The organism is Streptomyces sp. NPDC006335 (genome assembly GCF_040612795.1).
In the GTDB taxonomy this organism is placed as follows: Bacteria; Actinomycetota; Actinomycetes; order Streptomycetales; family Streptomycetaceae; genus Streptomyces.
In genome coordinates this window covers 1-57,671 of the sequence record NZ_JBEXQX010000021.1, presented here as the reverse complement: position 1 = coordinate 57,671, position 57,671 = coordinate 1, and the positions used below count along the sequence as shown (strand labels likewise).

Sequence of the window (57,671 nt, the reverse complement as noted above, 5' to 3'; positions counted from 1 at the left end):
GCCGACCGGCAGACCGAGCAGATCGATGCCACGCGTGGTGATGTTCTCGCCGAGGTCGCCGGGCGCCACCTTGAACCCTTCTTCGCCGACCTCGGCGAAGAGCTCTTCGTGAATGAGGTGGACCTGGCGCAGATTCGGCTGGGTGGGATCCTGCGCGACGCGCGAGCGGTGCTTGACCGTCACACCAGCGTGCACGTCCCCCTCCACACCGAGCCCGGCAAGCAACCGGACGCTGTCCCGGTTCGGCTTCGTGAACGAGTACTCCCCGTTGCTGCTGACCGCCGTCACTCTGCCGCTCATACCTCGGAACCCCCTCGTCGGTAACTGTGATCAGCCACGAGCCTAGGGCGTTTCTGATGGCTCTTGGTGGGCTGGGTGGATGGATCTCGTAGTCGTGCGGGCAGGACGTTCGTATGGTGCGGCGATCACGGGCTCACGGACGCGCATTGGCGGAAGATCGAGTCTCTTTTTGCCTGGGAACGGCGGGCCTGGCGGGCAGTGGGCCGAGCACTGGAAGGTCGTCAACGGGTGCTGTTCCGGGCCCGGACCGGGCTCCCCTGGCCTGATCTGCCGGAACGGTACGGGCCCTGGCAGACCGTCTACGAGCGTCATCGCCGGTGGTCGGCCGACGGCACCTGGCAGTCCATCCTGTAAGAACTGCAGATCGAAGCGGATGCCGGCGACCCGGACGAAACCCACGCCCACGAAGTCTCCCGCCAGGAGCGGGCGGTCAACATCGACTCGACCTCCTGCCGGGCCCATCAGCATGCGGCCGGGGCGCCCCGCGAGGCTCCGGCAGACCACCCACAAAAGAGGGCGGAACGCGCGAGGAGGCAGATGGACGTGAGGCATCGGGGCGTTCGCGGGGCGGGCTGACCAGCAAGGTCCATCTGCTCTCCGAACGACCGGGCCCGCCCTGCACTGGCTGACTTCACCCGGCCAGCGTGGTGACAGCCCGATGTTCGCGCCGGTGCTGGACGGCTTATGCATCCGGCGCCATGGACCAGGCCGCCCGCGCAGTCGGCCGGACCGGGTCCGCGGGGCGACAAGACCTACTCGAGCCGCCGCAACCGGGCCTACCTGCGCAGGCGCGGCATCAAAGCCACCATCGCTCAGCCCGACGACCAGCGGGCCCACCGCACGAACCGCGGACGCTGCGGTGGCAGGCCCCCGGCCTTCAGCAAGACCCAGGACCGCCGCCGCAACGCCGTTGAGCGGTGCGTGAACAAGTGGAAGCAGTTCCGTACGGTGGCCACCCGCTACGACAAGCGCGACTACATCTTCAACGAAACCCTGACCGTCACGGCGATCGTCATCTGGCTCCGAGACACCGTCCAGAGCCATCAGAAGCGCCCTAGTCGGTCAGCGGTGCGCAGTGCACGTTGTTCGCTCCGCCGCTCTGGCCCGAGATCCGTCCCCAGTAGCTCACGCAGTGTCCGGGGTGGCCGATGTACACCGGGCCGGCGTAAGTCGTGTAGTTACCGTCGTCGAACTCGGGGTCGACGTCCTGGGCGTCCGTGATCGCTGCCAGCATGGACACGGCGGTGCCGGGACGGGCGCGCACGGTGACCACGCAGTCCTGTCCGGTCGACGGGTTGTACGTCAGGTAGACCGTGCCCGCCGTACCGACCGGCGCCGAGTCGACCACCGCGTATCCTGCTCCGCAGACACCGTTGTACTTTGCCAGGGGCGTCGCCGCCCCTGCCTGCGGTGCGACGGCCCCCATGGCACCGACCACGGCGGCTGTGACCGCTCCGGCTGCTGCGACACGCTGAATGATGTTCATGTGAATCCCCCGTTTCGTCGACTGCTCCAACAGCTTGTCGACCTCGAAGGGTTTGACCGTCGTCACCGCACCAGCGTTGTAGGCCATCGCCACCGGTTACGGAACCCGGACACGGAGCGAACGGGTCCGTGGCCGTCTCACGAGAGACGTTGGTAGAGAGCCGTACCTCTTCATTCGCCATCCTGCGGGAAATATCCGCTGCAGAACTGGCGGACGCAGAGGTCGCGGCGCCGCTGCGCCGCGTGCGGCAGGCAGCGCCCCCGTGCGCCGGCCGCAGGGGCCAGGTAGATCGTGGCTGTCATCTCGTAACGGGTGGCGAGGCCGTGCCACTGCTTGAGGCGGTTGATGCGCCGCTCGACGGTGTTGCGGTACTTGTAGGTCTCGCGGTCGAAGCCCAACCGCCTGCCCCCCTGGCTGACGCCTCAACGGCGGTGTGCCTGCCGGTCGGCCAGGACCGGAAGCGCGGCCCTGCTGTCGGAGCGGCCGGTGTACCACTCGGACCATGGCCGGCTTGCGCACAGAGGCGAGAAGGTTCGGCCCAGGCAATCAGAGGGGGCATGTTGAACTCACAGGGCCTTCACCCGGGGGGAGGGAACGCCCGAGTGCACGAGACCCCTCCCCGCTCGCCCTCCACACCCGAGAAAGACGTGATGATGCCTGATGACGCTGGCGAGGATGCAAGGCTGTTTGAGGACGCGATGCAGGCGCGGCAGATCAAAGAAGCGTGGCAGCGGATCGAAACGTGGCTTCGCCGCCATGCTCCTGCTACGCAGGCCGCGCTCAGGCCGGGTGCGTCAGAGGATGAGATGGCCGCGCTGGAAGAGTCCATCGGCGTTCGGGCCCCTGCGGAGTTGCGGGCGCTGTGGCGTCTGCGCGCGGGAAGCTGGGACGTTCCGGCGGCAGGGCTGTTCCCTGATCAAGGTTGGGCGTTGCTGGACTTGGACACGGTGGCACGGTCGTACAAGTGGCACATGAACAACCAACGCAGGCAGGCACGCCGCGACACGGAGACGCTGGTATGGAAGCCTTCCTGGTTGCCGTTCTGCTCGTGGAGTGCCACCGACCTGAGTCATGGGAGGTTCGTCGATGCTGAGACGGGAGAGACCGGCGGATGGGACGACACCGCCGTACGCACGGTCGAAGATACGTCGCTGACGATGGTGGTTGAGGAGAGCGCCGACAAGTTGGAGTACCCACAGCTGGCCACCGGCTACAAGCCGGGGCTGATCCGCGGCGCCCTGGTATGGGGCCCGCCGGACAGCGAGGATGAGGCGGCCCTCTGGGAGCCATGGACCGGCTGAGACCACAACAGCCCAAGGGGCCGGACGTGTACAGGTGGGGTCCGCGTTCGCGCAGTGCTCGAAGCCGGGGTTGAAGACGAGGAAGCCGTCACCGTCCAGCAGGCGCCACTTCGCGGGGTTCAGGTCGCTGAAGGCTCCCTAGTGCTGGGCCAAGTTGCTCCCGGCGCGCTCGAACCGCTCCCTACCGCTGGGTTCCCTTGCTGGCAGTCCGGGTGCGAGTGCGGATCCTGAAGGCGGCTGCGGGGGTGCCCATGTTGTCCGTGCAGAGCTGAGCAGATCTTGTTGCGGCTGTCGGCGCTCGTCCACGGGGTGCCGATCGTGGGGTCGGTGATGGTGGTGTGCGGGCCGAGGTACTGAAGGAGCGAGTCCCACTTCTTCGATCCGGCAACGGCAGCAAGCAGCCGGGCGCCGGCACGGCGAGGATGTTGTCGCAGCGCAGGGCGAGTTCCTGCCCGCTGTCGATACCGCTGCTGCCGAAGTCGGCCTGGCAGCCAGGGAGTTGCTTGCGTTCACGCTCGCGTTGTTCGACCAACCACGATCGAACTGTTCCTTGCCAGTGCCGGTGCACGGTTACCTCGGTACCCCAACGGCTGTGGTAGCCAGCCCGCGGGGGTTGAGGTCCAAGTGCGCGCCGTTGGTGGTGTTGGCGCCGCGCCGTCACCCACCCATTGGATGGGGACGACGTCGCAGACCCACACCAGGAGTCGACGTTCCACTTCAACGTGACTGGGGCGCGCGCGGGCGCGGGACGCTCAGCGTGTAGTCACCCAGTCCGGCGTCCAAGTCTCGACCGCGTCGTGTCCAACGGCTGTGGCGGCGAGGTGGGCCCTCAGCGTGGCCAGTGCCGGGTGGGGGTTGTCGCGGTGCCACAGGAGCGAGTGCGGGTAGACGGGCGTCGGGTCGGTCACCGGGATGCGGCGCAGGCCATGGTCGGCGGGCCAGATGAGCCGGGTGTGCTCACCCATGAAGGTGGCCAGGGCCGGGGTGTCGGCGATGGTGTCGAGGAGCGCGTCGGAGCCGAAGTTGGGGCCGGTCACCTCGATGGTGAGGCCGAACTCGGCGACGAGGTCGTCGTAGTAGGCGCCCCACTCGGTACCAGGGGCGATGCCGGGCATCCAGATCCGGTGCCCGGCAAGCTGGGCCACGGTCACCGACCGGGCGTCCGCGAGTGCGTGGGCGGGGCCGGTGAGGAGTTGTAGCGGCTCGTCGAGCACCCGGACGGACTCGATGTCCTCGGGAAGGGGTCGGCCGGGCGCGGCGACGGCGCGGAAGGACGCGTCGATCGCACCGGAGCGAATGGCGGTGACGGCGGTCTCGATGTCGAACAGCATCAGCACGTCGAGGTCGATCTCGGGGTGTGCGCGGTGGAAACCGCGCATCAGGCTCGACTGAGCGCTGCGCGAGGCGATCACGTCGACGCGTAGCGGACGGCGGCCGGGGCGCACGGACGCGCCTGCGCGCTCGGCGACGCGCAGCAGCTCGCGTGCGTGGGGCAGGAACGCCTGACCATCGATGGTGAGCTCAGCGCCGCGTGCGGCACGGGTGAACAACCGTACGCCGAGGGTACGTTCCAGCGCGGCGATGCGTTTGGAGACGGCCTGCTGGGTGATCGACAGGTCGGCGGCGGCTTTCTGGAACTGGCCCGCTTCCGCGACGGCGACGAAGGTGCGTACTGCTTCGAGATCCACGCCGACCCACCTTAGTGAACAACTGGAAGTTGTGGATTGCTGGCAGGTCAGTTGTTTGACCTGCTGCTGTCCTGCCCGCTTACCTCTCATCGGTCAACGTCATTTTGTTCATGGGACCTCGAGGGGAGTGCGCTGAACATGGTGGGCAGGAGACGGTTGGGCCGGCAGTTCGGCTGGCTCTGGGCGTCGTATGCGGTGAGCGCATACGGGTCCGGGCTGGGGTTCGGGGCCTTGCCGCTGATCGCCGTGCTGGTGCTGCATGCCGGACCCGCTGAGGTGTCCGCCCTGTCGGCGGTGGGGCCCGCGGTGGGTGCGCTGATCGCGGTGCCGCTCGCGCCGTGGGTCGAGTTCCGTCGCAAGCGCCCGGTCATGATCATGATGGACCTGGCCCGGTGTGCGGCCATGGCGACGATCCCCGTCGCCTACGCCTTCGGATGGCTCGGTTTCGTCCAGCTGCTCGTGGTCTCGGCCGTGGTCGCCGCAGCCAAGATCGCCTTCAACGCGGCCAGCGGCGCCTACCTCAAGGCCCTCGTCCGACCGGATGACCTGCTCGTCGCCAACGCCCGGTTCGAGTCCACGAACTGGAGCTCCATCGCGGTGGGGCCACCACTGGGCGGGGCGGCCATCGGCCTGTTCGGGCCGGTCACCACCGTGGTGGCCGACGCGCTCAGCTACCTGCTCTCCGCGCTGGGCATCACCGCGATCCGCGGTCAGGAGGAAGCGCCGCGAACAACCGACAAGAGCCCGCTCCGGGCAGGCGCACTGCTCGACGGCTGGCGACACATCATGGGCCACCCCGGTCTGCGGCCGCTCTACCTCAACCAGATGCTCGTCGCCGGTCTGATCATGGCAACCGAGCCGCTGCTGGCCGTGCTCCTGCTTCGCCAACTCGGGTTCCCTCCCTGGCAGTACGCCCTCGCCTTCGCCGCCCCCTGCCTCGGCGGACTCATCGGCTCCCGGCTGGCCCGCCGCGTCGTGGCTCGCTTCGGCAGGCACTGGGTCTTCCGGACCGTCGGCACCCTGCGCGCCGTCTGGCTGATCGGTCTGGCCTTCGTCCGCCCCGGTGTCGTAGGCCTCGTCACGGTCATGGCCGTCGAGCTGGCGATCATCATCAACATGAGCCTGTACAGCCCGGTGCTCGCCACCTACCGGCTCGAACACACTCCCAAGCATCTCGTCGCCCGCACCCTCTCGGCTTGGTCGATCGGCCAGCAGGCGTCCATCGCCGTCCTCACCGCGCTCGCCGGGCTGCTCGCCGACGTCACCAGCCCACGCACCGCTCTCATGGTCGCAGGACTGCTCATCCTGACCACACCGCTCCTGCTTCCCCGACAGAACCAGACGGCGCAGCACGAGCCGGAACTGTCCCGCAGCCAGTCATGAGACACCGCAACTCACCATTGAAGCCCGCAGCCCGCAGCCCGCAGCCCTCAGCCGGTCCGCCGGTGCGCGTCCACGTCGGCCAGGCGCCCCATCAGCAAGGACAACATCGCGTGAGCACTCCCCCCTCCCCCGCGCTCGACTCCGCGCACACCGCTCTTCTCGTCATTGACTACCAACCCGCGATCCCGGCCTCTGTGTCCGAAGGCGAGGACCGGGCGACCAGGTCGCGGGCTGCGAGGACGCCGAGCCCGACGGCATCCGGCACTCGGCGGAGAGCTGGACGACAATGTCGTTTGGCCCGCTGGGGCCCGTGACCTCCCTGCCGCCGTGCCCATGCAGCCGCCGCTGCTGACCAACAGATGACCGGCGCGGCTGTCGGGACAGGCTTCGCAATGCGCCTCGGATGGGCGACGCCGACGTGATGCATGACGATCTGCTCCGTGCTGCCGAACAGGCGCATCAGCCGGAGCGGGTCGGCGCTTTGGGCCGCCTCGTTGAGGATGGCGGTCCTGACACAGGCCTCAGTGTCAGACCACGGGGAAGGGCTCCGCTCAGCATGCCCGCCGGTGGCGGTAGGCCGTCCAGTACGCGGCAAGTCGGCGAGTGAGCTCTCCAGGTAGAGGGTGCGCCGCAGCAGGCCGCGCCGTACTCCGAGGGTGCCGCGGGATAGATCGAGGCCCATGGTGTGCGGGGTCTGGATCTCCCTTCCGGGCGAGCCCAGGAGCCGGACACAGCGGGAGCAACGTCGTCGACCAGATGCAGACTGCCGTGAATGGCGTGCCATGGGCGGCCCGCGCGACCGACGCCGAGGGCCACGCGGGCCTCGTGGGCGCTCGTGGGCGCTCGTCCAGTTGACAACGAGGCGATGAACCCGATCATGCGGCGTGAGATGACGGCGCTGCTCGGGCCTGCCGCGTGTCCAGCACGCCCGAGCTTGGTCGAGTTCGGCAAGCAGACGGCATCGCCGTGGGCCCCGTCCGCGACATCCGCATGCTGGACAAGTGAGCCTGCTCATGATCGAGTCGCGAGACGCCCGCCTGGCTGAAGAAGCTCTACGACGCCCCCGTCACGGCGCCCCAGTTGTTCGCCTTCACCTGGCACGGCAACGACCGAGGTGCGGAACGCCGCCCCCATACTCGGAGCTTCGACCGGCACGAGATGGGTAGTGCGTCACCGACGGCCACCAGGGCGCGGTCGGTGTCGGTCGCCGCGGGGGTCCGGCGCTCTGCTAGGGGCAGCATGGCCGGCACCAGGCCGGCGGCGTTCGCCAGGACGCGGTCGACGTCTCCGAGCTCTCGGTGGATCCCGGCGCCCGATGCCCGGAGTACACCTGTTTTCAGCCATGCCCCTCTAACGTCCCTGTGCTGAAAGGTACTTCCGTACAGGAGCATGCACCTGACATCTTGCACCCACCACTCGTTTCGTACGGCCCGGCCGGTGCCCTCAGCACGGCCGGGCCGTCTCCGGAGGACGCATTGATACCCCACAGATCCAGCCGCCCCAGACGCACGCTGGTGCTGGCGGCCACGCTCGGTGCCGCCCTCGCGTTCGGCGCCCCGGGCGCCCTCGCGGGCACGCTCCCCGTCGTCCCCTCCCCCGCGCCCGCCGCCAAGGCCCCCGCTCCGGCCGCCATGTCGGCATCCCAGAGTGCGACCTGGGTGGCCGGGACGCGCGCCTACCTCGTGATCACCGCCCCCGGTGACAGTTCGGCGGTCCGCTCGGCGATCACGGCCAACGGCGGCACCGTCTTCTCGAGCTTCGACGCCATCGGCGTGATCGTCGCCCACTCGGCGTCCAGCACATTCGCCGCCACCATGCGCGGCGTCGCCGGCGTGCAGCAGGTCGGCGCCACGCGCACCTCGGATGTTCCGGCCGACGCCTACAACCCGGCGCTCCCGCCCAACCCGTCCCAGTCCTCGACCGCGGCCGGCGAACCGGTCCGGGCCGACATGAGCCAGATCAAGGCCGACCAGGCCTGGGCTACGAACCCGGGCTCCGCCTCCGTCACGGTCGGCATCCTGGACACCGGTGTGGACGACCAACACCAGGACCTGGCGCCCAACTTCGACGCGGCCGACTCGGTCTCCTGCGCCTACGGCAAGCCCGACACCCGCGCCGGCGCGTGGCGGGACGTCGACACGCACGGCACCCACGTGGCGGGCACCGTCGCCGCGGCCAAGAACGGCAAGGGCGTCGTCGGCGTGGCACCCGGGGTGAAGATCGCCGCGGTCCGGGTCGCCGAGCCGGGCAACGCCTTCTTCTTCGCCGAGAACACCATCTGCGGCTTCGTCTGGGCCGGTGACCACGGCTTCAAGGTCACCAACAACAGCTATTACACGGACCCGTGGCAGTTCAACTGCCCGGACAACATCGACCAGGCCGCCATCATCGAGGGCGTCAAGCGCGCCCAGGAGTACGCCGAGGGCAAGGGCTCCCTCCAGATCGCCGCCGCGGGCAACGAGAACTACGACCTCGCCCACAAGACGACCGACTCCGCGAGCCCGAACGACTCGACGCCCATCACCCGCACCATCACCAACGCCTGCCTCGACATCCCGACCGAGCTGCCGGGCGTGGTCACGGTCGCGGCCAACGGCACGGGCGTCACCAAGGCCTCGTTCTCCAACTACGGTCAGGGCGTCATCGACGTCGCCGCGCCGGGCAGCAACGTGTACTCCACCGTCCCCGGCGGCGGCTACGGCAGCAAGAGCGGCACCTCGATGGCCACCCCGCACGTGGCCGGCGTGGCGGCACTCATCGCCAGCGCCAACCCGGGCATCACCCCGGCGCAGATCCGCACCAAGCTGGCCACCCAGGCCAACGACATCGCCTGCCCCTCGGACAGCCGCTGCACAGGCACGACGGCCAACAACGCCTTCTTCGGCGAGGGACAGGTCGACGCGCTCAAGGCCGTGGGGGCCACGCCGCCGCCCGGCAAGTACTTCGAGAACCTCGCGGACTTCGCCATCGCCGACAACGCGACCGTGGAGAGCCCTATCGTCGTCACCGGTGTGACCGGCAACGCCCCGGCCACCCTCAAGGTGGGTGTGGACCTCAAGCACACCTACATCGGTGACCTGAAGGTCGACCTGGTGGCGCCGGACGGCACCGTCTACACCCTGCACAACCGCGCCGGCGGCAGCGCCGACAACATCGCCCAGACCTACACCGTCAACGCCTCCTCGGAGATCGCGAACGGCACCTGGAAGCTGCGCGTCAACGACAACGCAGCCTCCGACACAGGCAAGATCGACGCCTGGAACCTGACCTTCTAGCGCAGGACCCGGCAACGCCCGCGCACAGCACGCACAGCGCCGACGACAGCTCCCCACCCGCAACCGCGGACAAGGCCAAGGCTGCGGCCTCTTCGGCCAGGGCTGTGAACTGCTGGGCGGCAAAAGGCACATGGACCCCGGCGGCGGTGCACTCCGCGGTCGGGGCCACCATGCCGGAGTCGTCCAGGAAGGCCTCGGACGACCTGTGGCCGGTGTCCGGCTCACTGTGCGCCTCCCTGAGAGCTGCAGGGCTGTGTCCGCCGGCTCGAGCGGCGGGCCCCGTCGCTCCCGCACTTGTGAGCAGCCTGAACACCAAGCGGTCGGGTTCCGTTGCCGAAGGCGGACGAAACGCGTGCCCCTGCTCGCACGAAGGCGGATGCGGGTGGAGATCGAGTTGACGAAGGCCATGGCCGCCGTGCGCAGCTAGCTGCTGGTGGCGCCGCGCAGGGCGCCGGCGAGGACCTGACGTTCAAGGCCAGCTCGGTGCAGCTGGAGTTCGCCGTCGAGCTGCGTGCGGATGCGAGGCCAAGGCGGGCTTCAAGGCATGGTGGTGATCTTCCGCGAGACAGTGAAGCGCCCCGAACTGCCCACGGACCGCGCGGACTTCGAGCGGCTCGCCCGCGCCCTCGCCGCCGCGCACCTCGAGCGCGCCGCTGACCTCCGGGAGCGTGACCAAGCGCTGCCGGCCGCGGTCGCCGCCCTCGATGCTCTCGCGGCCCCCGGGCGTACGGCAGACCGTGGTCTCGGGGAACATCCGTGCCGTGGCCGAGCTCAAGCTGCAGGTGTTCGGCCTGGACACCCCGGTCCTGCGGGAGTTGGGCGCTTGCGGGGAAGACCATGATGGGCGGGCCGGCTTCGTCCGCCTGTCCCTGGAGCGCGCACACGGCCACGGACGCGCCGATCGAGAACACCCCGGCGGACATCGAGGGCGCCCACGCCAACGGAGTGCGTGTGATCGCCGTAGCCACCGGCCGCAGCGACGAGCCCGCGCTCCGCGACGCCGGCGCAGATGTGGTCCTTCCAGCTCTCGGGATACCGAACTACTGGTCAAGCTTGTGCGCCACGACAAAGCCCGAGGCTAGAGTTCATGAACATGCACATGACCGAGAGTTGGATCGGCCGCCTGCCCGTCGCCGGGCTCGCCGCCGTTCTCCTGGCGGCCTTCCTGGTGTGGTCGCAGGCCGGACCGGCGCAGGCGGCGTACACCGACTGTCCGGCGAAGACGTTCTGCCTGTACACACAGGCCGGCGGCGAGGGCGAGATGGTCTCGCTCGCGCCGCAGAACGGGCCCGTGCTCGACTACGGCACGGTCGGGAGCCTGAAGGACCGGACCTTCCTGTCGTTCCGCAACAACACCGCCTCCTGGACGTGCCTCTACGACGACCCGTCGTACGGCGGGACCGACATCCAGGCCGTGCTGCCCGGGCACACCGGCGGCGACCTGGCCAAGGGCGCCGACGGGCTGCCGAAGGTGACGGTGGCCTCGCACAAGTTCGCCCCGTCGAAGTCGCTCTGCCGGACCGGGTTCGACCGCTGCGAGGCCGGCCGGGTGTGCATCTTCCAGGGCCCCAGCGGGCGCGGTGTCGGAGGCGTGGCGAGTCAGACCGATGTCCTTCCGGACGGCGTTCTGGGCAACAGGGACTATGGCGTGACCTGGGAGGACAAGCTGGTGTCCGTCGCGAACCGCTCGCACAAGGTCGCCTGCTTCTACCGGGATCCCGGATACTCCGGAACCTGGCAGGAAGGCGGCGTCGCGTACCGGGCGTTCGTCGTCCCGCCCGGCGAGGAGACGACCCTGCCCGCCGCTTACCAGTCGTCCGTCAGCTCCCACAAGCTCGCCGACGCGGAAGGGAAGTGCTGACCGTGAACCCCGCCACGCACTCCGCCGGCCGCTCAGGCATGCGCCGCGTCGCGGCTGTTTCCGTCGCCCTGGCGACACTGGCCCTGACCCAGAGCGCGGCGGTCGCCGACCCCGCCACCAACGACATTCATTCGGTCCTGGACAGCCTGAGCGCCCATCACCCCCCGATGGCGGACGGCATCGAGCGCACCACGTACTCCAGCGACTCCTCCGAGATCGTCGTCCGTGTGGCGGTCATCGACCCGGACCTGGGGGCGATATCCCTCGACAGCACAGTGGGCGCCGGGGTGAGCGTGAAGGAACCCACCACCGCGATGCTGGCCACCGTGGGCACCACCGCGAAGGACGCGCCCTACGTCGGTGTGAACGGCGGCTACTCCGTCTCCACCAAGGACGAGGACGACGCGACCGGAAAGAGCATCCCGGAGGAGCGGTCGGTCCCGATGGTGACCTCGGTCCAGGAGGACGTCGTGCAGGGCGCCGCCTGTCTGAAGGGGCAGAACTCCGTCGTCCTCCAGCACGGCCGGCCGCACTTCACCAAGATCACGACGACGCTGGGAATCACGTCCGACCAGAACACCGCGGACACCGCGGACGATGCCACGCGCGTGGTCGACGCCGTCAACCGGTACCCGGGCTGGATCCCGTTCTGCCCGCAGGAGGTCGGCGACAGGCCCCTCCCGTTCACGACCGACGCGAACGGCGAGGTCAAACGGCTCGACCAGTACGGCAATGTCATCAAGGGCGGTCCCTACTACCAGGACTACAGCGAGATCGTCGCCTTCACCCCGGCCTACGGCCAGAAGACGCCGGAGCCCCGGCACACACCCTTCGTGGCGGCGGACGACGCCGACGGTGTCGAGGTCGCCGTCGACGCGTCGGGCCGCGTCACAGCGGTGAAGTCGCCCCGCGGCGGAATGGCCATCCCGGCGGGGGGCATGGTGCTCCAGGGCATCGGTGACGACGCCCAGAGCGGGGGCGGGGCACAGTGGCTCAGGGACCACGCCATGGTGGGCGCGAAGCTCACGTACACGCAACGCGCCACGGACCTGGGCGTCGTCGAGGACCCGACCGACGACGTCGACCTGCCGCTCGACCCCGCCTACCCGTCGATCGACGTCGTCAACGGCACCCACGATCTGATGCGCAACGGCAAGGTCGTGGCCGAACCGGCCGACAACGTCGCGAACGACCCGCGCACCGCCATCGGCGCGGACGGCTGGGGACGCACCCTCCTGGTCACCGTCACCGCCAAGGACCAGGGCCTGCGCCGCGGTGTCCCGATCTACGACCTCGCGAAGATCATGGAGGACCTCGGCGCCGTCGACGCGCTCAACCTGGACGGCGGCGGCTCCACCACGTTCGTCGTCGACGGGCAGGTGAAGAACGTCCTCTCGGACCCGGGCGGCGTCGAACGGCCCGTCTACGACGCCGTGTACGCGGGACGCGGCGGACACGGCCTGCCGGCCGGCGGCAACTGACGCCTCCCGCCTGACGGTCGCTCCGGGACACCGCTCGGAGCGACCGCGCCGTCCTGGCGGGCTGTCACAAACCCCGCTCATTCCTGTCAGCGGTCGGCTCGGTTGGGCGCCGGTGCGTCAGCTCACCGGGGTGGGTAACTCGGTCTGCCTCGCGGTTCGGAGCAGTGTCGGCACGCCGGCTTGGAAGGAGTCGGCCTCCAACGGCCACGTGCGGTGTCCTGCCTGGACTGGCTGACCGAGGAGCCAACCCTCACCACCAGCATGCCCTGGACAGCCGACACGCTGGAGAACACGTTGCATGTGGATGTCCGAAGTGCGTGGCTTCCTGGTCATCACCGGGCCCGGGAGCGGCCACGTGTGCGTCCGCGGCGCCGAGGTCGCCATCGTGGCCGCCGTACGTCCGGAAGCCACCGCACGACCGACCGCCCGCCCCCGCCCCCGCCCCCGCCCCCGGGGAGATTCTCGGCCACATACGGGAGTTGACGAAGGCGAGTCTCCTCGCGGACGCGTGACCTTCCGTCCGGGTTGTACGCAACAAGAACGATTGACCCTGTGGTCGCTGGTGCGTTTGCCTCGAAGGGAGCCCTCGGCGCGGGGCCGGGGAGCCATGCGTCAACGGGACATACAAGGGGGAACATGTCCAAGGCTTCAGCCATGTCCGGCAGAGCTGTGCCCCTGTCCGGCAGAGCCACAGCCGTGTCCGGCGTCTCCTTAGGCACGGCGCTGCTGCTCGCGTTCACCGGAACGACCGCCGGTGCCGCGCAGCACGCGCCCAGGACGGAGCGGGTCAGCACCGCCGCCGACGGCACACAGGGCGACGGCGCCTCCAGTGCGGCCGTCACCACGCCGAACGGCCGCTACATCGCGTTCCGTTCGTCGGCCACCAACCTCGTGCCCGAGGGGGTCACCCACCCGGGCACCTACTCCTACATCCGTGACCTGACAACCGGGAAGGTCACCAAGATCGAGCAGGCGCTGAGCACGCCCCGGCTCAGCGCCGACGGCCGCTGGGCCACGTACACCGACTGGCCCAGCCGCACCATGAACGTCTTCCTCTCCGACTTGAGCACGGGCACCAGGATCCAGGTCGGGGCTCCCGGCGGCCGGGACGCCTCGGCGCAGCCGGACATCAGCGCGGACGGCCGCTACATCGCCTACCGGTGGCTCGGGCACCCGCAGTTCCCGACCCGCATCGACCTCTACGACCGACTGACCGGCGCCCGCGAGACCGTCAGCGCGGGCCCGCAGGACTCCACCCGGGACATGGACAAGCCGTCGATCAGCGGTGACGGCCGCCGGGTCGCCTACCAGGACAACGGCACCGGCGACGTGTGGGTCGCCGACCGCGCCACCGGCGCGCAGACCGAGGCCGACGACGGCACGCCCTCGACCGTGGTCCAGCTGAGCGCCAACGGCCGTGTCCTGGTGATGGATTCGGCCGACGGCTCCTACGTACGAGACCTGGGCACGGGCCGCGTCCAGCACTTTCCCGGTATCCGCGTCCTCGCCGTCAGCCCGGACGGGCGGCGGCTGTTGACGCGGGACGCGGACGCGAACCTGACCCTGCGCGACCTGGACGGCGGACGCGAGATTCCCGTCGGACACGGCAGCGCCACCGCGGGCTCGCTCTCCGCCCACGGCCGCTCGGTCGTGTACTCCACGGTGGACGCGGACGTCGTCCCCGGTGACACCAACGGCATGTACGACGTCTTCCAGTGGAGGTCAAGCTGATGTTCCGCGCCTCAAGAGCCGTGCTCGGCACGGCAGTCGCGATCGCGCTGGCCTGGACGCCGGCGGCCGCCGCACAGGACCGGGGTCCCCAGGGGCGCGACGAGCCCCGGACAGCGCGGGTGAGCACGGCCGCCGACGGCAGTCAGGCCGACGGGCCGTCGAGCGGAGCCTCGATCAGCGCCGACGGCCGCCAGGTCGCGTTCACGTCCACCGCGCCGAGCCTCGGCTGCGAACGCTTGTCGCCGTGCCTGTTCCTGAAGGACCTGACCGACGGCAGCCTCACCAGGATCGACCTGGGCAGCGGCCACACATACGACGCGCCGATGTCGAGCGCCGACGGGAGCCGGGTCGCCTACTCCGCCGGCACCCGCTCCCCGGCTCCTTACGTGTACGACAGGGCCACCGGCCGTTCGGAGCGGCTGTGGCCCGAAGCCCCGCCCGGCTTCGACGAGTCGGGCGGCGCCGAGTCGATCAGCCCCGACGGCACGCACGTGGCGTACACCCTCGGCAACCGCAACGGCGGCCAGACCGCGCGGCTGCTGTACGTCCGCGACACGCAGACCGGCACCGACGAGCTCATCTCACCCGCCGAGGAGGGCGACAAGAACGGGGCCTCGGTGAGCGGTGACGGCAATCGGGTCGCCTACTCGGTCCGGGGGCGTGCCGAGGGCGGCGACACGAACGACGTCTTCGTCCAGGACCGGGCGACGGGCGAGCGCATCCACGTCGGCGCGGACCTCGGTGTCGCCCATCTGATCCGGATCACGGCGGACGGCCGCCGGGTCCTCCTCAACGCCCAGTACGGTGTGTACGTCCACGACCTGAGCACGGGTCTGTCGCGACGGGTGACCGACGGAACCGCCTCCTCGGCCACGGCGGACGGCCGGTACGCCGTCGTCACGGGCGCGGACGGCATGCGGGTCCGTGACCTGCGGACGGGACTGCGAGGGGCCGTCCTCCCGTTGACCGCCCAGGTGATGGGCGACTCGCTGGCCGCCAAGGGGCGGGTGGTGGCGTTCAGTTCGACGGACTCCCACCTGGTGCCGGGCGACACCAACCGGCAGTTGGACGTGTTCGCCTTCTCGGGCGGCCTCAGGAAGAACCCGGCCCCGATGCCGTCCGTCACCGAACGGTTCGGCGGTCCGGCCGGGTCGTCCCACGACCCGGCGATGGGGGAGAACAAGCTCGTCACCTTCACCTCGGAGGAAGACGTGTTCATCAACGCACCCCTGCGCGTCGTCCCGGTCAACTCCGACAATGAGAGGCCGTCGTCGAAGAGCACCCCCTGCTACAGCGGACGCATGGTGGGATACGTGGTCCCGTCCGCCACCGACGGCGCCCCTGAGATCCACGTCCGCTACCGCGCCGTCGGCAAGGTCACCACCCTGGACTCCTACCAGGGCGTCCGCTTCACCTGGATGGGGCGGCCCCGGATCAGCCCCACCTGCCAGTGGATCACCTACGCGGCGACCCTGCCCGCCACCGACGCCGACCCGGACCCGCAGCCCCGCGTCTACCGCTTCAACATCGACGGCGGCACCACGGACGTGGTCAGCGCGCCCTCGGGCGGTCCGGCGGGCAACCCTGCCATCGACTACGACGGCCGGTACATCGCCTTCGAGCAGGGCAGCGACCTCTACATCCGTGACCTGGACACCGGCGTCCTCTCGAAGGTCGCGGACGGCGCCTCGGCCCCCTCCCTGAGCGCGAACGGCCGCACGATCGCCTTCCAGCAGGGCCGGTACGTCCAGGTCCGGGATCTCGACACCGGCACCACCACGGCTCGGGTCAGGGGCGCCCAGCCCTCGATCTCCGGGCACGGCACAGAGTTCGCGTACACCTCGGGCGGTTCCGTGTATCTGCTCGAACTCGCCACGGAGAAGCGGCAGTTGGTCAGCGTGGACCGCTGGGGCGGCCGCAACGACCTTCCGGCGGAGCACCCCTCCGTCAACGCCGACGGCACGGTCGTCGCGTTCGAGTCGGCCTCACCCGATCTGGTGGAAGGGGACACGAACGGGGTGACGGACATCTTCCTACGGACAGTGCGCTAACCGGCGACAACCACCACGAACAACAGGCGACACCACAACGGGGGACCGCCAGGGCTACGGCCGCGTAGGTGACGTTGCAGCCTTTACGGCACCAATCCAGGGCCAGTTGGCGGGCTCGGGCATGCGGAACGACGTCGTCTGGATGTCGGTGGCCACCCCCGAACCGGACCGGTCGGCTTGAGCGTCCCGATGCGCTGAGGATGGCCTGCGTTCCACAGTGGTTGTGGCCGGATTTCGTCACCGGTGGGTCACAGGTCGGAGTACGGGAGAACTGCCGGCTGCACGGTTCTGTCTGGTTCGACGGGGACGGCGAGGAGCCGTGTTCCGGACAACCGGGAGTCGGGGGACAGCATGCGGTATGTGAAGGCAGTGCGCGGTTCGGCGGTGGCGGTCGCCGTGGCTTCGGCGGCGCTGGCGGTGGCGGGATGTCAGCCCGGTGGGGGCGGCGCGGGCACCGATGACGGCGGCCCCACCCCGTCCGGCACCGTCAGCTCGGCGGCCTCCTCCTCCACGCCCGGCGCCCCGAAGCCCGGCAGCTCCGCCTCCGGTTCCTACACGCCCTCCGGTCCCTCGACGCCTTCCGCCTCCGTACCTCCGGCGTCCGCACCCGCTCCGGGCGGTTCCGCGGCGACCTGTTCCGCGGGCAGTCTGAAGGCGACCGCCCGTCAGTCCGCGGTGCGGCCTGACGGTACGGGGACCGGGGCGGCCGTCGTCGAGTTCACCAACGTGTCCGCACGGACCTGCGTGCTCACGGGGCACCCCACAGTGGCCGGCGCGGGGAACGGCTCTCCCGAGATGAACGTGCCGCTGACCGTCAAGCCGACGGGAGCCGCGGCGTCGGTGAAGGTGGCCCCCGGCGGCAAGGCGTGGGTGAAGCTGACGTTCGTGCAGGTGCAGGGAGAAGCCGACGGGTACTGCGTGTCCGGTTCGGCGCCCGTGGTGTATCCCACGATGGTCGTCCGGCTTCCGGAGTCCGGGGCGCACCAGGTGGCCCTGGACGACGGGCAGTTCGCCGAGTGCGACGACACCGTGACCGTCACCGCCGTATCGGCAGTTCGGCCTTCTTGACCTATCCAGGGCAACACCGGTGCTCGCGGCGAGACGATGTCGAACAGAGCGACGCCGGTTCCTGGCGCCCCGCACGCAGAACGTCATCGCCCCTGGGCGGTCTCGCAGGCACAGCGGGTGGCCTTCGAAGAGCGGCCAGGCAACTTCTGCGGGCAACTCGATTCTGACGGATATTCACCATGGCAGGTACATGACGGGCAGTGGTTGCAGGGCATAGCATCGCAACGCCCCGGAGGGGCGGTCGACGGTGCTTCCGGCCCCCACCGGACAGCCCGTGCCGCTCCTTCGCGTACCCGGCCCCGCCGGGGCCGGATTCCCCCCACGGATGAAGGAGCAGCAATGCCCCTCGGCACTTGGCTCAAGGCAGGTAGTTCCGCCGCAGCGCTCGTTCTCGCCATGGCGGGCGCCGCGACCGCCGCCCCCGCTCCCGCGGGTGAATCGTCCGCCTCGCAGGCGGCAGCGGTGACCCTTCGCTACGACGACAGCCGCGCCGCAGGCTGGGAGGCCGCGATCGCGGCCGGAGTCGCCTCGTGGAACGCGAACGTGAGCAACGTCCGTCTGGTGGAAGCAGCGCCCGGTACCGCGGCCGAGATCGTGATCGTCGCCACCACGGGCTGGCCGCAGGCCACGCTCGGCCCCGTTCGTCCAGGCCGTCAGGTCCGCGTCGAACTCGGCAGCCAGGCCGTGGGCCAGGGCTACAACAAGACCCGGATCGCCGCTCACGAGCTGGGGCACAGCCTCGGCCTGCCGGACACCAAGCCCGGCCCCTGCTCACAGCTGATGTCGGGGTCGAGCGCCGGCACGGCCTGCACCAACGCCACACCGAACGCCACCGAGCGCTCCCGCGTACAGTCCGCCTACGCAAGCGGAATCGCCGCGCTCGCGCCCACCGACGGCCGGATCCTCATCGACGCACCCTGACCGCACGGCACCAAGCCGACGCGCGTCCCGGGGATCTCGTCGAGATCCGCGGGACGCAGTGCAGGCGGCGCGGCCCAGTCGCCTGTCGCGGAAGTGACGCTTGATCTCTCCAACGACCGTCGGCGTCGCGTGCGTGGAGAGCTCCACGCCGCGCGCCGGAGTCGATCTGAGCGAGATCGTCCAGCGATCGCCGCGCTTGCCGGTGCCGGCGCGTGAGGTGCTCGACGAAAGGCAGAGGCATGCGGGCCCTAACCCCTTTGGTCGCGCAGCTCCGCGTGCTCCGGTCTGTCTTCCGGCAGCGTGCGCAGCACGACGAGCACCGCGGCAAACGGGGTGCGGGGGGAACGGCAGACGCGTCCGGGATCACCACCACTGGGTCAGTTCTCTCCCGTCTCGGTGCTCCAGCCGTCCTGGTCGCAAGCCTGTACCACTTGCTCGTGACGACCGTTCCGTCCGTGAACTGATGGGCGTTCCTGTCGACGGCCAGGTGCGTGTGGAGGATTCCGACCGCGTCGCCCTCATCGCACGGCCCTTCACAACGGAGGCGACGACTCGTCCTGCCGTTGCACAGGCCTTCCGGCACACTGGATCGCATGGAAGAGGCGGACCGGCAGCTCGGTCAACGGCTGGAGAAGGCCATCATGAGCCTGCTGGAGCGCCGTGCCGCCACCGCGTCGATCTGTCCGTCCGACGCGGCGCGCGAGGTCTACGAGGGTGACGACGACGGCTGGCGGGCCCTGATGGAACCGGCCCGCCGAGCGGCATGGCGGCTGGCGAACGACGGCGAGGTCGAGGTGACGCAGGGAGGCCGGCCCGTCGTGGAGACGGAGACGCGCGGACCCGTCCGTATTCGGCGCGCACGCCGGTAGCGGCGGCATGGCGCCTGCCCGGGGTGATCGCCTTCCGGCATCGTCGGCATCACCGCCCTGGCCTCCACGACCTCCACGTCATCGTGGTGAACCGTGGCCCATCTTTCCTGCCGCCGGCCGCTGACTGGAGCACGGCTGTTCCGCGGCGACCTGCCCGGTGAAGGGGCCGGACACTCTCCGGCCCGCTTCGAGCGGGAACACCAGCCGTCGGCAGGGTGCCACCTTATGAGGCTCCCGGGCCCTCCCGAGCCGGGCAATCCCCTCCCCCACGAAGCCGCCTCGGGCCGGGCGGCGACCATGGGGGCACTGTCACGGGGTGAAGACCTCGTCGAGGCGGTCGATGGCGCCGTCGGCACCCAGGTGGTAGGTGAAGACGAGCCCCGAGTGCGGGTGCGCCTCCAGCCAGTCGAGGAATTCCTGCACGCCGATGGGCTGGTTCTCGGTGCTCTCCACGATGGGGTTGGTCACGGTGACGTACGCGGCCTGGTCCATCGGGATGAATGTCTCCTTGCCGACCGTCTCGAAGGGCGCGCCGTCGGAGTCGGGCGATCCGCAACCCCAGTTGCCGTGCTTGACGATCAGGCTGAGTGATCCTCCTTCGGGGGTGTAGCGGTAGACCGCGATCTCGTCGGGGGAGATCGGCATCTTGTGGTCACAGCCGTCGTCGGCGCCACCCGCAGTGGGCGCGGTGACAACGGGAGACTTGGACGCTGCCGGAACCGCTTCGGGAGACTCGGCGGCGCTGCTCGAGCCCGAAGACGCCGTGGCGCCTGGCTTTTCGCTCGCCACGCCGGTGCCTGTCCCCGCGCCGCCGGTGGCCGCCGCCTTCGTCGGGCTCTTGTCGGCGCCCGAACTCGTCGCGTCGCCCTTGCCGTTGCACCCGGTGAGGACCATCACCCCGGCCACGCATGCTCCCAGTACGGCCGCCCGGACAACGCCCGGTCTGCGCCGGCTCTTCCTCGACGTCACGTTCATGATGCGTCCCCCCTGTTGTCCCAGTTCTCGGTGTGCCTCGACGGCTCGTCGCAGAGGACGACTTTCGGCCGCCGTCAGTTGCACGTCTGCGTGAGTTGTTCAAGCATCACCGCTCGTGCAACGGTCATCGGGCGTATCCCGCATGTCGTCTTCGCGTCTGGCCTTGGCCTGTTTTCGCCTGCTGACCCTAGCGTGACGGCGCGGTCGCGTGTCGCTCACCCGCAGGAGTGCGGTGCCTGGCCGACCACTCGCCACCCCCGCCGCCCTGACTTTCGCCGGGCTCCTCCGCGACGCTGCCGCGGTGCGTCACGGAGGAGCCCGGGGACCACATCCCGCGCTGTGCGCACCTACTGCGGTGTGAGCGCAGACAACAGCCCCGCCTGCCCGGCCCCGGCGGCCCCGGTCCCCCGCGCACAGATGCGGTCGTGGGCGCCCCCAGAACGCGTCAACTGCTCCGAAGACCGACCGCCAGCGTCAGTTCAAGGACCCGGTCCGGCGAGGCCAGATCCGGAAAGAGCTCCCGTATCTGTGCCATCCGGTACCGGACGGTCTGGGGGTGGATGAACAACGCCGCCGCCACCTCATCCCGTCTGCCCTGGTGCAGCAGCCACGCCCGCAACGTCTCCTCCAGCCGCCGCGCGGTCGCGTCGGGCAAGGTCCGCAGCGGTGCGAGGGCCCGTGCACGCAGGTCCGCGAACGCGTCCACGTCGGCGCTCAGCACCAGCTCGGCCAGGTGATCCTCGGTGTCACGGATGTCGGAGGAGAGGGAGCGCGCGCGTACGGCTCGTGCGTACGAGGCGGACACACGAGTCCATGGCCGGGCCGGGCCCACCACGGCGGTGCGATCGGTCAACTGCCGCAAGAGATGGGCCCGGTCGGCGTCGGGGACGAGCAGAACACCCAGGGCGTCCGGCAGGTCGTCGAGGACGAGGGTGCTCGGGTCGAGCACACGGTAGGCGGGCCGGGCCTGGGCGGCGGGCAGCAGGACCGCGGTCAGCGAAACCGGAGGCTGCCACCCGGCCCGTTGAGCGGAGACGAGCAGTACGTCCGGGCTCGCGCCGGCGAGGAGGTCGCGGGCGAGCTGTTCCAGGTGGCGCTCCTGGGCCCGGCCCTGGGCTGCCAGTTCGTCGGCGTGGCCTGCGGCACTCGCGGCGGACAGCTCGTCGATGTAGGCGAAGGTCAGTTCGGCGAACTTGGCGACCTCGGCGGCGGGCAGACCTGCGGGTACGGCGCCCGCTGCCAGGCATCGCCAGGCCACGCGGGCGCCGACGCGGTAGGCGCTGAGCAGCGCGTCCATCGAACGGCCGTCCCGGACCTCCCCGCGGCCCAGCTCATAGGCCGCGTCACCGGCGTCACCGCCCGTGGCGTTCCCGCTCGCCAGGTCCAGGTAATGCCCCAGGGCCGTGCGGACGGCTCGGCGGATGGTGCCGCCCATGCTGCCCGAGAGGGCGTTGGCGTAGGGAGGGACCTCGTCGATGATCGCCTGGACGACCTCGTCGGCGGTGGTCCTCAGCGCGGCCCGCAGTGCGGTGACCGTCTTGTCATCCAGAGCCAGTTCGCTGGCCCTTTGGATTGCATGGCTCATATTTTTGTTCCCTGCGAACAATTCAGCCGACCAGATTCACATCCTGCGGTCAGGACTTTACGCCCTGAGGCACAGCAAGCTGGAGTCATGACGAGTACAGCCCTCCGCAGCAGGGCGTGGAAACTGCTCGAGATGGTCACGACGCCGCTGCTGCCGTCGGACTACCTCGACCTGGTCAGCCCGCTGCGTGCGGGCGCTGACCTGCGGGGGCGCATCGAGGCCGTACACCCCGAGACGGGCGACGCCGCGACCGTCGTGATCAGACCGGGGCGGGGCTGGCGCGGCCACACGGCCGGTCAGTACGTGCGGATCGGGGTCGACGTCGACGGGGTGCGCCTGTGGCGTGCCTACTCCATCACCTCGCCGACGGACCGCCGGGACGGCCGCGTCACGATCACCGTGAAGGCGATCCCGGACGGCAAGGTCAGCAACCACCTGGTCCGCAGGGCGAAGCCGGGCACCCTGATCCAGCTCGACCAGCCGACCGGTGACTTCGTGCTGCCGCGGGCCAAGCCCGCCAAGGTGCTCTACCTGACGGCCGGCAGCGGCATCACGCCCGTGATGGGCATGCTGCGCGACACCGTGTTCGACGACGTCGTCATGGTCCACTGCGCGCCGCGGCCGCAAGACGTGATCTTCCGCAACGAACTGCACGACCTGGTCGCGGACGCCAAGCTGCGACTCACCGAGGTGCACACCGACACCGACGGCATGCTCGACATCGCCCGCCTCGACGAACTCGTGCCCGACTGGGCCGAGCGCGAGACCTGGGCCTGCGGGCCCGCGGGCCTGCTCGACGCCGCCGAAAAGCACTGGAGCGAACACGGCGTACCGGAGCGTCTGCACACCGAACGCTTCCGCCCCAGCATCGTCGTCACCGGCGACGGCGGCGAGGTCACCTTCAACACCACCGGCAAGACCGTCGACGCGGACGGCGCCACGCCGTTGCTGGACGTCGGCGAGGAGGCGGGCGTGCTCATGCCGTCGGGGTGCCGCATGGGCATCTGCTTCGGCTGTGTCACCCCGCTCAAGGCGGGCGCCGTCCGCGACCTGCGCACCGGCGAGATCACCGAGGCCGAACCGGGCGTCCTCATCCAGACCTGCGTGTCCGCCGCGGCGGGCCCCTGCGACATCGAACGGTAGGAACCCCTTGACCGCTATCGACCCCACCGCCCACCTGACCGCGGAGCAGATCGAGGAGCTCGGCCGCGAGCTGGACGCGATCCGCGACGAGGTGATCGCCGGCCGCGGCGAGAAGGACGCCGCGTACATCCGCAAGGTCATCTCGGCGCAGCGCAAGCTCGAGCTGGTCAGCAGGGGCGTGCTGTTGTTCTCGATGTTTCCGCCCGCGTGGTTGATCGGCACCGCCGGTCTGTCCGTGGCGAAGATCATGGACAACATGGAGATCGGCCACAACATCCTGCACGGCCAGTGGGACTGGATGCGGGACCCTAAGATCCACTCCACCACCTGGGAGTGGGACCACGTCTCGCCGGCCGACCAGTGGAAGCACTCGCACAACGAGCTGCACCACACGTACACCAACGTGATCGGCAAGGACAACGACCTCGGCTACGGCATCATGCGGGTCGACGAGGACCAGAAGTGGCACCCCTTCCACCTCGGTCAGCCGCTGTGGAACTTCATCAACGCCTGCTTCTTCGAGTACGGCATCGCAGCGTACGACCTGGAGCTCGGCAAGAACCTGCACAAGCGCCGCCGCAAGAACCCGGTGTTCCGCGCGCAGGCCAAGGCCGTGGGCCGCAAGATCCGCAAGCAGGTGCTCAAGGACTACGTGATCCACCCGCTGCTGTCGGGCCCGTCGTTCCTCCCCACGCTCGCCGCCACGTTCACCGCGAACCTGGTCCGCAACATCTGGTCCCACTCGGTGATCATGTGCGGGCACTTCCCCGAGGGCGTGCAGGTCTTCGAGCGCCGGTCGATCAAGGGCGAGACGCGCGGCCAGTGGTACCTGCGCCAGATGATGGGCTCGGCGAACATCAGCGGCAGCAAGGCCATGCACTTCATGACCGGCAACCTGTCGCACCAGATCGAGCACCACCTGTTCCCCGACCTGCCGAGCAACCGGTACGCCGAGGTCGCGGTGAAGGTGCGCGCGCTGTTCGAGAAGTACGAGCTGCAGTACGTCACCGGGTCGTTGCCCAAGCAGGTGTTCTCCGCGTGGCACAAGGTCTTCCGGCTCTCGTTGCCGAACAGGAAGCCCAAGGTCGAAACGCCGGCGCCGGTCCCCGAGCGGGAGCTCGTCGCGGCCTGATCCCGGTACTGGTTCTCTCGAACCGGTCACCGGTGATACACGCTCCGGGGCGTGCGCGTGTGGCCCTGACCGAGATTCCGGTCAGGGCCACACGCGTGCTCATGGGAGTGAAGGGCGGTCCGCCTACGCGGCGAAAGGCTCTGCGGGGCTTCAGCGGGACGGTCGTCCTGTCTCCGCCGCCATTCCCGCCCCGAACGGTGTCCGCAGGCCGGAACGCAGAGGTGCCCGGGCACGACCGCATCGTCGCCTGTCCCGGTACCACCGCGCTGTCGCCGCCGCGCGGCCCGGAGAACCACGCGACGGCGACAGCTTTGCGCATGACGGTCCCGGCAGGCCGGGGCCGGGTGTCAGGAGGTGTGCGGGCAGTTGCCTCGGGACTCGGCGATCGTGAGGCTGACGGCCGGGAGCGGGCACAGGAACTGCTCATAGCGGGTGTCGTTGTCGATGAACCGCTTCAGCCAGGAAATGCTGTACTTCGCGATCGTCGTGTTGGACGAGTTCGGCGTGAAGTGGGTGGCACCCCGCAGTTCGATGTAGGCGCGGTCGGTGGAGGACGGCAGGGTCGCGTAGAACGGCTCGGAGTGCGTGGCCACGGGCGCGATGGTGTCGCCGTCGGCGCCGACGACCAGGGTGGGAGTCGTGATCTCCGGCCAGGTCTTGTCCAGGTTCCAGCCGGTCAGCGGGATGGCGGCCTGGAGCGAGGGGCGGGACTTGGCCGCTTCGAGGGTGCCGCCGCCGCCCATGGAGTGGCCCATCACTCCGAGGCGTCCGGCGTCGACGCGGCCGCGGACCGTGCTGCGCTGCACCAGGTAGTCCAGTGCGGCCAGCAACTGCCTCCCGCGACTGTCCGGCTGGTCGGAGGTCGTGAGCGTGTCGATCGTGAAGACGACGAAGCCCTGGGAGGCGAGCCGCGGGCCGAGCCAGGCGATCGAGGACTGATAGGCGGTGAATCCAGGTGACACCGCGACCGCCCCGAACGTCCCGTCGGCGGTGCTCGTCGGGTAGTAGATGGTGCCGCCGCCGAAGCCGCTCACCGCGAGTCGCGACACGCTGGTCTGCGACACCGCGTAGGGGCCCCTGCCGGCCTCGATGCTCGCTGTGGTGGGCGCCGGACCCCGCTCGTACGGGTTTTCGGCCGCCTGGGCTCCGCCGGTCAGCGAGGTCAGCAGGCCGACGAGTGCGGCGGCCGTGGCGAGGCCGGAGCCGAGGCGCCCGAAACGGCGGCGCCGGTGGCGGTGCGGGGTGCGCGTGGGACGGGGGATCTCTGGGGCGTGGCTCATCACGGCTCCTTCGAGGGTGAGGGTTCCGGCGCCTTCGGGGCTGACGGAGACCGCCGAGGGAGGGGGCGGCGTCGAGCCCGTGGACGTGACACGAGTCATCCGGCGGGGAACAACGTAGGAGCTGACCAGAAGTCAGTCATCAGTGGAATCACCAGTCATCTCCCAGGGCGCCCCACGCACCACCTCGCGCGTGGGAGATCCCCGGTCACAGCGGTGCACGCCCGTCGACCTCCGCGCAGTCGCCCGACGTTCGACCGGGCACGGCCCGTTCCGGTCCTCAACTCGGCTCCGGCAGCTCCCAGCCGTGGTCGTGGTCCTCGTCGGCGCTCGCCAGCAGATGCGCGAGACCGGTGCGCGACCGGACGCCCAACTGCGCGAAGACGTTGCGCAGGTGGTACTCGACCGTGCGGATGCTGATGGACAGCTCCGCCGCGATCTCCTTGTTCGTCGCGCCGCGCGCCACGTCCCGCGCTATGCGCACCTGCTGCGGTGTGAGCGAGGACAACAGCCCCGCCTCTCCGGCCCCGGCCACCTCGCCGGCCGCCCGCAGCTCCGCGCCGGCTCGCTTGGCCCACAGCACCGCTCCACAGTGCTCGAAGCCCACCAGCGCGGCACGCAACTGGGCCCGCGCCTCGGTGGGCCGCCGCCGACGCCGTAGCCACATGCCGAAGGCGAGATGGGTCCGCGCGTGCTCGTACGGCCCTGACGCCTGCTCATGGTGGGCGAGCGCGGCGTGGTACAGCTCCTCGCCGCGGTCGGCGGGGGCGAGGAGGGCACGGCACCGTGCCAACTGGGCCGGGGCCTGCGGGTCGGCGCCGAGATCCGCCCAGACGGCGAACAGGTCGACCATCTCCGGCGCGTCGAGGGCCCGGCCGGACAGGACGCAGGCCTCGACAAAGCACGGCACGGCCAGGAACCACAACCCGAAATGACCCTGCCGGGCGCCGGGTCGGACCAGCGGAGCCAAGCGGGCGGCCGCCCGCTCGACCTTGCCCGCCCCCAGTTCCGCACGCGCCTGCGCCCACTCGGCGAGAAACGCGGCCTGGGCGAGCCCATGCGGCTGCGCGACGGCCAGGACCTCCGCGACCTGGTCGCGGACCGTGGGCAGGTCGCCCGCGATGGACACCACGAGCGCGCGTACGGCGGACAGTTCGGCGGCGACGTTGCGCTGCCCGAGTCTCCGCGCGAGCACCAGCCCTTCCTCCGCGTGGGCGCGGGCCTGAGGGTGGCGGCCTTCCCGCAGTTCGGCGCAGGCCAGGTGCGCGACGATGCCCGGAACCGCGGTCTCCGCTCCCGCCGAGCGCGCGGACACCAGGGCGAGGCTCAGGAGCCGGCGCGCGAGAGGGAGGCGGCCCAGCAGGAGGGCCACGCTACCGGCGTCGCGGAGCTCGTCCGTCTCCGCCCGGGGCGTGACCTGGTACAACCGAGGTTCCAGGACCGCGACGGCCCGTTCGAAGTCGCCCTGCGCCACCGCGCTCATCCCGATCCGGTAGTTCCTCCACGCGGCCTCGGGGCACCCCCTGGCGCACGGTGTCGACGCGCGGCCCGCACCGCACACGTGACAGGGACCGACCGTGAAGATACGTCGGTAGCTGTCATGGTCACCGGCCGACCAGGCCGCCGACGCCGCTGCCAGCAGGGCACGGCGGGCCGCGACGGGGTCGGTGTCACGCAGCCCGGCGGCGGCGCGGAGCAACGCCGAGCAGGCATCCGCCACGGGGCCGTCGCGCAACAGTTCCTGACCGTGCGCCAGGGCACGGCGGGACGGGGTGTCGGACGGGACGTCAGAAGCGGTGTCGGAAGCGCACGACACCGTGGCCCCGGTGACCGCGGGCGCCGGGGCGCGGCCCTCCGGTGCGCCGAGCCCGGCAAGGCCCACGGAGGGGGCCACGAAGGCGCCGCGAGTCTCGTCGTCCACACCGATCACCACCCCGGATGCAGCTGTTCCTGGCGTTGCTGGGCACATCGTTGTTGAAAGAATGTCCAACAACGGCTCGCCCGTCGACCGTCGGCGCAACGTTTCGTGGCGGGGCGGCTGAACGGCGTTTCCAGCAAGCTCGGTGACTGTGCATCGCGCTGGACGACCTCGGCGAGGGCGTCCCAGGTGGAGGCGGCCGGGGGCGGACCGGTGCGGCCGGGCTCAGGCTTCGGTGGCCGCCGCGGCCAGCAGCCCGGCGAGTTCGACCGGCTTGGTGAACATCGGCCAGTGGCCCGAGTCGATGTCGACCAACTCCAGGTGCCTGGTGCGGGTGACCTCGGGCGCGTCACCGCCGTCGATCCACTCCCGGGCCTGGGTGGGGGTGAACTCGGGGCACACGAGCAGCATCGGGACGTCGAACCTCCGCTCGTCCTTCAGCCGCACCGTCCCCTTGGCCACCTGCTCGGGCACGGGGATCGCCGCCGAGGCCATGCGTCCGCGCGTCTCCTCGTCGAGGTCGGCTGTGTCCGGTCCTTCGAACGGGCCCCAGCCGGGAAACGGCATCACGCCGTCCTTCGCCTCGAAGAAGTCGGCGTACGGCTGCCCGTCGGTGGACGGGAAGCCTCCGATGAGGGCCACCTTGGCGACCCGCTCCGGACGCGCGTCGGCGGCAAGCCAGGCCAGGGTGCAGGCGGCGGAGTGCCCGACCACCATGGGTTTGCCGGGTGCCGCGTCCACGGCGGCGAGCACCGCCGCCGCCTGGTCCTCCAGGGTGGCTGACCGGGCGCCGTCACCTTGACCGGGCAGGGTGAGCGCCACGGGGCGGTGGCCGAGTTCCTCGAGCGCGGGCACGACGTCGTCCCAGGCGGATCCGTCGAGCCACAGGCCGGCGATGAGCAGGATGTCCATGGATCAGTTCTCTTTCCCGAGAAGGCCGTGAGGTCGGTGCCCTCACGCTACGACTGGTTCCGGACAATCCACTTCCGGTATGTCTCGCGACCACCTAACCTGCTCGGGTGCCGACCGAGCTCAGCCCCACCGCGCGAGCCCTGCGCACCCTGGAGATCCTCCAGTCCCGCCCCACCGGAGTGACGGCCGACGAGCTTGCCGCCTGCTTGGGCGTCACGGAGCGGGCCGCCCGCCGCTACGTCGGGATCCTCCGCGAGGCGGGCATCCCCGTGCACTCGAGCCGGGGCCCCTACGGCGGGTACCGACTGGGGCGCGGGGCGAGGCTGCCGCCGGTCGTCTTCACGGAGCCGGAGGCGCTGGGTTTGGTCATGGCGGTCCTCGACGGTCAGCCGGCGGCCGCCGATCCCGATTCCGACGACCTCGTCGGTACCGCCCTGGGCAAGGTCATCCGGGCGCTGCCCGAGAGCGTCGGCCGGCAGGCGGCCGCCCTGCGCGAGCACGCGTCGGCGGCGCCCGAGCGGCACGCCTCGCGTCCGGATCCCGCCCTCACGAGCACGCTCGTCGCGGCGAGCGCGGTGCGACGGCGTGTGCAGGTCACGTACCGCGGTGAGTCCGGCAACGAGTGGGTGGCCGAGGTGGATCCCTGGGCCGTCGTGGTCCGCTACGGCCGCTGGTACCTGCTGTGCCACTCCCACCACGCTGACGCGATCCGCACCTACCGGATCGACCGGGTCCGCGCGGTCCGGGAGACCGCCCACGGCTTCGAGGTGCCCGACGGCCTCGACCCGGTGGCGGCACTGGAGGAGAACCTGGGCCAGGGGTGGGCGTTTCCGACCCGGGTCGTGTTCGACGCCCCGATGGACGAGGTGCTGCCGTCGATCCGCCCGCCCATGGGACGGCTCGAACCGTCGGGGAACGGGTGCGTGCTCGTCGGCAGCACGAGGAATCCGACGATGTACGCACAGGAGTGGCTGGCGCAACTGCCGCTCGCGTTCCGTGTCGAGGGCGGGCCGGAACTGCGCGCGGCGGTGGAAGCGCTCGCCGCACGTTTCACCGCTGCCGTGGCCGTGGCGGAGGAGTCCTGACCGCTGATTCCCGGCCGGCACCCGACCCACAGGGGCCCGCCTTTTGGGCCTACCGCCCCCACAGGCGATCTTCCTTGCCGTGATCGCGCGACGAGCGCATGCAGACCTGGCCGGGACCTGGCCGGGAGACGCTGGTGATCCGACAGAGAGACGACTGCGGGGCCGTCAGTGCTCGCCGACTGCGTGACCGGCGGCGGCCCGGCACCGCGGAGTGCGGTGCCGGGCCGCCGCGCGGTGGCGTCAGCCCTGGCGGGCCTTGAAGCGGGGGTCCTTCTTGTTGATCACAAAGGTCACGCCACGCCTGCGCACCACCTGGGCGCCGGGTTTGGCCTTCAGAGAGCGCAGGGACTTGCGTACCTTCACAGCGGCCTCCTTGCCGGGTTTTGATGGGAGTGGACGGCTCGGTCGTCAGGGACGGACGGGAGCGGTACGGCCGTAGCGTCGCTCGAAGCGCTCCACTCGCCCCGCGGTGTCCACGACCCGCGAAGTGCCGGTGTAGAACGGGTGACTCGCGGACGAGATGTCCACGTCGACGACCGGGTACGCAGTGCCGTCCTCCCACTCCACCGTGCGCTGGGCGTCGATGGTGGAGTGGGTGAGCAGTTGGAAGCCCGCCGCACGGTCGCGGAAGACAACGGGGCGGGAGACGGGGTGAATGCCGGACCTCATGAGTGGTGCCTCCTTGCCAAGCCTCGGTCGACGACCGAGGCGGGTGTCATCGTTCCTCGCGGAACAGAACGTGCTTGTCGGCCACCCGGTCGTACTTTCGCACGACCAGCCGGTCGGGGTTGGCCAGACGGTTCTTGCGCGTCACGTAGGTGACTCCGGTGCCGGCCGTCGACCTGAGGGTGACAACGGGCCGCGTGGTGCTGCGTGCCATGAGGTACTCCTTCCACCACCACCGAGCACTTTGACTCGGTCATGTCATGCAGTGGTGTCAACAAAGTCGTCCATCGGGTCATTCCCGGTATTCGGTAGGTGGTGCGGCGACGGCTTCACCTCGCCGGTCTGTCGGCGCCGGCGCTGGCGTAGGAGGGACGCTCTCGTCCTCGTGGACGCTTGCACCGGCAGCACCGCGGATCCAGTAACAACCCTCGGCGCCGGTATCCCGCGAGAGCAGGCCAGACGGACCGCTGTTGTTGATCGGGGCGTCTTAGGCGGAGGGGTACGCATTTCTCTCCTGGCGGAGGCAACGGGCAGGGCACCGTCCCGTGGGTAGCCGGCCTTGTCGGCCGCTGACGCCCTGCCCGTCGGAGGGCGGCGTCAGCGGCCGGCCTGCAGCCGCGACCTCCGCGCCGCCAGGAACACCAGCGCACCGCCTGCCACCAGCAGGACGGCGGTGCCCGCCCGCAGCAGGACTCCATCCGCGCCCGTGGCTGCGAGCCCGCCGCCAGTCGTCGTCCCGCTTCCGGTACCCGCCCCGGAGCCGGACGGGCTCGCGGTGGCCGTGGCCGACGGGGACGCGGTGGCGCTGGGCGACGGGCTGGACGTCGCCGAGCCGGTGAGCTTCACCGCGATCGCAGCGGTGTCGTTCGCCGCGTCGTCGTCACGGTTGGGGTAGTCGCGGTTCTCCACCGCCCGCACGCTGCCCCGCGCGCCGGGGACGACCCGGTCGATCCGCACCGTGAACTCCTGGGTCACGGAGTCGCCCGACTGGAAGTCCGTGTTGCCGATGGCGCAGGTGTAGCTCTTCGCGCCGGCCTTGCCCGGTGTGCAGTTCCACAGCGGCCCGGGGTCGCCCTGCTCGCCGGGGCCGGGGGCGCCGGTGATGGTGGTTCCGGCGGGCGGGGTCACCACGAACGTGCCGGAGTTGTCGGCGTCCATCCACTGGAAGTCCATCCGGCCCGGTCCGTTGTTCCGCACGCCCACGGTGATGCTCACCGTCTCGCCGACCTTGCCCTCGACCGTGTCACCGAGCGCCTGGTAGTCGGCGTGCTGGGTGGTGGCGAAGGTGCCGTACCCGGAGCCGGTGAATCCGGAGCCGGCGGCCACGGGCTTCAGGCCGAGCGGCGCGCCGGTGCCGGTCTCGGGGAAGTCGGACGGGTCGAAGGAGTCGGGTGCCGTGCTGCCGACCGGCCACGCGATGTAGGTGTTGTAGCCGTACATCGTTTCCGTGGAGGCGGTGTAGCGCAGCGGCGCGTTTGTCTCGTAGGCCGCACCGGGCGCGGCCGGGGTGTCGAACCGGCACCAGGCGCCGACGGAGGGTTGGTCCGAGTAGTGGCAGTTGGAGTGGTCACGGGCCAGAGAGACGCCTTCTGAGTCCTGCACGAGCAGCATGACGCCCTTGTCGGCGGGAGCTGTGCCGGTGTTGGCGAAGGCCGGGGTGCGCTCGAAGACGGCGCCGGGCGCGATGCCCTTCAGCGCCGGGTAGGGCCGGCTGACGAGCTTCGGGCCGCCCACCAGGACGTCCGTCTTCCCCGTCACGGTGGCCGCGTCGGAGGCGGTGGCGGTGTACGTGATGGCACCGGTGTCGCCTGCCTTGGCGGCCGCGGTGGGCTTCAGGAAGAACGGGTCGATCGACTCCCCGCCCGACAGCGGGCCCACGTCACACCTCACCTTCAGGGTGCCGGTGCTCACGCAGTCCCCCGTGACCACCATCGTCGCCTTCCCGGCGAGCGACGAGGCGTCGACCGCGACCGAGACGTCGTGGGCGTCCCCGCCCGAGGCCGTGATGCCGAGGTTCAGGTTCGGGCCCTCGCCCTCGGTGGGGAGGTAGTAGTTCTCCTGGGCTTCCAGGACGAGCGTCGTTGCGGCAGCCTGCGCGGCCGGGGTCGCGACAGCCATCACCGCGGTCGCGAAAGCGGCGGCCGCCGCTGTCTGCCAAGTTCTGCGTATCGTCAGCACACTGGGTGGACACGCCAGAACACCAGAAGGTTGCGCCTGAGCACCCGTCATCTGACGGATCGGTTCCGCTCTTGGAACCACTCCGGAGCGTTCCGAACCAGCGCCAGCCGACGGCCTGAAGCTCGCCGGGAGTCTGCACGGCCCGGCATACGTGCTTATGGAGGTTGAAGGGTGGTCGCCTACGCGGCGAAAGGCTCTGCGGGGCTTCAGCCGGACGATCGTCCCCGGGCGGGCAGGGCGTGTGTCCTCGATGGCGTCGTGCAGCAGGGCGGCGCAGACCACGGCCGACGGCATGCCGAAGGCGGCGAAGGCGACACGGTGGGTCACATACGAGTCGCCGCCACGTCGGCCTTGTCCGGCGTGCCAGTGGGCGGCCTCGTCGTGGGCGAGCTCGATGGGATCGAGGTCGGCATCCGGACGTGTGAACGCACGACGCTCGACAAACCTGCGACGGAAACGCTGTTGTCGTGGCGCCTGTCCCGCCGGGTGGGTAACCGGCGGCGGGTCCTCACGACACTCCCCCATCGCCTACCGGGTGCGCGGCCACCCAACGGGCGCGGTCGGCCGGCCACCTCGTGGACGGCGGGATCCTCCAGCAAAGCCCGCAGCACCAGTTGGGTCCGCAGGGTCATCCGCAGACTACCCATTGCTGGAGGCCGCCCAGACGATCAATTGGCTCTGGGACTGCCCACCGACCCCAGTGCCGCACGGACCGCCGGGCACTCAGCGCCCCCACCACCGTCCACCGTGACCTTGCCGTCCTGACGCCGTGCGAACGAGAGGCGTTGGCGCTCTTGGGCAGGGTCCTGCCCACCGGCGAACTCCCGCAGGAACCGACGCTGAGCGAAGCGACGGTGAAGACCCATGTGGCCCGGGTGACGGTCACGGGGGATGCCACGTGTCTCGGAGTGCTGTCGACCCGCCGCCGAAGCCGGTGAGTTGTGGCTTCGGTGACGGGCCGACGGTGGCGCCTTCGCGTCGGTTACGGGAACTGCGTGATCTTCGAGGGCACCGTGTCGGTGCCGGACGTAGGCGCACCGGTGTCATTGACGACGTGGGCGTACTGGCCCTTGCCGCCCAGCGAGATCACCAGCAGGTCATGCATCTTGATGCCGGACCTGACCGGGACCTGGAAGCCGTGGTGCTGCACGATGGAGGGGTCCGAGGTGTAGTTGCAGTAGCTGCCCAGCCCCCAGGCCTCGTGTTGGGTCACCGTGTCGGCGACCTTGTAGGCCGCGTAGCCGACGATGCCGTCGTGGGAGATGGCGGCGGCGTTCGGGGCGTCGTACGCCTTCTCGTTCTGGAAGAAGATCGTGCGGCCGCGTTCACCGCTCCACAGCACGTCGTACTTGTTGAAGTGTTCGACGAAGAGCCCGGTGGCCAGGACGTCGTCGCCGTTGACCTTCAGCCCGTAGTCGGCGCGGTTGGTGTCCCAGCCGACGCCGTCGCCGTGGTCGGCGCGCCAGAGCCAGGTGTGATCGATGACGACGTCGTCGCTGTTGACGACGACGGAGTTGGTGGCGAGTCCGGGGCCCGCCCCGCCGATCCGGACGAAGACGTCCTGCACGGTGGTGGGGTCGGCCGAGTGGTCGGCGGAGGCGCCGGGCTCGCCGATGCGCAGCAGTGTGTCGGAGTTGGCGCGGCCGGCGTCGATGAGGAAACCGGCGAGCCGTACGCCGTTGACGTCGGCCACGTGCATGGCGTCGACGCCGTTGTCCGGCACGAGTGTGGCCAGGCCCAGTCCGAGCACCACGGTTCCGGGCCTCGTCACGTCGATGGTCCGGTCGAGGTGGTAGACCCCTGGGGTGAACAGCAGGTTGAGGCCCTGGGCGAGCGCCTGGTTGATGGTGGCGGCGGTGGCGCCCGGCTTGACGACGTAGAACTGGTCCAGCGGGATCGAGGTGCCGGCGTTCGCGGGCCAGGACATGCCGCGCGCGTTGGTGCGCTTGGCGGGCACGAACACCTTGTAGGTGCTGCCGTCGAGGTAGAGGAACGGCTTCTCGCGGGAGACGGGCGTCGTGTCGAGGGTGGTGTACGGGCCCGAGTCGAAGTTGGTCGCGGGCGCGCCCTGCACACCGGTGAACGTCATGTTCCACACGCCGTTGGTCCAGCCGCCGACAGAGCTGTCGCGGGTGTACCACTGCTGCTGGGAGTACGGGCCCACGGTGCCGTCGATCTTCGAGTCGGCGATGTAGCCGCCGGAGGCCCAACCGTAGCCGTTGGGCGCCAGGTTGAGGCCGCCCTGGATGTGCATGCGGCGGAAGGGCGCGGCCTGTGCCACGGCCCAGCGGTCGGTGCCGTTGGAAGGCCTGATGGCGAGGTTTTCCGCCGAACGCCAGAAGTTCTGGGTGGCGTTGCCGTTGAACCAGCCCGCGTCGACGGTGACGTCACCGTTGATCTGGGTGTCGTCGGGGTTCAGCCCGAGGCCCGAGATCGAGGTGTAGAAGCCGAGTTGGGCGTTGATGCCGTTGTAGGTGCCCGGCTTGAGCAGGAACTGGTAGCGCCCGGAGCCGAACTGCGCCGACTCCTGCTGGGCGAAGACCTGGTCGAACTTCTGCTGGAGGTTGGGGGTGGAGGGGTCCACGACGATCACGTTCGGGCCGAGGTCACCGCCGCCCTGGATCGGGCCGCTGCCGCCACCCGTGGTGCCGAAGACCTGGAACTCCCATGTGGAGTAACCCCATTGGGTGGCGCGGTGGATGCCCTGGAGTCGTACGTACCGGCCTTGACCTGAGACGTCGAGGGTGTCGGTCCCGCCGTCTCCTCCGGTGACCGAGCGCAGATCGGTCCATGAGCTGCCGTCGTTCGAGGCTTGGACCTTGTAGTCCTTGCCGTAGGCCGCCTCCCAGTTGATGACGACTCGGCTGATGGAGGCGGTGGCTCCGAGATCCACCTGCAACCACTGGTCGTCGGAGAAACCGGACGACCACCGGGTGGCGGTGTTGCCGTCCACGGCCGCGCTCGCGGGCGTGCCGGGGTTCTCGGTGGTGGAGGACGTCGCCGTCCTGCCCTGGGACAGGTTCGTGTCGGCGTTCGCGGCTGCTGCCGCCGGGAGTTGGGTGGTGGGCAGGGTGATCAGCGCTGCCGTGGCGGCGAGCGCGACACCCAGGGATCTGAGTCTCATACGGGTTCCTGCGGGTGCGTCGGGGAAATGTGGGGTGTGCCGGCGGCAGGGGCCTGGCCAGGGGACATGGTGCGTTCGCCGCCGTGACGCTTAGTTCACGTCTTGATTTAACTAATGAGTTACAACTCTCGGCAAGCCTTCGGAAGTTGAAATCTTTTCGGGTCCACCCATGCCGGATCCCTTGACATCTTGATGGCATGCCCTCAACACTCCTCGCCGAGAGAGCGCTCTCACATCTGCTGTTGCTCCATCCCCCCGCATGCCGTACCGGCTTGAGGAGACTCACATGCAGAGGATCGTCAACACCCCCACCAGCAGTCCCCCGGGCGGCACCGCGCGCTCGCGCGCGGCGCTCGGCCTGGTCGTCGCCCTGATCGCCGCGTTCCTCACCGTCCTGGCACCCGCGCCCGCCCACGCCGCGGACCAACTGCTGTCCCAGGGCAGACCGGCCGTCGCCTCGTCGACCGAGAACGCGGGCACACCCGCCGGCGCCGCCGTGGACGGCAACACCGGCACCCGCTGGTCCTCCGCCTTCTCCGACCCGCAATGGATACGGGTCGACCTCGGATCCGTCCAGCAGCTCAGCCGCGTCAGCCTGAACTGGGAGGCCGCCTACGCGACCGCCTTCCAGATCCAGACCTCCACCGACGCCACCACCTGGACCACCGTCCACTCGACCACGACGGCCACCGGCGGCACCCAGAACATCACCGTCTCCGGCAGCGGACGCTATGTCCGCCTCTACGGCACCGCGCGCGGCACCCCGTACGGCTACTCGCTGTGGGAGTTCCAGGTCTACGGCCCCGGCGGCACCACTCCCCCGGACGACTTCTGGGGCAGCACCAGCGACATACCCCCGGCAAGCAACGCCGTCGAGGTGAAGATCCTCAACCGCACCAACGGCAAGTACCCCGACAGCCAGGTGTACTGGAGCTTCAACGGCCAGACGCACTCAATCGCCGAGCAGCCCTACCTCGACATGCCCGCCAACTCCGCGGGCCGCATGTACTTCTACCTCGGGTCACCCAACAGCCCCTACTACGACTTCATCGAGTTCACCGTCGGCAACAACGTCTTCAACGGCAACACCACCCGGGTCGACGCCTTCGGCCTGAAGCTGGCCATGCGCCTGCACACCAAGGACGGTTACGACGTCGAGGTCGGCGAGAACCGGCAGACCTTCGCCGAGGACCGCGCCACCACGTTCCAGCGCTTCACCGACGCCGTGCCGAGCGAGTTCAAGGTGCTGGCCCGGACCCAGGCCCCGTACCGGATCATCGCGCCCGGCAGCGATCCGAGCTTCCGCGCGGGCGGTGCCAACGCCGACTACTTCACCGCGTACGCCCGATCCGTGGGTGTGAACGCGGCCACCTCCGACATCTTCGGCTGCGCCGCCTCCCTCGCGGGCAACCCCGACATGTGCGCCGCCCTCAACCGCCACGTCGCCACTCTGCCGGCCTCCCAGCAGTCCGACCCGGCACAGTTCTACAAGGCCGCGCCGGCGAACTACTACGCCAGGTTCTGGCACGACAACGCCATCAACCACCTCGCCTACGGGTTCCCCTACGACGACGTGGCGGGCCGTTCCTCGTTCATCTCCCACGCCGACCCGCAGTGGCTCCTGGTAGCCGTCGGCTGGTAGACCGGGGCCGTCGACCCGGACCCTGCCACCACCGACGGTGGGGTCCTGGGCCGTAGCCCCACTCGTAGCCGGTGCGGTCCACGTGCAAAGCCGGGCAGGCGGACCGCGCCGGCACGATCAATCCTTGGCCGACAACGCCCGGGGACGAGAACGACCTCTCACGGCGCGCGATTCCCACGCCTTCGATGCGGCTCCACGCGCGTTCCTGTGCCTCAGTCCCTGTGCCTCAGTCAGGGCGGCCCAGTGCAGGCCGTCGGGCCGTTGCGGGTCCGACGAGACTGAAATGAAGAGGTTTCAGCGATCTGCGCCACGGCACCGGACAAGATTGACGGGCTGTCAGAGGAGCAGGCAGCTGGGCCACACCACGACGACGGTGCCGCCATCAGGAAGCGATGCCGATGTTCAGGCCCTTGGGCGCACCGGCGCCCAGGTCATGCCGTGGGCTGGTCACTACGCCGGGCTCGGGGGGCGGCACACCGCCGTATGAAGCCACACTGCGTTCAAGCCGGGCCGGCCCTGGGCCAGCAGACGCCTCCAAGCCCCTCGGCCATAATCCACGACCACAGCTCCTCGGTCCCCGACTTCCGATGCCCGCCGCGACCTGAGGAGCACTATGGGGAGTTCCTTGGCCGTCCGCCCGAGTCATACGACGGTGACGGTTGGTTCCAGACGGCGTCAGACCGGCTGACGATCTGTCGGAGTTCGCGGGCGTTTCGAGGTGACATCGCCTGCATCACAGTGTCGAGGAGAGTCCGCGCTTCGAGAGGGCTGTCGCAGCAGTACCAGTACACGTCGTCGCCCGACTCGTAGTCATGCCACAGCTGACGCTCGGGACTATGGACGTAGTCCTTCCACAAGCGCACGGCCTCGCTGATGACTCCTGGTCGCAGGTAGTTGCGGGTCCGCTCGAGATGGCAGACCTCGGACTGCGCACGTGAGGAAAGACCATCGATGGCCCGCATTGCTTCTGGCGTCCGGCGGTGGGGACCAGCCGCCCGGACGCGTCCCGGCCGGTTACGCGGCACGGGCCTTTCTGTTCGTCGTCATGCCGAACATCGTGCCACGATCTCGAACAACGTCCAACGGATTAACTCCCCTGCTGCGCCGCGGACATGGACCTGCGGACGGACTTCGACTTCGCGAGCAGTTCCCGCAGAAGTTCCACGACGAGATCGGGCTGTCCCACAAACGGGGAGTGGTCTGTCTGCCATTCACGCACGTCGGTGCAGCGCGAGGCCATCCTTCGCTGGAGATCGGGGTCGACGGCCCGGTCCTGTGCACAGACGACGTAGGTGGAAGAAGTCGTCTTCCAGGCGTGGCGTTGCGGAACTCCTCGTCCGCAGCCCGGGGCTTGCGGACGCAGTAGGTCCACTGCTTGGGCGGCGATGGGTTCGGGGCAGTCTCCGTAGAGAGCGTTGATGGCCCGGTCCGGGTGCAGGCTGGTCGAACCGTCTGGTTCAGTGATGATCGCGTTCTGGAGCTGCGGGGATGCACCTCCCAGACTCGCCGCGCTCTCGCCGGCATCCAGCACGAAGGCCGCCAGATAGACCAGGTGCCCGGCTCCGTGCACCCCTGTGATCACTGATCCTCCGTAGGAGTGACCGAGGACGATCGGGGGCTCCGGCAGCGCGTCGATGACGGCCTGGACAGCGGCTGTGTCAGCAGCCAATGAGCCCCGATGGAGCTCAGGTACGACGACCTCGGTTCCGGCTGTCCGTAAGCGTTCCGCCACCACAGCAAAGTGCTCGGGGCGGTGATACAGGCCGTGAACAAGAACCACAGCAGCCAACTCGCCCGTCTCCTCAACTCCACGCCGGACCAGTGAGCCCAGCTGGCAGTCCGTCGGCGTGAGTGTCGGCTATGAGTTCGGCAAGAGTGAAGTGGGCTTCCTCGACGGACAGGCGGTTGTGGACGCGCACGAAATAACTGCGTTCAGAGACGCGGAACACCTGTCTTCTCTGACGTCGGCGCCCTGATTCAGCAAGAGCCTCTGCGAAGGTGTCGACGCAGTGCAGCATCGCGGCCAAGGCCTCGGCCTCCGTCCCCTCGACTTCGCGGTGGACGGCGTACCGGAAGGCTTCCGCCTGGCCCTCAGCTCGAAGGACGGCCCATCGAGGCACGATGTTCTCCATTCCGTGAGGCGGTGCAAGCCCAGAGATCACACCGGTTCGGCTCTCAGTGTCTGATCTCTGGTGCTTGTGCGGCACGATGTATCTAGGACGGGACGGTCGTTGAGCAGGCATGATCGCGGAGCCGCAACAGCGGCGGGCCTGAGCGGGGACACGGATTCTCGGAGCCGCCCGCGTCAGTGTGTGTAGCCGATTCCTGGCTTCATGCCGCTTTGAGTGGCAGACCTGAACGCTCGTGCAGGGATTCGAGTGCGGTGTGGTCCACGGCCGCGACGCGCAAAGAGGCGGTGTTGTAGGAGTAACTGGCCAGAATGCGTCGCGATGGGTCGACGAAGCTCAGCCAGTGACCGCCCTTTTGCATCTCGCGAGACCCAACGTAGCTGAGGAGTGACTCGACGACCCCCAGTTGCTGCTCACGGATTCGGCAGGTGGCCTGGTGCGGCAGCGACCTCACGGCCTGCCTGCCGGCGACATTGATCAGGAAGGACGACAGTCTCCGGGATTCGCTGTACCACTTCCCGCCCGGCTCGCTTCGGCCATAGACCCTGGGGTCGGGCCAGCCGGCATCATCCGGGCGCACGCTCCACTGGGCGGGCCATCGGTTCTCCCCGCAGAAGACCAGATGTCCGTCCTCGACACCCAGGTGCTCGGGAGCCGTCACCCGGAGGCTGTGCTCGTGGCCGCTCATGCCCATCAGCTCCGGGTGCCGGCCTGCGGCCGCGTAATAGTCACGCAATGCGTCCGGCAGGCTGATCCCCAAGCGATCCCCGACAGCCGTGACTTCGGCATCAGTGCACCCGTCGTTGGGATTGCAGCCACCGAACGCGGCCGACATGAGTTCCTGAAGCACCTCTTTGATCATGGCAGGCCCCAAGCCGATGGGATCATCACTCACTGCGAGTGAGCGTTCCGTCCGCAATGATCATAAGTGACCTGCTCACGGCCTCAGCCGTGACGACAGATTTCGAAGTAGGGACCTGGCCTTGAGGCGGCTGCCCGCTGATCAGGCGCCTGGCAGCATCAGCCGGCCAGTGTCGGCTTCCTTGACCAGCCGGGGGTGGCTCCCTTACGGGAGAGGCGTCGGGTCATGAGGGTGATGGCGGCCCAGGTGATCGGAGTCTCTGAGTGCTGGACGAGCCGTTCGTAGTCCCTCGCGCGGCGGCCGGGCGTGCATCATCCACGCGAGGCTGCGTTCGACGACCCGGCGGCGGGGCAGCACGACGAAGCCGGAGGCGTCCTTGGGACGGCTGACCGGCTTGATCGTGAGGTTGAGGTGCTGTTTCGTCCAGTCGACGAGCTTCCCGGCGTAGGCGGAGTCGACCCACACGATCGTGATCTCGGGGTGCATCAGGCGCAGGCGGAACAGGACTTTCTTCGCCGCGGCGGCGTCGTGCAGGTCGGCAGGGTGACCATGATCAGAGGGCAGTGCTCATCGCCTCACCCAGGACCCGAAACACGTGCTGCCGCCCTGCTGCATTACGGGCGCGGCCGCGTCGAAGGTGACGGCGGGGTGATACTGCGGGCTTCGTCGACGCGGACCGGCCAGCACAGGGCCGAAGGCTTCGCCGCCGAGCCGACCGCCTACGTTCGGTCTCCACGTCCCGTGCCCGCCGTCCGGGGCGCCGACCGATCCTCCATGACCCCGATGTGCAGGAGCCCCCGGCGTTATGGGATCGAGGGCACCCAATCGGAAGGAAGGGTCACCGTCGCAGGGGCAGGAGTGCCGACGGCAGCGAGAAGTCCCTGGGGAGCCGAACCCGTCGCACGGATGAACGTCACCCTGCCGTCGGTGAACACCGCGTCGGCAAAGGACACCCTTCCGTCGGGGAACCGCGTCGAGCTGCCCACGAATCTCGCGCCGCCGAAATACACCCGGCCGCCGGAGAACGACGCGCGGTCGAAGTGCACCGAGCCGCCACAGAACGTCGCGCTGCCGAAGGACACTTCGCCCTCGGAGAACGTGGCGCGGTTGAAGTACACCGAGCCGTCAGAGAACGTCGCGGCAGCAAAGGACACTTCACCGGAGAACCCCACACTGGCGAAGGACACCCTGCCACCGGAGAAGTCCGCGCCGGCAAAGGACACCCTGCTCCCGGAGAACACCGCTCCCTCGAAGGACACCGAGCCCCCAGAGAACACCACGCCGGCAAAGGACACCCTGCCGCCGGAGAAAACCGCTCCCTCGAAGGACACCGAGCCGCCCGAGAACACCGCGTCAGCGAAGTTCATGTTGCCGTCGATGGTGACGCCGGTGAGATCGAGGTCGCAGCCCTGCCAGGAGCGGTGGGTTCCTTGGGGGCGGCGGTAGTGGTCGCCGATGAGACGCAGGATGGTGTGCCTCACCTTGCGCAGGGCCAGGTAGCGGTGGCGCTCCTCCTGGTGGGCTGGGTCATCGCCGGGGTCGGGGGTGAAAGGAAGTTGGAGGTAGGCGCACAGGACGTCGATGCAGGTCTGGCGCAGATTGTCGTCGGGGGCGTCGTCGGCGAGTCCCGCCAGGGCGTGGACACCGCCGAGTCGGACGGCTGGTGAGTCGGAGCCGAGTTTGTCGACGGCTTGGGAGAAGCGTTCGGTGTGAAGCCGGGTGGCTTCGCGGTGGGCGCCTGCCTCGTCCACACGCTGGCGGCGGTAGGCAACGACCAAGGCCACGAGCGCGCCGGCCCCGGCCACCACTCCGAACGAGAGTTTCACCAGATCGAACAGTGTGCCGGCGTCAAGCTTGGCGGTGCGGTCGATCTCCTGAACGTCCAGCAGGTACACCAAGCCGTAGAAGACGCCCCCGGCGACCAGGACCGCCGCGGCAAAGGTGACGAACAGGGCTCGGCCGACCCTCCAAAGCCGTAACTCCCGGTCGTCCGGGGCCGATCGCAGCGGTCGATTGGCTGTCATGAGGTGGAAGACAACACTCGCAGACCTGCGGTTGCGTGGCCGGCCGCCGTGATGGGGGCTCCATTGCCCTCTGCGCCTTCTCGAACTCATGACGACGGCCGTGGCGGGCGCCCAACCGTGTGCCCACCCAGGAGCCACACGGGGGTGCCCACCTCGAGACGGACTTGGCACGCCCGACCGGCCGGTGAGCCGACCCGTGGCGCCTGTCGACGACCGCGGCTCAGAACGCCGGTGCGGACTGCTGGGCGGTCTGGCTCTGGTGCCGGGCTCCGAGCACGGCGTCCCGCAGTCTTTCGTGAGCCATCGTCAGGCACCCGTACACGGCGCCTTGTGCCGTCGAGAGACCGATCAGGTGCGGCACCGTCTTGATCTCCGGCACCGTCGGAAGACTCTGGTCGAGTCGCCTGCGTGCCTCGGGGAGCACCTCGTCGACGAGCGGGCGCAGACGGCCGACGAAGTAGACGGACTCCGGGTCCAGCGTCACGGCGACAACACTGACGGCGGTCACGATCGCCGTGGTGAACGCCTCGAGCACCTGGGCGCGCGCGGCCTCGTCGTGCGGTCCCTCCCACAGAGCCTCTACGCGCTCCAGGTCGAGTCCCCGCTTACGGGCGAAGCGGAGAAGGCCTCGGGTGCTCAGGAGCTCGTCGAGAACGCCGTCGCCGGTCCCGGACGAGAGCACGCCGATGTCGCCGAAGGTGGGCGTGCTGCCGCGGGCGAGCTCGTGGTCGGTGCAACTGGCGAAGTTCAGTATGGTGCTGACGCTGAAGAGTGCGGCGTTGGTGATGGTGGCGTCGTTCGTGAGGATCCCGAGCAGGGACGCGTTGGCGTCGCTGTCGAGCAGCACGGGGGCGTCGACCAGGTCCTCGATGGCCCGGTGGAGGCCGGAGCCGGCGAAGATCTTCATCGACTCGGCGGGGCCGAAGATCTCCGTGCCGCCCCGGACCCGGCCGGGAACGGCTGCGACGACTTGGCGCAGGGGGCCCTGCGCGGAGGCCGCGGTCTGCTTGACCAGGTCGACCAGCCATCGGGCTGCGTCCTCGACGTCGCGGTGGTCGGCGGTGGGAACCGTCACGTGCTGGATCTCGCGGCCCCTGAGGTCGGTCACGAGGACACCGGTGGTCTGGACGCCGAAGCTGATCCCGACGACGTGCCCGGTCGTGCCGGGCAGGTCCAGAAAGGTGGACCTGCGGCCGCGGCCGGTGACCTCGTCGACCCCGCCGTCGACGACGAAGCCGTCGGCCCGCAGCTCCTCCACCGCTCTGGAGACCGTGGCCTTGCTCAGACCCGTCAGCTCGATGAGCTGGTTCCGCGTCAAGGGCGCGTGGGAGAGGACCACGTCGAGGACCGACGCCTTGTTGTAGTCGCGAGAGGTTGGATTGGTGGTCACGTGATGACCATAGCGAGCGTGGTACGCGGATCGGACCGGGACCGGCCTGGGCGTGATGATCGTGGGGTTCGGGGCGGTGACGCGAGGCAGTTCTCGTGGGCCTGCCGCATTCGCCTGGGCGCGCGGGGAGGGGTCCTTGCCCGCGTCTCTTGCCTTGCTGGACTGTTCTCGGCTCATCTGTGATGCACTCCGCAGGGTCCCCGCACTCCGCGACCGGATCACCGCGTTTGCGGCGCAGGCCAGAAGGCTGGGGGTCGACGACCAAACTGACTGTCGGCAGCGAGCAGCGATCAGACGGTGGACCCCTCTGCGGTCGGCAGCCGGGACGTCACCGACGCCGCCGGGCTAATCGTCCTGTCCACAGGGCGAGTTGACCGCATGCGGGCGAGCGTACCACTTGTGATCGACGTCTTTCCGTCGACTGAGGGCTCTTCGGGCAGGGCATTCCTGCTGCTCAGGACGCTGGTCGCCGGTCCGGTCGGCGTCTAGATTGAGCAGCTGTAGGCAGATCGGAAGAGCTCCCCGGCCTCTGCGCATACAGCCCCCTGATCAGCCGTCGTCCCATAGGCACGTCAAATATCTTTGTTTCAGGTTGGAACTGGAACAATGAGTGCTATGGTCTGAGCGCAGCAGCGAGCAACTTCCGACACCCCCTCGACACACCAGCAACGTCATCGGACAACGGCCGGAATCCCTGGTCCCGGCGACCCTCGACATGCCTGGCTCACGTGCGTCCAGAGCGGCTCGGCACTGGCAGGAGAGAGAGCAGCGACATGAAGTTCACCCCCTACTGGCTCGACACCGCTCCCCAGGGCCCGGACAGGTCCCGGACCCAGATCGGCGGCAGCGTCGACGTGGCGATCATCGGAGCCGGCCTGACCGGCCTCTCGGCGGCACTGCACCTGGCACGAAAGGGCGCCAACGTGCACGTCTTCGAGAAGGAGACGGTCGGATTCGGCGCGTCGGGGCGCAACGGCGGTATGGCCACCCTCGGCATGTCGATCGGATTCCGCTCAGCGGTCTCCCGGTACGGCTTCGACACCGCGAAGCGGTATCTGCTGGCCTACCACGATGCGGTCGACACCATCGAGAACCTGGTCAAGGAAGAGAACATCGACTGCGACTTCGCCCGCACGGGCAAGCTGAACCTGGCGTCCAAGCCGGCCCACTTCGACGGTCTGCGCAAGACGCACGAGATCATGTCCGGCAAGCTCGGGATCGAGACCCGGCTGATCTCCAAGAGCGAGCTCCACACCGAGATCGGCTCCGACCTCTACCACGGCGCATTGGTCGACGCCCGGAGCGCCGGGTTGCACGTCGGCAAGTTCACCAAGGGGCTCGCGGAGGCCGCCGCGCGGATCGGCGTCACCATCCACGAGAAGGCACCGGTCGAGAAGGTCGACAAGCTCGGCGGCACGAGACACGAGCTGGTCACGCCGCGCGGCACCGTCCAGGCCGACCAAGTGCTCGTCGCCACCAGCGGTCACACCCGTCGGCCGTTCCGCTGGCAGCAGGTCCGCATCGCGCCCGTCGGCAGCTTCATCATCGTGACCGAGCCGCTGGGCGAGGACGTCTGCGACATGCTGCTGCCGAACCGGCGGATGGCGTCGACCTCCCTGAACCTGCTGAACTACTTCCGCATCACCCCGGACCACCGGCTGCTCTTCGGCGGCCGGGCGCGGTTCGCCATGTCCAACCAGCAGTCGGACGCGAAGAGCGGACGCATCCTGCACAAGGCGATGACCGAGGTGTTCCCGCAGCTCACGAACGCGCGCGTCGACTACTGCTGGGGCGGCCTGGTCGACATGAGCATGGACCGCATGGTGCACGCGGGCGAGCAGGACGGGCTGTTCTACTCGCTCGGCTACTCCGGCCACGGCGTCCAGATGGCGACGCACATGGGCAAGCAGATGGCCGCGTACATGAACGGCGACTCCGGCGCCAACCCCTGGGCCGACCTGCCCTTCAAGCGGATCCCCGGCCACTTCGGCCCGCCCTGGTTCCTGCCCTTCGCGGGCGGTTTCTACAAGTTCCTCGACGTCATCAAGTAGGCGCGGGACAACCATGCTGAGCACATGTGTGGCGCGCAGTGAGGCTGCGCCTCCGACCCCGCCACGAGCGAATGCGGGCGCGGCAAGGGTGGCGGATCGATGACGGCCACCGTCACGTCCCTGGTCGTACGGCTCGCCGAGACCGCGCCCGGTCTGCGGGTGGAGACCGGACCGGGGGCGACGGGCCCGTATGCCTACGACGCCTCCAACTACCGTGTGACGCCACAGGCGGTGGCGTACCCGCGCACCGCCGACGACGTGGTCGCGGTGCTACGGGCCTGCCGTGAGGCGGGTGTGCCGGTCACGGCTCGGGGCGGTGGCACGAGCATGGCCGGCAACGCCGTCGGATCCGGTGTGGTGCTGGACTTCTCGCGGTACATGAACCGCATCCTGGACATCGACGCCGAAGCACGGACCGCGCGGGTGGAGGCGGGCCTCGTCCTCGACACCCTGCGCGGTGCGACCGCGCTGCACGGACTCGACTTCGGGCCCGACCCGTCCTCGCACAGCCGCTGCACCCTCGGCGGCATGATCGGCAACGACGCGTGCGGGAACCGGTCGGTGCGGGACGGGCGGACCAGCGGGCACGTCGAGGCGCTGGAGATCGTGACGGCCGACGGCGTGCGGGCCGTGGCCGACCACTCCGGGCTGCATCCGGTGGATCCTCGCGACGGCGGTGTCGTCGCCCGCCTCGAAGCCGACCTCAAGCGGCTGATCGCGGACAACCTGGCACCGATCCGTACCGAGCTGGGCCGTGTCCCGCGCCAGGTCTCCGGCTACCAACTGCACCACCTGCTGCCGGAGAACGGATTCGATCTGGCCCGCGCCCTGGTGGGCACCGAAGGCACCTGTGCGGTCGTCACCGCCGCGACGGTCCGCCTGGTGGCGACCGCACAGGCCTCCACACTGCTGACCCTCGGCTACGACGACGTGGTCGCCGCGGCCGAGGACGTACCGGAGATCCTGCGCTGGAACCCCAGCGCCGTGGAGGGCATGGACGAGGCGATCGTCGCCACCATGCGCGCCCGCCGCGGACCCGGCTCCGTCACCGGACTGCCGGAGGGACGAGCCTGGCTGTATGTAGAGCTCGAAGGCGATGACCGGGCAGCGGTGAACGGCCGGGCCGCCGAGCTGCTGGACGCGCTCAAGGCGCGCGGACGCATGACCGGCGGCCGGGTCGTCGAAACCCCTGCTGAGCGGCGCTCGCTGTGGCGGGTGCGTGAGGACGGGGCGGGGCTGGCGGCCCGACTCGTCGACGGCGGGGAGTCCTGGCCTGGCTGGGAGGACGCGGCCGTCGCACCCGAGAACCTCGCCGCCTATCTGCGCGACTTCCGGGAGCTGCTGGCCTCCCACGAGCTGAGTGGCGTGCTGTACGGGCATTTCGGCGCCGGCTGCGTCCATGTGCGCATCGACTTCGACCTCGCGACCGACGCCGGGCGGGCGGTCATGCGTCGCTTCCTCTTCGAGGCGGCGGCGCTGGTCGTCGAGCACGGTGGCACGTTGTCGGGTGAGCACGGGGACGGACGGGCCCGCAGTGAACTGCTGGAGGTGATGTACAGCCACCGCGTGATCGCCGCGTTCGCCGCCTTCAAGAGGGTCTTCGATCCCGAGGGCCTGCTGAATCCCGGCGTGATCGTCTCCCCTGCCCCGCTGGACACCGACCTGGCTCTGCGTGAACTGCCTTTGCTGGAGACGACGTTCGGCTTCCCCCACGACGAGGACGGTTTCGCCGGTGCCGTACGCCGGTGCGTCGGTGTCGGCCGTTGCCGCAGCGAGGCGGGCGGGGTGATGTGCCCGAGCTACCGGGCCACGGGTGAGGAGAACGCGTCCACCCGCGGCCGGGCCCGCGTGCTCCAGGAGATGGTGCGCGGCGAAGCGGTTCGGGACGGCTGGCGCTCCACCGAGGTCAAGGACGCGCTCGATCTGTGTCTGTCCTGCAAGGCGTGCTCCAGCGACTGCCCGGTCGGCGTGGACATGGCTACGTACAAGGCGGAGTTCCTGCACCAGCACTACAAGGGCAGGATCCGGCCCCGCTCCCATTACTCCCTGGGCTGGCTGCCCCTGACTTCCGCGCTCGCCGGATACGTGGCCCGTCCGCTCAACGCGCTGTTGCGCGGGCCGGTCGGCACGCTGCTCGCCCGCCTCGGCGGCATCACGACGAAGCGCCGGATCCCCGCCTTCGCCTCCCGGCGCGCGCTGCGCAGGACCCTGCGCACGGCAGGGCCCCCGGGGTCCGCGAAGGCCGTGCTCTTCGTGGACAGCTTCACCCGTGCCTTCCGCCCGGAGATCGCCGGGGCGGCGAGCCGCGTCCTGGCCGACGCCGGCCTCCCCTGCACCACCCAAGACGGCCTGTGCTGCGGGCTGACCTGGGTCAGCACCGGCCAACTGTCCGTCGCGCGCCGCATCATGGCCCGTACGGTCGCGCACCTGGACGACGGCGACGAGCGGCCGATCATCGTGGCCGAACCGAGCTGTGCCGCCGCTCTCCAACGCGACGTGCCCGAACTCCTGGGCTCGGATGCTGCCCGGCGCGTCGCCGACCGGGTCCGCTCCCTCACCGGCGCCCTCACCAACCTCGCCGACCAGGACTGGAGCCCGCCTCCGCTACCCGAGCACGTCGTTCTCCAGACGCACTGCCACGAGTACGCCACCTTCAAGAGCCGGCCGGCCGACCTGCTGCGCCGACTGGGCGTAGGCACCGTCGACGAGGCCGAGGGCTGCTGCGGACTCGCCGGCAACTTCGGCTTCGAGGCCCAGCACTACGACACCTCGATGGCCGTCGCCGAGCTGGCCCTCAAACCCCGCCTGGACCACCTCGACGGACGGACAGTGGTCGCCGACGGCTTCAGCTGCGCCACCCAGATCGACCACCTCGCCGGTGACGGCGGCGTGCGTGCTGTGCATTTGGCGGAACTACTCGATCCGGCCCGTGAACGACCGGGGGACGTCTCGTGACCGACGCACTGGACCAGCCGTGCGTGATCGGTGCCCGGTGGACGCCGGCGCGCGATGGGGCCCCGGCCGCTTGAGGAGGGCCTCCAGGCCACTGCGTGCTCTGGAGGCCATGGTTCACTGCGCGATGCGCGCGGAGGCGACTTGAGCCGCCGGGAGATCGGCCACGGGGAGATCGAGCCGGGGTTTCGCCGTACGACCTGTGGCGCGCCTGGACGAAACCTCACCGCCGCACATCACGGCAACCGGACCCCCACTCCTCGCCCACGACCCGAGTGCTCGAAGTCGAGGAGTGGGTGACCGACGCGACCGACGTACCCAGCCTTACGCAACTCCCCTACTCAGAAGGAGAGTTGACTCAGGCACCCTACGCTCAGCCTCAGCCGGCTCAGCACTCGGCCAACCCTTCCGAGACCCTCCAAAAAAGTTTCTAGTTTCAGGTTGGAACTGGAACGAACGATGGTATGGTCTCAGCCACAGCAGCGAGCAAACCTCGAAGAAACCAGACTGAAGGTGTGCCTGCAGATGACTTCGACGCTTAGTCGGGCGATCGCCAACTACCCCAACCGGTTCGACCCCGGGGTGCTGAGCGAACTCCCCGAACACCTCCAGGAGACGATCCAGCGCCGCAACAGGGTGCTCGGGCCCGGCTACACCCTCATCTACAAGGAGCCGGTCGAGTTCGTCTCCGGTCACGGGGCCCACCTGATCGACCGGGACGGCAACGACTACCTCGACGCCTACAACAACGTTCCGTGCGTCGGGCACGCCCACCCACACGTAGCTGAGGCCGTGGCCCGCCAGATGAAGGCGGTCAACACCAACACGCGCTACGTCCAGGAGGCCCTGGTCGACTACGCGGAGCGGCTTCTGGCGACCTTCCCCGAGGAGCTGTCCAAGCTGAGCATCGCGTGCAGCGGGTCGGAGGCGAACGACCTCGCGGTGCGGGTGGCCCGGTTCCACACGGGCGGCGAGGGCATCATCGTCACCCGCTGGGCCTACCACGGCATCACCCGCGAGGTGGCCAGCTTCTCCCCCCACTTGGGCGCCGGTTCACCGCTGGGCCCGAACGTCCGGCTGATCGACCCGCCGGACCCGCGCCTCGCCGCCCCCGGCACCACGCTCGCCGAGCACATGCGCCAGCAGGTCCGCCGCGCGATCGAGGACCTGGAGCGCCACGGCTACCGGCTCGCCGCCCTGATCACCGACTGCGCCTACACCAGCGACGGCATCTTCACCGACCCCGTCGACTACATGCGGGGCGTGGTGGAGGAGGTGCACGCGGCCGGCGGTGTCTACATCGCCGACGAGGTCCAGTCCGGGTTCGCCCGGCTCGGGGAATCGATGTGGGGCTTCACCCGCCACGGAGTGGTGCCGGACATCGTCACCCTGGGCAAGCCGATGGGCAACGGCATGCCGATCTCCGGTGTGGTCTTCCGCCCCGAGGTCAGCGAGGAGTTCGGACGCAACGTCCGCTACTTCAACACCTTCGGCGGCAGCTCGATCCCCGTGGCCGCCGGCGCCGCGGTGCTGGACGTCCTGGAGAAGGAGAACGTGCAGCAGCGCGTCCTGGAGAGCGGCAACGCCCTGCGCGCGGGGCTGCGGGAGATCACCAAGGACTCCCCCCACGTCGCCGAAGTCCGGGGCGCCGGCCTGTACGTCGGCGTGGAGATCGTGAAGGACCGGGGCACCCTGGAGCCGGACCGCGCGCTGACCGAGGACGTCATCAACGACATGCGAGACCGCCGAATCCTGATCAACGGCACCGGCCGGTCGGCGAACACCCTGAAGATCCGCCCCCCGCTGGCCTTCGACTCCGCCGACGTCACCCGCTTCCTGGAGACCTTCGCCGAGGTCGCGAAAAACCGCCTGTAGCACGCTGCCCGAAGGGACCGACCGTGAACATCTCACCGGCTGCGAACCATGCGCGACGGCTCCTCGAGGACAGCGGCCTGACCTCGTCCCACGAGCCCATCGACGAAGCGCTGGTGAGCATCTTCCTGGAGAGGCATTACCGCCTCGACGGACAGCTCGGCCGACTGGCGACCGAGAAGGACGACACGTTCAGGCTGCGGGCCGACGCGGGCGACTGCCTCGTGAAGGTCTCGCCGCCGGACGAGGCGGAGTCGATCGTCGGCCTCCAGACCGCCGCGATGCGCTTCCTCGAAGGCGCCGCCCCGCACCTGCCGGTCCAGCGCGTGAGACTGACCGTCGACGGGGACGACAGCGTGACCATCCGGCTGAACGACGGCCGAAGACGGATCCTGCGTGTGTTCGACTTCGTCGCGGGCCCCGTCCTGGCACAGACCAGCCCGGACGCCGAGCAGCTCGGCAAGGCGGGCGAGATGCTGGGCCGGGTCGACGTGGCGCTGAAGGCATTCTCGCACCCCGCGGACCGACGCGATCTGGTGTGGGACATCCGCCACTTCCACCAGCTGACCAGCCTGGTCCAGTACACACCGGACCCCGGACACCGCCGACTGGCCCGAGAGGTCTTCTGGAACTTCGGCGAAACCGTCGTCCCGAGACTCGGTGATCTCGAGACACAGGTGATCCACGGCGATTTCAGCCCCTACAACGTCGTGGTGGACCCAGGCAGCGCCGAGCACTACGTCACCGGTGTCATCGACTTCGGCGACACCGTACGCAGCGCCCTGATCTTCGACCCCGCCGTGCCCATGGCGAACCTGCTCGGGCGCACACCGGAACAGCCCTGGCGGGACGCCCGCGCCTTCCTCGCCGGCTACCAGCGGGAGCGGCCCATCAGGGCATCGGAACTTCCCCTGCTCCCGGCAGCCGCACTGGCACGCCTCACCCTGCGCGCCCTCCTCACCAACTGGCGTGCGGAGCGCGCACCCGAACGGCGCGAGTACCTCCTGGCCCACGCCAAGGACGACTGGACCAACATCGAGCGCGCCTTGGCCGTAAGCCTGACCGACGTCATCGCGCAACTCAGGGAATCCCGACATGGGCATGCCTGAGAAAACCAATCCGCCCCCTCCCGCAGAAGAGTCCGCACCCCTCCGCAAGAGAAAGACCGGAACCCCCTCGTGAGCAACAAAATCCCCTCGCTGCAGTTCCGTCCGAAGTACGTTTCGTTCGACTGCTACGGCACCCTCATCAACTACCAGATCACCCCCGTCACCCGTGAACTCGTCGGCGACCAGATCCCCGCCGACAAGTGGGACCAGTTCGTCAAGGAATTCCGCGGCTACCGCTACGACCAGGTGCGCGGCACCTACTACTCCTACGAGCAGGTACTCCACGATTCCTTCGAGCGGATCTGCAACCGGTGGGGCCTGAAGGTGGCGCCGGACGCCGGCAAGCGGTTCGCCGACGCCGTCCGCAGCTGGGGTCCGCACGCCGATGTCCCCGACCCGCTGAAGAAGATGGGCGAGAAGTACAAGCTGGTGATCCTCTCCAACGCGGACGACTCCTTCCTCGAAGAGAGCGTGCCCCGGCTGGGTGCCGACTTCCACGCGGTCTACACCGCTGAACAGGCCGGCTACTACAAGCCCCGCTACGCCGCCTTCGAGTACATGCTCGACCAGCTCGACGCGTCCCCCGAGGACTTCGTGCACGTCTCCTCGCACACCCGCTACGACCTGATGCCGATGCACGACATGGGCTTCCGCAACCTCATCCTCCTGGACCGCGGCTACGACCCGGTGACCCACGGCTACGACTACGTGACCGTGAAGTCCCTCGACGAGCTCAACACCATGCTCGGCATCTGAGACAACCCACTTCAGCCCGCACGGCCGTATAAGGCAACGCCTTACAATTCGCGCTGCCGTGCGGGATGAAAGTCCGCAATGGCCCGCACGCTGCCCCCAAGCGCAGCGGTCACGACGGTAACCAAATCGATAGGGACAACCGTCGCTCTGATTGCCTCGCCATTGCTACGGTGCGACGCCATCGCGTATCTCCCCCCTCTGCTCTTTTCCCCGGGCCTCGCTCCGCAGGCCCGCGATTTCCCTCCGCCGCTTACCGGCGCCCACAGCCCCCCACGAGGACCGTACGTCCCCGCACCACGGATTCCCCCGTATCCCCAGTGATCTCCAGGAGGCCCGCCATGGAAGGCAACCGGATAGGCCGCAGAACCGTACTCCGCACCGCAGGTGCTCTGGCCGCCGCCACGGCAATGACCGGCTGCGGCACCCTGATGGGCTCCGGCGAGAGCCGCGGCTCGTCGGGTGCCGACGGCAAGAAGCGCCTCGTCGTCAGCAACAGCGGCGGCGCCTACAACGACGCGCTGGCCAAGGCGATCTACGAGCCGTTCACCAAGGAGACCGGCATCACGGTCACGACGGTGAACTACCAGTCCGCGCAGGTCATCGCCCAGGTCAAGCAGGGCCGCCCGCAGGTCGACCTGATGGACAACTCGCTGCTGGTCTTCCAGAAGATGGCGCGCCTGGAATGTCTGGAGCCGGTCGACCACGACCGTCTCAAGAGCGTCAAGGGCGCCGGGATCCCCGCCCATCAGCTGCCGGAACACGCGGTCGGCAAGAACGTGTGGTGCAGCCTGATGGCGTATCGCACCGACAGCCTGAAGCGCGCCCCGAAGAGCTGGGACGACTTCTGGAACACGCACTCCTTCAGCGGCCCGCGCTCACTGCAGAGCGCGGAGGTCGACATCCCGGAGCTGGAGTTCGCGCTGCTCGCCGACGGCGTGCCGCTGGACAAGCTGTACCCGCTGGACGTGGACCGGGCCTTCAAGTCGATGTCGCGGATCCGCTCGGGCGTGAAGAAGTTCTGGAACACCGGCGCCCTGCCGGCGGTGCTGCTGGGCCGCAAGGAGGTCGTCGCGACCAGCCTGTACGGTGGCCGCGCGGACGAGCTGATCAAGCAGGGTATGCCCGTCGCCTACCAGTGGCACGGAGCCCGTCGGCTCACCAACGGCTGGGGCATCCCGAAGGGCGCGGGCAACACGGACGCGGCCTACAAGCTGATCGACTTCTCCCTGCGTCCCGAGGTCCAGGCGGCCTTCGCCAAGCTCTACCCGGGCGGCCCGGTCGTTCCCGGCGCCATCAAGCTGCTGTCGGACGACGTCCTGGCTTCCCTGCCGACCTCGCCGCAGAACCTGAAGATCGGGTTCGACGCCGATGTCGCCTGGTGGGACAAGAACCGTGACGCCGTCACCAAGCGCTGGCAGGAGTGGGCCGATGCCTGAGGGGACCACGACGTTCAACACCGGGCAACTGTCGGCAGACGACCTCGCCGCCGTCCTGGCTCCACGGTCCGACGCGCCGACCGGCAAGTCGCTGTCCGTGACGGGGCTGCGCAAGTCCTACGGCGGGACGACGGTGGTCGACGGTGTGGACATGGGCATCGCGGCGGGTGAGTTCGTCACCTTCCTCGGCTCCTCCGGCTCGGGCAAGACCACCACGCTGATGATGCTGGCCGGGTTCACCGAGCCCGACGCCGGCTCCATCGCCGTGGACGGCCGGGACATCACCAAACTCAGCCCCGGCAAGCGGGACTTCGGTTTCGTCTTCCAGCAGTACCTGCTCTTCCCGCACATGACCGTCGCCGAGAACGTCGCCTTCCCGTTGCAGTTGCGCGGGGTGGACAAGGCCGAGATCCGTCGGCGGGTCGGCCAGACGCTGGAGGCGGCAGGCCTGTCGAAGTTCGCCGGCCGCAAGCCCCGGGAACTGTCCGGCGGGCAGCAGCAGCGCGTCGCCCTGTGCCGGGTACTGGTCTACCGGCCGCCGATCGTCCTCATGGACGAACCTCTTGGCGCCCTCGACAAGAAGCTGCGCGACCAGATGCAGACCGAGATCAAGTCCATCCAGCGCGAACTCGGCCTGACCGTCGTCTACGTCACGCACGATCAGGAAGAAGCCCTGGTGATGTCGGACCGCATCGCCATCATGAAGGACGGCCGCATCGAGCAGTTCGACACCCCACGGGCCCTGTTCGAACGCCCCCGCACGGCTTTCGTCGCCGATTTCCTGGGCGCCGCCAACTTCCTCACCGGGAAGGTGGAGGAACCCGCCGAGGACGGCTCCACCCGAGTACGCCTCGACACCGGGGGCATCCTCGAGGCTCGGGCACACCCCTGTGCCGCCGGTCAGCGAGTACGGGCGGCCGTTCGACCGGGCAAGCTGCGCCTGGTCGGTGCCGAGGAGAGCTGTTGTTCCGGCACGGTCGAGACGGCCGTCTATGTGGGTTCGCTGACCCGGATCACCGTCCGCCTGGACGGTGCAGCCCCCGACACACCGCCCCTGCGGATCGAGACCGCTCACACACCGCCTCGGCCGGGTGAGCGGGTCTGCGTGACCGCCGACCGCGAGGACGTCAGCGTCTTCGACGCGACGGACGGGGGGTGAACTCGTGGCAGGTACTGCTCTCGCACCCGCCAAGGGGCGGGGGAAGCCCTCCGTCCTACGCGGGCATCGCTCGCGGATCGCGCTGGTCAACGCCGTCCCCGTCACGGTGTTCCTGCTGGTCCTGTTCGTCTACCCGATCATCGGGGTCCTTTCCCTCAGCCTGAAGGGCGCGAGCGGCGGGTTCACGCTGCACTGGTACACGGACGCGCTCAGCGGCGCGAACCTGTCCGTCCTGATGTCCACGCTGCGGATCTCCGCGGAGACCGCGGTGCTCAGCCTGCTGATCGGCTTCGTCCTGGCCCACGCGATCGCCCGGATGCGGCCCGTCTTCGCCGCCCTGGCCATGCTGATCGTCGTCGTTCCGCACTTCATCAGCGCCCTGGTGCGCACCTACGGGTGGATCATCCTGCTCGGCGAACACGGCATCCTCAACACCGCGCTGACCTCCCTGCACATCCCGGGCGCACCGTTCTCGCTGCTCTACAACGAGACCGGTGTCGTCATCGGCACCACCTCCGTGATGCTGCCCTACACCGTCCTCGTCCTGCAGGGCGTGATGCGCGGTGTGGACGGCAGGCTGCTGGCCGCGGCCGCAGGCTTCGGCGCGAGCCGGCTGACCATCTTCCGCAGGATCTACCTTCCGCTGGTCGCCCCCGGCATCGGCACCGCCGGCCTGCTCAGCTTCATCCTGTGCCTGGGCTACTACATCACCCCCGCCCTCATGGGCGGCGACCACCAAACGGTTGTCGCGGCGCTGATCGACCAGCAGGTGATGAAGCAGGACCAGTGGAACTCCGCCGCCGCCTTCGGCGTCATCCTCCTCCTGCTCACCTTCGCCGGCCTGGGCATCCTCGGCCTGGCCAAGCTCCGCCGCACAAAGGCGCACGCACGAGGGAGCGGCTCATGATGGAACTGCCCGCCACCCGGGCCGGACACATCGGCCGCGCCCTGAGCGCCGGCGCGATCCTGCTCTTCCTGGCCATGCCCATCGTCATCATCCTGGTCACCTCCTTCGGCGCCGACGGCATCGGCACCTTCCCGCCGAAGCAGTACAGCACCCACTGGTACGAGCAGATGCTGGCCCCCGGCAGCGACTGGGCCACCTCCATCGCCCTGTCCAGCCTCATCGCAGCACTGACCACGGTGTTCTCCCTCGTCCTGGCCGTCACCGCCGCCACCGCCCTGGCCCGCGGCCGCCTCCCGCTGCACACAGCGGTCTACGGACTCGTGCTCGCCCCGATGCTCATCCCCCAAGTGGTCATCGCACTCGGGATGTTCCTGTTCTTCGAACCCGTCGGCATGCTCGGCAGCCCCCTGGCCATCGCCCTCGGACACACCGTGCTCGCCGCACCCGTCGCCGTCCTCATCCTGATCTCCACCCTGCGCGGCATCGACGAACGCCTCGAAGACGCCGCCGCGAGCATGGGCGCGAGCCGGATGACCATCGCCCGCCGGATCACCTTCCCCCTGGCCACCCCCGGCCTGATCGCCGCCGCGATCTTCTCCTTCATCACCAGCTTCGACGAGTTCTTCATCGCCCAGTTCATGTCGACGCCCGACACCCGAACCCTGCCGGTCCTGGTCTTCAACGCCCTCCAGTTCGACGTCGACCCGACCGTCACCGCCGTCAGCGCCGTCCTCATCGCCCTCGCCATCACCGCCCTCGCCCTGGTCGCCCTGGTGCGCAAGCTCGGCGGTCAGCGCCACCAGCAGGGCGGCGGGCTCCTTCCCACGGAACCCCTCGCCTGACCCGCGACCCCCTCCTCTTCCCTTCCGTCCCTTCCGCAGTCGCCTCCTCGAACGGAGACCCCCCGTGCGCGAAATCGTCACCTTCGACGCCTACGGCACCCTCGTCGACTTCAAGCTCAACGCCCCCACCGTGGAGTTGCTGAAGGACCGCATCGCCGAAGTCGGCGTCGACCCGCAGGAGTTCCTCGACACCTTCAACATCATGCGCTTCCAGGCCGTGGTGGAGCCCTACCGGCCCTACGCGGAGGTGCTGCGATCCAGCCTGAAGAACTCCATGCGCCGGCACGGGCTGCGCTACCAGGACTCCGACGGCGACGCCATCGTCGCCCTCATCCCGACGTTCGGCCCCTTCCCTGAAGTGCCCGACGCGCTGCGCCGTCTGAAGAACCGCTACGAGATCGCGATCATCTCCAACACACAGGACGCCTTCATCGCGAAGAACATCGAGATCATGGGCGTCGAGTTCGATCACGTCATCACCGCCGAGCAGGCCGGCGCGTACAAGCCGGACCGTCAGGCCTTCGACTGCGCCTTCAAGAAGATCGGCGCCGAACCGGCGGACATCATCCACGTGGCCATGGGCTGGGAGTACGACATCATCCCGGGCCACGACCTGGGGTTCAAGCGGCTGGTGTGGATCAACCGCCGCAACCAGCCGGGCTCCCCCGCCTACGCCTACGAGGAGCTGTCCGACCTCAGCAAGCTGCCCGAGCTGCTGGGCTGCTGAACCGGCGGGGCCGGGCGTTCCCTCCCCTCAGCGCCCGGCCCCGCCACGGCACCCTGCTCCCCTCTCGTAACAGGGGTGCCCACCGCCGGACATGGATCGCGCCCCTGCGACCAAGCACGCGGCTCGGCACCTCCCCCGCGCCCCGAACTCACACCCGGCATCCCGGGCGAGAGCGCGTCCGACGCTCAGCTCCCGGCACTCCCCAGCGCTGCTCCCCGCGCGGCTCATCACTCTGGATCTCAAGGAGAAATACAGCCATGACCACGACCATCGTCCGTGATGTTCCCAAGCAGCTGTTCATCGGCGGGAGTTGGCAGGACGCGGAGTCCGGCCGGACCCTGTCCGTCGACAACCCGGCCACCGGCGAGGAGTTGTGCCAGGTCGCCGACGCCTCGCCTGCCGA

43 protein-coding genes and 5 pseudogenes (1 of these 48 running past the window's edge) are annotated in these 57,671 nt (G+C 69.3%); 26 read left to right on the top strand and 22 right to left on the bottom strand.

From position 1 onward, the window contains the following. Positions 1 to 300 carry the 5' portion of an MOSC domain-containing protein gene (locus ABZ098_RS38195; RefSeq protein WP_356598440.1) on the bottom strand. Its footprint begins 243 nt before the window's first position, so 300 of the gene's 543 nt are visible here — the first part of the coding sequence; the start codon lies at positions 298 to 300; its stop codon lies beyond the left edge, outside the window. 66 nt (positions 301 to 366) lie between these two features. Between ABZ098_RS38195 and ABZ098_RS38190 the strand changes: the two genes are divergently transcribed. Both ABZ098_RS38190 and ABZ098_RS38185 read left to right on the top strand, forming a co-directional pair. Then, positions 367 to 654, top strand: coding sequence for a transposase (locus ABZ098_RS38190; RefSeq protein ID WP_356598438.1), 288 nt, complete (start codon positions 367 to 369; stop codon positions 652 to 654). Between the two features lie 330 nt (positions 655 to 984). Beyond that, positions 985 to 1,266: pseudogene (locus tag ABZ098_RS38185) on the top strand (IS5/IS1182 family transposase); the annotation flags it as partial. An 88-nt stretch (positions 1,267 to 1,354) separates the two neighbouring features. On the opposite strand, the gene ABZ098_RS38180 reads toward ABZ098_RS38185, so the two are convergent. Continuing rightward, positions 1,355 to 1,786 (bottom strand): spore-associated protein, encoded by a 432-nt coding sequence (locus tag ABZ098_RS38180; protein WP_356598585.1) that lies wholly within the window; start codon positions 1,784 to 1,786, stop codon positions 1,355 to 1,357. A 302-nt stretch (positions 1,787 to 2,088) separates the two neighbouring features. Then, positions 2,089 to 2,196 (bottom strand): annotated as a pseudogene (locus ABZ098_RS38175) (IS5/IS1182 family transposase); the annotation flags it as partial. A 192-nt stretch (positions 2,197 to 2,388) separates the two neighbouring features. Between ABZ098_RS38175 and ABZ098_RS38170 the strand changes: the two are divergent. Further along, positions 2,389 to 3,087 (top strand): SMI1/KNR4 family protein, encoded by a 699-nt coding sequence (locus tag ABZ098_RS38170; RefSeq protein WP_356598436.1) that lies wholly within the window; start codon positions 2,389 to 2,391, stop codon positions 3,085 to 3,087. 752 nt (positions 3,088 to 3,839) lie between these two features. Here the strand turns inward: ABZ098_RS38170 and ABZ098_RS38165 are convergent. Next, the gene (locus tag ABZ098_RS38165; RefSeq protein ID WP_356598434.1) at positions 3,840 to 4,775 is read right to left on the bottom strand and encodes a LysR family transcriptional regulator; all 936 of its coding nucleotides are present in this window, start codon (positions 4,773 to 4,775) and stop codon (positions 3,840 to 3,842) included. Between the two features lie 138 nt (positions 4,776 to 4,913). On the opposite strand from ABZ098_RS38165, the gene ABZ098_RS38160 reads away from it, so the two are divergent. The 6 genes from ABZ098_RS38160 (at position 4,914) to ABZ098_RS38135 (ending at position 16,557) form a co-directional block, all read left to right on the top strand. Further along, positions 4,914 to 6,158, top strand: coding sequence for an MFS transporter (locus ABZ098_RS38160; protein ID WP_356598432.1), 1,245 nt, complete (start codon positions 4,914 to 4,916; stop codon positions 6,156 to 6,158). Positions 6,159 to 7,672: 1,514 nt separating this feature from the next. Continuing rightward, entirely contained in the window at positions 7,673 to 9,433 is a 1,761-nt protein-coding gene (locus tag ABZ098_RS38155) for a S8 family serine peptidase (protein ID WP_356598583.1), read from the top strand. A 1,087-nt stretch (positions 9,434 to 10,520) separates the two neighbouring features. Beyond that, positions 10,521 to 11,294: a peptidase inhibitor family I36 protein gene (locus tag ABZ098_RS38150; protein WP_356598430.1), complete on the top strand. Its 774-nt coding sequence runs from the start codon at positions 10,521 to 10,523 to the stop codon at positions 11,292 to 11,294. A 2-nt stretch (positions 11,295 to 11,296) separates the two neighbouring features. Then, positions 11,297 to 12,775 (top strand): phosphodiester glycosidase family protein, encoded by a 1,479-nt coding sequence (locus ABZ098_RS38145; protein ID WP_356598428.1) that lies wholly within the window; start codon positions 11,297 to 11,299, stop codon positions 12,773 to 12,775. A 654-nt stretch (positions 12,776 to 13,429) separates the two neighbouring features. Continuing rightward, positions 13,430 to 14,506 (top strand): protein TolB, encoded by a 1,077-nt coding sequence (locus ABZ098_RS38140; RefSeq protein WP_356598426.1) that lies wholly within the window; start codon positions 13,430 to 13,432, stop codon positions 14,504 to 14,506. After that, the gene (locus ABZ098_RS38135; protein WP_356598424.1) at positions 14,491 to 16,557 is read left to right on the top strand and encodes a hypothetical protein; all 2,067 of its coding nucleotides are present in this window, start codon (positions 14,491 to 14,493) and stop codon (positions 16,555 to 16,557) included. The genes ABZ098_RS38140 and ABZ098_RS38135 overlap by 16 nt, the downstream gene beginning before the upstream one ends. A 49-nt stretch (positions 16,558 to 16,606) precedes the next feature. On the opposite strand, the pseudogene ABZ098_RS38130 reads toward ABZ098_RS38135, so the two are convergent. Then, positions 16,607 to 16,754: pseudogene (locus tag ABZ098_RS38130) on the bottom strand (lipase family protein); the annotation flags it as partial. 154 nt (positions 16,755 to 16,908) lie between these two features. On the opposite strand from ABZ098_RS38130, the gene ABZ098_RS38125 reads away from it, so the two are divergent. Then, a complete protein-coding gene (locus ABZ098_RS38125) occupies positions 16,909 to 17,625 on the top strand; it encodes a DUF4232 domain-containing protein (RefSeq protein WP_356598422.1) in 717 nt (238 codons plus the stop codon). Between the two features lie 339 nt (positions 17,626 to 17,964). After that, positions 17,965 to 18,546, top strand: a complete 582-nt coding sequence (locus tag ABZ098_RS38120) for a snapalysin family zinc-dependent metalloprotease (protein ID WP_356598420.1) — start codon at positions 17,965 to 17,967, stop codon at positions 18,544 to 18,546. A gap of 81 nt (positions 18,547 to 18,627) precedes the next feature. Here ABZ098_RS38120 and ABZ098_RS38115 read toward each other — a convergent pair. Continuing rightward, a pseudogene (locus ABZ098_RS38115) lies at positions 18,628 to 18,869 on the bottom strand (hypothetical protein); the annotation flags it as partial. A gap of 270 nt (positions 18,870 to 19,139) precedes the next feature. Here ABZ098_RS38115 and ABZ098_RS38110 point away from each other — a divergent pair. Continuing rightward, complete coding sequence (locus ABZ098_RS38110) at positions 19,140 to 19,415, top strand: DUF3253 domain-containing protein (protein WP_356598419.1); 276 nt, start codon at positions 19,140 to 19,142, stop codon at positions 19,413 to 19,415. A 309-nt stretch (positions 19,416 to 19,724) separates the two neighbouring features. Here the strand turns inward: ABZ098_RS38110 and ABZ098_RS38105 are convergent, their stop codons facing one another. Together ABZ098_RS38105 and ABZ098_RS38100 are read right to left on the bottom strand one after the other, a co-directional pair. After that, the gene (locus ABZ098_RS38105) at positions 19,725 to 20,321 is read right to left on the bottom strand and encodes a hypothetical protein (protein ID WP_356598417.1); all 597 of its coding nucleotides are present in this window, start codon (positions 20,319 to 20,321) and stop codon (positions 19,725 to 19,727) included. A gap of 514 nt (positions 20,322 to 20,835) precedes the next feature. After that, on the bottom strand, positions 20,836 to 21,975 hold the full coding sequence (locus tag ABZ098_RS38100; RefSeq protein WP_356598415.1) for a helix-turn-helix domain-containing protein: 1,140 nt from the start codon (positions 21,973 to 21,975) through the stop codon (positions 20,836 to 20,838). A gap of 87 nt (positions 21,976 to 22,062) precedes the next feature. On the opposite strand from ABZ098_RS38100, the gene ABZ098_RS38095 reads away from it, so the two are divergent. Both ABZ098_RS38095 and ABZ098_RS38090 read left to right on the top strand, forming a co-directional pair. After that, the gene (locus ABZ098_RS38095) at positions 22,063 to 23,118 is read left to right on the top strand and encodes a ferredoxin reductase (RefSeq protein ID WP_356598413.1); all 1,056 of its coding nucleotides are present in this window, start codon (positions 22,063 to 22,065) and stop codon (positions 23,116 to 23,118) included. Between the two features lie 7 nt (positions 23,119 to 23,125). Further along, positions 23,126 to 24,250, top strand: coding sequence for an acyl-CoA desaturase (locus ABZ098_RS38090; protein WP_356598411.1), 1,125 nt, complete (start codon positions 23,126 to 23,128; stop codon positions 24,248 to 24,250). 347 nt (positions 24,251 to 24,597) lie between these two features. Here the strand turns inward: ABZ098_RS38090 and ABZ098_RS38085 are convergent, their stop codons facing one another. From ABZ098_RS38085 to ABZ098_RS38075, 3 genes are all read right to left on the bottom strand, one after another. Continuing rightward, complete coding sequence (locus tag ABZ098_RS38085) at positions 24,598 to 25,530, bottom strand: dienelactone hydrolase family protein (protein WP_356598409.1); 933 nt, start codon at positions 25,528 to 25,530, stop codon at positions 24,598 to 24,600. Positions 25,531 to 25,807: 277 nt separating this feature from the next. Further along, entirely contained in the window at positions 25,808 to 27,448 is a 1,641-nt protein-coding gene (locus ABZ098_RS38080; RefSeq protein ID WP_356598407.1) for a LuxR C-terminal-related transcriptional regulator, read from the bottom strand. A 222-nt stretch (positions 27,449 to 27,670) separates the two neighbouring features. Further along, positions 27,671 to 28,357, bottom strand: a complete 687-nt coding sequence (locus tag ABZ098_RS38075) for an alpha/beta hydrolase (RefSeq protein ID WP_356598405.1) — start codon at positions 28,355 to 28,357, stop codon at positions 27,671 to 27,673. Between the two features lie 107 nt (positions 28,358 to 28,464). Between ABZ098_RS38075 and ABZ098_RS38070 the strand changes: the two genes are divergently transcribed. Beyond that, a complete protein-coding gene (locus tag ABZ098_RS38070) occupies positions 28,465 to 29,442 on the top strand; it encodes a WYL domain-containing protein (protein ID WP_356598403.1) in 978 nt (325 codons plus the stop codon). A gap of 240 nt (positions 29,443 to 29,682) precedes the next feature. Here the strand turns inward: ABZ098_RS38070 and ykgO are convergent, their stop codons facing one another. The 5 genes from ykgO to ABZ098_RS38045 all read right to left on the bottom strand — a co-directional run bounded on the left by ykgO (position 29,683) and on the right by ABZ098_RS38045 (position 35,410). Then, positions 29,683 to 29,805, bottom strand: coding sequence for a type B 50S ribosomal protein L36 (ykgO, locus tag ABZ098_RS38065; protein WP_006130958.1), 123 nt, complete (start codon positions 29,803 to 29,805; stop codon positions 29,683 to 29,685). Between the two features lie 45 nt (positions 29,806 to 29,850). Further along, a complete protein-coding gene (locus tag ABZ098_RS38060) occupies positions 29,851 to 30,111 on the bottom strand; it encodes a type B 50S ribosomal protein L31 (protein WP_356598401.1) in 261 nt (86 codons plus the stop codon). A 46-nt stretch (positions 30,112 to 30,157) separates the two neighbouring features. Beyond that, the gene (gene rpmG, locus ABZ098_RS38055; protein WP_356598399.1) at positions 30,158 to 30,322 is read right to left on the bottom strand and encodes a 50S ribosomal protein L33; all 165 of its coding nucleotides are present in this window, start codon (positions 30,320 to 30,322) and stop codon (positions 30,158 to 30,160) included. A 383-nt stretch (positions 30,323 to 30,705) separates the two neighbouring features. Next, positions 30,706 to 32,226 (bottom strand): hypothetical protein, encoded by a 1,521-nt coding sequence (locus ABZ098_RS38050; RefSeq protein ID WP_356598397.1) that lies wholly within the window; start codon positions 32,224 to 32,226, stop codon positions 30,706 to 30,708. A gap of 1,042 nt (positions 32,227 to 33,268) precedes the next feature. After that, entirely contained in the window at positions 33,269 to 35,410 is a 2,142-nt protein-coding gene (locus ABZ098_RS38045; RefSeq protein WP_356598395.1) for a discoidin domain-containing protein, read from the bottom strand. A gap of 286 nt (positions 35,411 to 35,696) precedes the next feature. On the opposite strand from ABZ098_RS38045, the gene ABZ098_RS38040 reads away from it, so the two are divergent. After that, on the top strand, positions 35,697 to 37,052 hold the full coding sequence (locus tag ABZ098_RS38040) for a beta-1,3-glucanase family protein (RefSeq protein ID WP_356598393.1): 1,356 nt from the start codon (positions 35,697 to 35,699) through the stop codon (positions 37,050 to 37,052). A gap of 1,087 nt (positions 37,053 to 38,139) precedes the next feature. On the opposite strand, the gene ABZ098_RS38035 is transcribed toward ABZ098_RS38040, so the two are convergent. The 6 genes and pseudogenes from ABZ098_RS38035 to ABZ098_RS38010 form a co-directional block, all read right to left on the bottom strand. Next, a complete protein-coding gene (locus ABZ098_RS38035) occupies positions 38,140 to 38,841 on the bottom strand; it encodes an alpha/beta hydrolase (RefSeq protein ID WP_356598391.1) in 702 nt (233 codons plus the stop codon). A gap of 13 nt (positions 38,842 to 38,854) precedes the next feature. Further along, entirely contained in the window at positions 38,855 to 39,184 is a 330-nt protein-coding gene (locus ABZ098_RS38030; RefSeq protein ID WP_356598389.1) for a hypothetical protein, read from the bottom strand. A 199-nt stretch (positions 39,185 to 39,383) separates the two neighbouring features. Further along, positions 39,384 to 40,076: a hypothetical protein gene (locus tag ABZ098_RS38025; RefSeq protein WP_356598387.1), complete on the bottom strand. Its 693-nt coding sequence runs from the start codon at positions 40,074 to 40,076 to the stop codon at positions 39,384 to 39,386. A gap of 140 nt (positions 40,077 to 40,216) precedes the next feature. Further along, a pseudogene (locus ABZ098_RS38020) lies at positions 40,217 to 40,586 on the bottom strand (transposase); the annotation flags it as partial. Positions 40,587 to 40,846: 260 nt separating this feature from the next. Next, entirely contained in the window at positions 40,847 to 41,938 is a 1,092-nt protein-coding gene (locus ABZ098_RS38015; protein ID WP_356598581.1) for a pentapeptide repeat-containing protein, read from the bottom strand. 349 nt (positions 41,939 to 42,287) lie between these two features. After that, on the bottom strand, positions 42,288 to 43,457 hold the full coding sequence (locus tag ABZ098_RS38010; RefSeq protein ID WP_356598386.1) for an ROK family transcriptional regulator: 1,170 nt from the start codon (positions 43,455 to 43,457) through the stop codon (positions 42,288 to 42,290). A gap of 773 nt (positions 43,458 to 44,230) precedes the next feature. Here ABZ098_RS38010 and ABZ098_RS38005 point away from each other — a divergent pair. The 10 genes from ABZ098_RS38005 to ABZ098_RS37960 all read left to right on the top strand — a co-directional run bounded on the left by ABZ098_RS38005 (position 44,231) and on the right by ABZ098_RS37960 (position 57,268). Then, the gene (locus ABZ098_RS38005) at positions 44,231 to 45,508 is read left to right on the top strand and encodes an FAD-binding oxidoreductase (protein WP_356598384.1); all 1,278 of its coding nucleotides are present in this window, start codon (positions 44,231 to 44,233) and stop codon (positions 45,506 to 45,508) included. Positions 45,509 to 45,607: 99 nt separating this feature from the next. After that, complete coding sequence (locus tag ABZ098_RS38000; RefSeq protein WP_356598382.1) at positions 45,608 to 48,463, top strand: FAD-binding and (Fe-S)-binding domain-containing protein; 2,856 nt, start codon at positions 45,608 to 45,610, stop codon at positions 48,461 to 48,463. 522 nt (positions 48,464 to 48,985) lie between these two features. Then, positions 48,986 to 50,335 carry an aspartate aminotransferase family protein gene (locus ABZ098_RS37995; protein WP_356598380.1) on the top strand — a complete coding sequence of 450 codons (1,350 nt, stop codon included), beginning with the start codon at positions 48,986 to 48,988 and terminating at the stop codon, positions 50,333 to 50,335. Positions 50,336 to 50,358: 23 nt separating this feature from the next. Continuing rightward, a complete protein-coding gene (locus ABZ098_RS37990; RefSeq protein ID WP_356598378.1) occupies positions 50,359 to 51,441 on the top strand; it encodes a phosphotransferase in 1,083 nt (360 codons plus the stop codon). A gap of 69 nt (positions 51,442 to 51,510) precedes the next feature. Further along, on the top strand, positions 51,511 to 52,197 hold the full coding sequence (locus tag ABZ098_RS37985) for a haloacid dehalogenase type II (RefSeq protein ID WP_356598376.1): 687 nt from the start codon (positions 51,511 to 51,513) through the stop codon (positions 52,195 to 52,197). A 338-nt stretch (positions 52,198 to 52,535) separates the two neighbouring features. Further along, a complete protein-coding gene (locus tag ABZ098_RS37980) occupies positions 52,536 to 53,633 on the top strand; it encodes a polyamine ABC transporter substrate-binding protein (protein ID WP_356598374.1) in 1,098 nt (365 codons plus the stop codon). Continuing rightward, entirely contained in the window at positions 53,626 to 54,792 is a 1,167-nt protein-coding gene (locus tag ABZ098_RS37975) for an ABC transporter ATP-binding protein (protein ID WP_356598372.1), read from the top strand. The genes ABZ098_RS37980 and ABZ098_RS37975 overlap by 8 nt, the downstream gene beginning before the upstream one ends. Positions 54,793 to 54,796: 4 nt before the next feature. Beyond that, positions 54,797 to 55,699: an ABC transporter permease gene (locus ABZ098_RS37970; RefSeq protein ID WP_356598370.1), complete on the top strand. Its 903-nt coding sequence runs from the start codon at positions 54,797 to 54,799 to the stop codon at positions 55,697 to 55,699. Beyond that, entirely contained in the window at positions 55,696 to 56,541 is an 846-nt protein-coding gene (locus ABZ098_RS37965) for an ABC transporter permease (RefSeq protein ID WP_356598368.1), read from the top strand. The genes ABZ098_RS37970 and ABZ098_RS37965 overlap by 4 nt, the downstream gene beginning before the upstream one ends. 64 nt (positions 56,542 to 56,605) lie before the next feature. Further along, entirely contained in the window at positions 56,606 to 57,268 is a 663-nt protein-coding gene (locus ABZ098_RS37960) for a haloacid dehalogenase type II (protein ID WP_356598366.1), read from the top strand. The last annotated feature ends 403 nt before the right edge of the window (positions 57,269 to 57,671 follow it).

Coding starts and splice junctions, on each gene's coding strand:
- rpmG (WP_356598399.1), bottom strand. CDS start 30,322: ATGGCACGCAGCACCACGCGGCCCGTTGTCACCCTCAGGTCGACGGCC.
- ABZ098_RS38075 (WP_356598405.1), bottom strand. CDS start 28,357: ATGGACATCCTGCTCATCGCCGGCCTGTGGCTCGACGGATCCGCCTGG.
- ABZ098_RS38110 (WP_356598419.1), top strand. CDS start 19,140: ATGGAAGAGGCGGACCGGCAGCTCGGTCAACGGCTGGAGAAGGCCATC.
- ABZ098_RS38085 (WP_356598409.1), bottom strand. CDS start 25,530: ATGAGCCACGCCCCAGAGATCCCCCGTCCCACGCGCACCCCGCACCGC.
- ABZ098_RS38100 (WP_356598415.1), bottom strand. CDS start 21,975: ATGAGCCATGCAATCCAAAGGGCCAGCGAACTGGCTCTGGATGACAAG.
- ABZ098_RS38095 (WP_356598413.1), top strand. CDS start 22,063: ATGACGAGTACAGCCCTCCGCAGCAGGGCGTGGAAACTGCTCGAGATG.
- ABZ098_RS38060 (WP_356598401.1), bottom strand. CDS start 30,111: ATGAGGTCCGGCATTCACCCCGTCTCCCGCCCCGTTGTCTTCCGCGAC.
- ABZ098_RS38045 (WP_356598395.1), bottom strand. CDS start 35,410: ATGAGACTCAGATCCCTGGGTGTCGCGCTCGCCGCCACGGCAGCGCTG.
- ABZ098_RS38140 (WP_356598426.1), top strand. CDS start 13,430: ATGTCCGGCAGAGCTGTGCCCCTGTCCGGCAGAGCCACAGCCGTGTCC.
- ABZ098_RS38000 (WP_356598382.1), top strand. CDS start 45,608: ATGACGGCCACCGTCACGTCCCTGGTCGTACGGCTCGCCGAGACCGCG.
- ABZ098_RS38030 (WP_356598389.1), bottom strand. CDS start 39,184: ATGGAGAACATCGTGCCTCGATGGGCCGTCCTTCGAGCTGAGGGCCAG.
- ABZ098_RS38040 (WP_356598393.1), top strand. CDS start 35,697: ATGCAGAGGATCGTCAACACCCCCACCAGCAGTCCCCCGGGCGGCACC.
- ABZ098_RS38120 (WP_356598420.1), top strand. CDS start 17,965: ATGCCCCTCGGCACTTGGCTCAAGGCAGGTAGTTCCGCCGCAGCGCTC.
- ABZ098_RS37995 (WP_356598380.1), top strand. CDS start 48,986: ATGACTTCGACGCTTAGTCGGGCGATCGCCAACTACCCCAACCGGTTC.
- ABZ098_RS37965 (WP_356598368.1), top strand. CDS start 55,696: ATGATGGAACTGCCCGCCACCCGGGCCGGACACATCGGCCGCGCCCTG.
- ABZ098_RS38180 (WP_356598585.1), bottom strand. CDS start 1,786: ATGAACATCATTCAGCGTGTCGCAGCAGCCGGAGCGGTCACAGCCGCC.
- ABZ098_RS37980 (WP_356598374.1), top strand. CDS start 52,536: ATGGAAGGCAACCGGATAGGCCGCAGAACCGTACTCCGCACCGCAGGT.
- ABZ098_RS38050 (WP_356598397.1), bottom strand. CDS start 32,226: ATGGCTGTCGCGACCCCGGCCGCGCAGGCTGCCGCAACGACGCTCGTC.
- ABZ098_RS38150 (WP_356598430.1), top strand. CDS start 10,521: ATGAACATGCACATGACCGAGAGTTGGATCGGCCGCCTGCCCGTCGCC.
- ABZ098_RS37975 (WP_356598372.1), top strand. CDS start 53,626: ATGCCTGAGGGGACCACGACGTTCAACACCGGGCAACTGTCGGCAGAC.
- ABZ098_RS38005 (WP_356598384.1), top strand. CDS start 44,231: ATGAAGTTCACCCCCTACTGGCTCGACACCGCTCCCCAGGGCCCGGAC.
- ABZ098_RS38160 (WP_356598432.1), top strand. CDS start 4,914: ATGGTGGGCAGGAGACGGTTGGGCCGGCAGTTCGGCTGGCTCTGGGCG.
- ABZ098_RS38125 (WP_356598422.1), top strand. CDS start 16,909: ATGCGGTATGTGAAGGCAGTGCGCGGTTCGGCGGTGGCGGTCGCCGTG.